We start from the raw sequence: 56,497 nt of genomic DNA on the forward strand, positions 1-56,497 counted from the left end.
GCCGCCTTGACCTTCGCCCAGGAGCATCAGGGCGTGCTGGTTTACCCGGAAGCGGTGATGCTGAACGTGGCTCTCGACGACGGGCAGGTGACGGATATGCGGGCGGCCAACTACCATTTCGAGAAGAAGGACCGTTCCTTCGGAAAGCCGAAGCTTACCGAGAAAGAAGCCCGCAAGGAGCTGGCCCCGAGCTTTCAGGTGTTGTCCACGCGCGAGGCGCTTATCGAGAACGAGCTCGGAGAGCAGGTCCGCTGCCACGAATTCTTCGGCAAGGCCAACGGGCAGATGTACAGGGTATTCATCAACAGCGAGAACGGCTACGAGGAGAAAGTTATCAACCTGCACGACGGCGCGGGAGCTTAACCCGGTTCTCGGCCGAGAATGATTTCCTGATATTCAGCGAAGCAACCTCATGCTATAATCTCCCTGTATGCGGTCCGCGCCTTGCGGGCCGCACCATTCGGGAGGTGCGGGGGTTGCTTCCAAGCATTAATCAGGTTCTCTACATGCAAGTCAATTCCATCGACGAAGCGGAAGCCAGCCAGGAGTACAAGTCCCGGATCGCCGATATTTCCGAGGGCCAGATGGCCATCGAGATTCCCATCAACGAGAAGACCGGCCGGCTCAAGCGCCTCATGGAGGGGGACGAGCTGTCGGCCTACTTCGTGACGCAGGACGGCTTCAAGCATTATTTCACCACCGAGGTCATCGGCTTCCGCGAGGATGTCATCCGCCTCGTGCTCATCCGCAAGCCCGCGATCGAGGAGATCGCCAAGATCCAGCGCCGCAGCTTCCTTCGGGTGGCGGCCGATTTGGAGCTGTCGGTCAAGCTCCCGAGCGGGCGGTACTTCGTTACCCGGACGGACGACGTCGGCGGCGGCGGCCTGTCCTTCCTGTCCGACAAGGATACGGCGTTCGAGGCCGAGCAGGAAGTGGCCTGCTGGCTGCTCGTTCCCCATCGCGGCAAGATCGAGCACATCCGGTTCACCGGCGAGGTCATCCGCGAACAGACGATGGAGACCCGCAAGATCTGCATGCTGCGCTACAAGACGATCTCCGAGAAGGATCGGCAGCGGATCATCCGCTTCTGTTTCGAGCGGCAGATCGAGTCGAGAAAAAATTGATCCGAACCGCCCGCGCCCGTGCGTTCGGCTTTACAGCGGGGAGCCTGTTTTGGTATACTTTCTGATGTTGGGCAGGCAAGCGCCTGCTTTTTTCGTCGAGGGATGCGCTTCCTTCGAGCGCTCCGCTTGACGCGGAGCGCGCGCGATTACGTTCACGGCGCGTTTGACCGTATACGGATGAGGTCAAAGCGGCCGATTGGGGGCAACTCAACTTGAATCGGATCAACATCGCTCTCGACGGGCCGGCAGGAGCAGGCAAAAGCACGGTGGCACGGCTGGTGGCAAGCGCACTCGGGTTTGTCTATGTGGACACCGGCGCCATGTACCGGGCGGTAACCTGGAAAATCCTGCAGCTTGGACTTCGCCCGGACGACGCGGAAGAAGTGGCCCGGGCTACCCGGAACATGGAGATTCGACTGGCCCGCTCCGAGCAGGGGCAGCTTGTCTTCGTGGACGGGGAAAACGTTACGGATTACATACGATCGGCGGACATCAACCGCAACGTGTCGTTTATTGCCCAGAACCGCGAAGTGCGCCGGCTTCTCGTGGAGAAGCAAAAGGAGCTTGCGCGGGAGAAGGGCGTCGTCATGGACGGCCGCGATATCGGCACGAGCGTGCTTCCCGATGCGGAAGTGAAGGTGTTCTTGACGGCCAGCGCGCGGAGGCGGGCGGAGCGGCGATACGCGGAGGCGGGCACCCCGGAGCAGACGATCGAGGAGATGGAAGCCGAGATTTCCCGGCGCGATCAAATCGACACGAATCGCGAAGCCTCGCCGCTTCGCCGGGCGGATAACGCCATCCTGCTGGATACCACCGAGATGGAGCTTGCCGAAGTGGTCGAAGCCGTATTGTCCATGTGCCGATCTTATGTGTAGCGGAGGAGCCGCCGATGATTTACCAGGTTTGCCGGTCTTTGGCCGGTGTGTTCTATTCGGTTGTGTTCCGGTTGGAAGGCCGGGGTATGGAGAATGTCCCCTCGGAAGGGCCGGTCATTCTTTGCGCCAACCATACCAGCAACCATGACCCGCTCGTGGTAGCCGTTTGCTTGAAGAAACGTCCGGTCACGTTCATGGCCAAGGCGGAGCTGTTTCGCGTTCCGGTTCTCGGGCCGCTGATCCGCAAGCTGGGCGCTTTTCCCGTCAAGCGCGGCGGGGTGAGCAAGGAATCGATCAAGCATTCGATCGAACTGCTCAAATCGGGCAAGGTCATCACCATATTTCCCGAAGGAAGCCGCTCGAACAGCGGCGGAGCCGGGAAGAAGGGGGCGGCTATGCTGGCCCTGCGTTCGCAGGCCGCGGTCGTACCCATTGCGATTCTAGGCAGCTATAAGCCATTTCACCGAACGACCGTCATTTACGGACCGCCCGTCGATCTCGCGGAATTTGCGGACGGCGGTTCCGACCAGCTGGAGGCCGCCACGGAAAAAATCATGTCGGTTATCCGAAATATGGTTACAACCCATAAAAAGCTGGGTAAAAATTGATTGAAGTGAATGGAAATGGTATCTTGGAACTATACTACTCATACATTATGTTTATTTTACCCATTTTGTAGCTGTTGGGTTGTTAAACGTTAGGAGGTTATCGGTTATGACGGAAGAAAACAAAGTGCAAGGGAACTCTACACCTGAAACGGGAGTAAACCCGGAAGCCGCCCCCCAAGCCACCGGTGAAGAAACCGTAGCTCATGTCGAGCCCGAAACGGTGGAGGAAGCAAACGCAGCGGCGGAAGTATCCGCACCCGATGTTGAAGAAGACGCTTATGGCGTCGCGCTGCTGAAGAAGGGGACGGTCGTCCGCGGCAAAATCGTCAAGGTGGACGATGACCAAGCATTTGTCGATATCGGCTACAAGTACGACGGCATCATCCCGATCCGTGAGCTGTCCTCCGTCCAGGTCGGCAGCGCTCAGGACGTCGTAGAAGTCGGCCAGGAAGTCGAACTGAAGGTCGTCTCCCTGAATGACGAGAAGGAGAAGCTTGTCCTCTCCAAGCGCGCCATTGACAGCGAGAATGCTTGGTCCGATCTGCAGGCCAAGCAGGATTCCAAGGAAGTCATCGAAGCGAAGGTCGTGGACGTCGTCAAAGGCGGACTCGTCGTGGACGTGGGCCTGCGCGGCTTCATCCCGGCTTCCATGGTCGAACGTCACTTCGTTGAAGATTTCAGCGATTACAAAGGCCGCGTTCTTCGTCTGCGCGTGAAGGAACTGGACCGCGAGAAGAACAAGGTCATCCTGTCCCAGAAGGATGTTCTGGACGAAGAATACGAAGCCAAGAAGCAGGAAATCCTGGCCGGCATCACCCCTGGACAAGAAATCGAAGGCACGGTTCAGCGCCTTACCCCGTTCGGCGTATTCGTCGATGTGGGCGGAGTCGACGGCCTGGTGCATATCTCCGAAATGTCCTGGAGCCATGTCGAGCATCCTTCCGAGATCGTCAAGGAAGGCGACCAGGTTCGCGTGAAGGTGCTTAAGGTCGATCCGGCCAACGAGCGCATCAGCCTGAGCCTCAAGGCGGCTCAACCGGGTCCGTGGCAGCGCGTCAAGGAAGAGCTGGAAATCGGCTCCATCGTGACCGGTACCGTTAAGCGTCTGGCGAGCTTCGGCGCTTTCGTCGAAGTGCTGCCCGGCGTGGAAGGTCTGGTTCACATTTCCCAGATCGCCCATCGTCACATCGGCACTCCGCATGAAGTGCTGAAGGAAGGCGAGCAGGTGAACGTGAAGATTCTGGATATCAATCCGGATGAGAAGCGCGTCAGCCTGTCCATCAAGGAAACGGAAGAAGCTCCGGCTCAATCGACCCGTCCGGAACGCGGCGAACGTGGCGAACGCCGTCAGCCGAAGGAAACGATCTCCGACGAGTACAACCAGGCCCTTAACCTTACCCTGGGCGAACGCTTCGGCGACAAGCTGAGCAAATTTAAATGAGATCGGCTTAAGCGGCATGATCTTGAATAAGTAAGCGGAGGTTGAACCATGCGCATCTCGCGCAAAATGGAGCATATCCATCACGCACTCCGGCAGGAGCCGACCGGCGCAAACGGGCTGAATGATGTTCACCCTGTGCCGGCCGGCCTTCCGGAGCAAGCGTTCGGCTCCGTCTCCCTTGCTGTCCGATTCGGCGAACTCACCTTGAGTTCGCCGATTGTCGTTAATGCGATGACCGGCGGAGCAGGGGAGACGGAAGCCGTCAACCGGGCGTTGGCGGAGGCGGCGGCCGAATGCGGCCTCGCGATGGCGGTAGGCTCGCAGATGGCCGCGCTTCGCAGCCCGGAAGTCGATTCCACCTATCGGGTGGTGCGGCAGGTCCATGCCAAGGGTGTGCTGTTCGCCAACCTGGGCTCGGAGGCGACCGTCGACCAAGCCAAGCGGGCGGTGGACATGCTGGAAGCGAATGCGCTACAAATCCACCTGAACGTGATGCAGGAGCTGGTCATGCCGGAAGGCGACCGGGATTTCACTGGAGCTTGCCGCCGGATCGAGGCCATCGTCAAGGCGGTGGAGGTGCCGGTGATCGTCAAGGAAGTCGGCTTCGGCCTGAGCCGGGAGACGGCGGAACGGCTCGCCCAAGCGGGCGTGCCGCTTCTTGACGTGGGCGGGCGCGGAGGGACCGACTTCGCGGCGATCGAGAATGCCCGCCGGGACCGGCCGATCGAGTGGCTGGGCGGCTGGGGTATTCCGACGGCCGCGTCGCTCTTGGAGGCGGGAGCTTGGTACCCGCCGGGCCGGATTATGGCGAGCGGCGGGCTCCGGAACAGCCGCGATATTGTAACGGCTCTGCTGCTCGGGGCAGCCGCCGCCGGAATGGCGGGGAAGCTGCTGCGCGTGGTGCAGGAAGAAGGCGCCGAAGGGCTGGTCGGCTTCGTGCGCCGGACCGAGGAGGGCATCCGGCTGCTCATGACCGCCCTGGGAGCCGGTTCGATTCCCGAGCTGTGGCAGGTTCCCGCCGTGATCGGCGGCGAGACGGCCCACTGGTGCCGGGAACGGGGAATCGACACCTCCGCCATTGCACGCAGGGTCCGTAACATCGGCCTCTAATTCGCCCATACTATCGGTATCGCGCAGCGAAAGAGGGGTGGGCCATGCATGCGGGGGCGCTGGGATACGTCTATCTGATCGGCACGCTGATCCTGTTTGCCACCGGCTGGGAAACGGTCATCGCCCGGGGTATTCGCCCGCGGCGGGTGGTGGTGTTCGGGGCCTTGGCGGTTCTGTTCTCGCTCTCGAGCTTTCCGTTCACCGGACTTACGGTGCGGGGAACGGCGATCATTCTGCTGCTGTTCGTCGCCTACGATATCGGCATGCTGAAAACCGGCATCGAACGGATCGCCGTCCTCTGCGCCGGCGTATTCCTGGCAGCGGCGGGGCATCTGACCGGGGAATGGGCGGTAACCGCTCCGTCGATGATTCTGACGACGCCGGAGATCGACTACGCCCTGGTGCTGGCCGGAGTGCTCGGGCTGTGCCTGCGCGATCCCCGCTACCAATTGCCGGTGATGTCCGTGGCGCTGCTTCTGCTGGATTTGACCAACATCGTCGAGCTGCCCGTCTATGCGGAGCGGGAGTGGGCCGGCCAGGCGTTTTGGGACGAATGGTGGCTGACCCTCTGGGCCGCCCGCTTGGTCTCGCTGATCTGCATCCTCCATATCGGAGCGTGGCGGTATCTCGAGGGGAAATGGCAGCGGTTTCCGTTTCGCCGGATACGCTGATACCCCTCGTGGAGGACAGACCGGGAAGCGGCTCCAAGCCGTCTGTTCCCCTTTTTCATTCAACGGGTAAAGTAGCCAAGGCTGTGCAAGTTTGGTATGATGTAGCTTGTGAAAATTATGCGCAAATAGAGACAGGAGTGAACCCCATGGCAAAACCCGTGATTGCCATCGTCGGACGCCCCAATGTGGGGAAGTCGACGATCTTCAATCGATTGGTCGGGGATCGGCTGGCCATCGTCGAAGACCGTCCGGGAATTACCCGGGATCGGCTGTACGGGACGGGGGAATGGCTGGACAAGCCGTTCAGCGTCATCGACACCGGCGGTATCGAGATCGACGGAGAGGACGAAATGTTGAAGTCGATCCGCGTGCAGGCGGAGCTGGCGATCGAGGAATCGGACGTCATCATCTTCATGGTGGACGCCAAAGCGGGGCTGACGCCCCAGGACGAGGAAGTCGGCCAGCTGCTGTTCCGGTCCGGCAAGCCCGTCGTCGTCGCCGTCAACAAAACCGACAATATCAAGATGCAGGAAAGCATCTATGAATTCTACAGCCTCGGCTTCGGCGAACCGATTCCGATCTCGGGCGCCCACGGCATCGGCATCGGCGATCTGCTCGAGGAGGCTGTCAAGCATTTTCCCGAGGAGGAGGACGATCCGTACGGCGAGGAGGTCATCCGCGTCGCGCTGATCGGCCGGCCGAACGTCGGCAAATCGTCGCTCGTCAACGCGATATTGGGCGAGGACCGCGTCATCGTCAGCCCCGTGGCGGGCACGACGCGGGATGCCATCGACTCCCCCTTTGAGCGGGACGGGCAGAAGTTCGTGCTGATCGACACCGCCGGTATGCGCAAGCGCGGCAAGGTCTACGAGAATGTGGAGAAGTACAGCGTCATGCGGGCGATGAAGGCGATCGAGCGGGCGGACGTGGTACTCGTCGTCCTGAACGGCGAGGAAGGCATCATCGAGCAGGATAAGCACATCGCCGGCTTCGCCCATGAAGCGGGGAAGGCTTGTCTGTTCGTCGTGAACAAATGGGACGTGGTAGAGAAGGACGACAAGACCATGCAGCGGTTCACCCAGACGATCCGCGACCACTTCCTGTTCATGACCTATGCGCCGGTGGTCTTCTTGTCCGCGAAGACGAAGCAGCGGCTGCACAAGCTCCTGCCGGTCGTGGCTGAGGTCGCCGAGCATCACGCGATGCGAATCCCGACCTCGGTACTGAACGATGTGATCAACGATGCCGTATCGGTCACCCCGCCCCCGACGGATAAGGGGAGAAGGCTGCGTATCAACTATGCGACCCAAGTCACCGTGAAGCCGCCGACCATCGTGCTCTTTGTGAACGATCCGGAGCTTATGCATTTCTCGTATACGCGGTTTTTGGAAAACCGGCTGCGGGAATCGTTTAACTTTGAAGGAACCCCTCTGCGGCTCATTACCCGCCGGAAAGCGTCGGACGAATAGGAGACGGTTGTTATGGAATATGTGGCCATTCTGCTCAGTTATCTGCTCGGCTCCATCAGCTTCAGCGTGCTGATCGGCAAGCTGAAGGGCATCGACATCCGCCAGCACGGCAGCGGCAACGCCGGTGCGACCAATACCCTCCGGGTGCTCGGCAAGGGGCCGGGCATCCTGGTATTGGCGCTCGATGTGCTGAAGGGGATCGGCGCCGTATGGATCGGCCGGCTGCTCGGCGACGGAGAAATCTGGGTGGAGATTCTTTGCGGGCTCGCGGTCATCATCGGCCACAACTGGCCGGTATTTTTCCGTTTCAAGGGAGGCAAAGGCATCGCCTCGACGATCGGCGTGTTGGCGACGCTGTGCTTTTGGCCGGCGCTGTTTGCCGGGATTTTTGCCATTCTGTCCATCGCCATCACCCGTTATGTATCCTTGGGAGCTCTCATTTTTACCTTCCTGACCCCGATCTTCCTGCTGCTGACGCATGCCGAGCCCGAGCTGATCTGGAGCAGCCTGGTCATCATGGTGTTCGCCTTCTATCGGCACCGGTCCAATATCGTCCGCCTTTGGCAGCGGAAAGAAAACAAACTCGGAGCCAAGCGGTCGCTCTGACCGCAAACGGACGGGAAAGGGGAATGCGGGTTGGCTAGAAAAGCAGCAGTGATGGTAGCGGGAAGTTGGGGAACGGCACTGGCTACGGTGCTGGCGAACAACGGGCACGAGGTTGCCCTATGGTCGCGCAACGAGGAGCAGGTGCAGGAAATCAACACCCAGCACACGAATCAACGATTTCTTCGCGATGTGACGCTCTCCGAGCGGATTCGGGCCACGGCCTCGATGGAGGAAGCGCTGAAGGGTGCGGAAGCCGTCATTCTGGTCGCCCCTTCATCGGCTATGCGCCAGGTGGCGGCTCAGGTCGGGCGATATCTGGACCCCGCTTCTGTGCTGGTTCATGCCACCAAAGGCTTCGAGCCGGAGACGCTGAAGCGGATGACGCGGGTCATCGCCGAAGAGATTCCGGCTTACGACCCGAGCCGGCTCGTCGTCTTGTCCGGACCGAGCCACGCGGAAGAGGTCGTGCTGCGCTGCCCGACGACGACCGTCGTCGCGTCCGAGCAGATCGAAGCGGCCGAAGCGGTGCAGGACCTGTTCATGAGCGGCTATTTTCGGGTATATACGAATCCGGATGTAACGGGCGTAGAGATTGCCGGGGCGCTCAAGAACATCATCGCCCTCGGCGTCGGCATGTCGGACGGCCTGGGCTACGGCGACAACGCCAAGGCGGCGCTTATGACCCGCGGGCTGGCGGAGATTGTCCGCCTCGGGGTAAAGATGGAGGCCAATCCGTTAACCTTCGCGGGACTGGCCGGCATCGGCGACCTGATCGTCACCTGCACCAGCCGCCACAGCCGGAACTGGAACGCCGGCTACCTGCTCGGCCAAGGCAAGCCGCTTCAGGAGGTGCTGGATCATATGGGCATGGTGGTCGAAGGCGTCAAGACCACGCGGTCGGCGTCGGTATTGTCCCGGGAGTTGGACGTGAAGATGCCGATCACGGACGCGCTCTACGAAGTGCTGTTCGAGGGCAAGAACCCCAAGGATGCCGTCGAAGACCTCATGGGCCGCGTTCGGACACATGAGATCGAAGAGGTAGCCCAGGCGGCCGCCTCCAACTGGATCGGCTAGTTCGCTTTTAGAACTGGCAGAGACGATTGCTGACCGAACTTCCCGTAGAGTCGCCGTCCTTCCCGGGCTGCGCCCACACCGGCGGCTAAAAAAACTCATATCCTACCCTAGTCGGCAACGATGGAGGTGGTAGGAGCATGAGCAAAAATGTGTCTAAAGACGTGCTCAATCTGGTCAAGAACAAGACCGGAAAGAACGTGACCGAAAAGGACATCAAGAATATCGCAAGCGGGGTTACTCCGAACACGACGCAGGATGAAAAACAGCTGCGCAAGCTGATCAATCAAGTGTCGACGATGGTGAACATCCCCGTTTCCGAGGAGACGACCAAGGAAATCATCCAGGCCGTGAAGGGAACCGGCGGCAAGATGAACCTCGGCAGTCTCGAATCCCTCATGAAGCTTCTGACGAAGAAAAAATAACCCCAGCCTCACAGTAGAATCAACCGGACTCGGGCAGAGCTCCGGTTCTTTTTCAAGCAGGAGACGGACAGGCCATCGCTTCGGCTCCTGATCGGAGCGATTCCGCTCCACTGCTATTTTGAGAGAAAAGGAGGCGGAGAAGATGCCTCATATTCGCTTTGAACCGGACGGCGTCGACGTGGACGTCCGGCCGGGCACGAGTCTGATGGAAGCGGCGAGGAAGGGAAAGGTCCAGATCCGCTCCCGCTGCGCCGGCATGGCCGGCTGCCTGATGTGCAAGGTTACGGTCGAAGACCAAAGCGGCTTAACCCCGCCGAACCCGGCGGAACGGCAGAAGCTCGGGCCGCTGGCAGCGAGCGGCGTTCGCTTGGCCTGCCAGGCGCGGGTGCATGGGGATGCGGTCGTTCAGGTACCGGAGGACCCGCTCAAGGCGGCGATTCGGGCACAGCTTGCCAAACAGAAGGAAGAGGACTCCCTCTGGTAAGTGGGCGCTTCTCGGATTTTGCCAGATTCCAAATGAAAGAATCGCCCGTCTTCGGACGGCGGGCAAGCGGCGGAAGCCGGCTTTTCCTTCTTCGGAGGGAGGAGCCGGTTTTTTGTTTTTGGGCCAAGTTTGCGATTTGCTGGCATATTCTATGAGCGTGCACATATATTTTTACCAGTATAAAGGATGGTACGAGTGTGGTCGCGTGACGAGCCTTCCCATGGAACCGTTCCATGGCCGAAGTCACCTTGAGCTTCGGACCGGTTCTGACCTTAGTGGTTCGCAGGCTTCCGCTTGCTTCGTTACATCAACCTGTAGGAGGAGATCTCAATTGGAGAAAGTTGATATCTTTAAGGACATCGCAGAACGAACCGGCGGGGATATCTACCTGGGGGTCGTGGGGGCCGTGCGCACCGGCAAATCCACCTTCATTAAGCGTTTCATGGAAGCCGGGGTTTTGCCGAACATTCGGAGCGAAGCCGACCGCATCCGTGCGACCGACGAGCTGCCTCAGAGCGCGGCTGGACGAACCATCATGACGACGGAACCGAAGTTCGTGCCGAACAATGCGGTGCAGATTACCGTAGCGGAAGGGCTGAACGTCAACGTCCGCTTGGTGGACTGCGTGGGGTATGCGGTCGAAGGAGCGAAGGGCTATGAGGATGAGAATGGCCCGCGGATGATCAATACGCCCTGGTTCGACGAGCCGATTCCGTTCGAAGAAGCGGCGGAGATCGGCACGCGCAAGGTCATCCAGGAGCATTCCACCCTGGGCGTGGTCGTGACGACCGACGGCACGATCTCGGACATTCCCCGCTCCTCTTATGTATCGGCGGAAGAACGGGTGGTCGCCGAGCTCAAGGAGGTCGGCAAGCCGTTCATCCTGATTATCAACTCCGCCAAGCCGAACAGCGAAGCGGCCCAGGAGCTTCGCGGCGAGCTCTCCGCCAAGTATGACATCCCGGTGCTGGCCCTGAGCGCCGCGACGATGGGCGAGGAGGAGGTCACCGGCGTTCTGCGGGAGGTCCTCTACGAATTCCCCGTTCACGAAGTAAACGTCAACCTGCCGAGCTGGGTTATGGTGCTGAAGGATAACCACTGGCTGCGCAACAGCTTTGAGAATTCCGTCCGCGATACGGTGCAGGACATTCGCCGGCTGCGCGACGTGGACCGCGTGGTCAGCCACTTCGCGGCCTACGACTTCATCGAACGGGCCGCCTTGGCCGACATGAATATGGGCCAGGGCGTCGCCGAAATCGACTTGTACGCCCCGGATGAGCTCTACGACCAGATCCTGATGGAGGTGGTCGGCGTCGAAATCCGCGGCAAGGATCATCTGCTCCAGCTCATGCAGGAGTTCGCCCACGCCAAGCGGGAATACGACCAGTTTGCCGAGGCGCTGGAGATGGTCAAGACGACCGGCTACGGCATTGCGCCGCCGACGTTGGCCGAGATGGCGCTCGACGAGCCGGAGCTGATCCGCCAGGGCTCCCGCTTCGGGGTTCGGCTGAAAGCGACGGCGCCGTCCATCCACATGATTCGGGTAGATGTGGAATCGGAATTCTCGCCGATCATCGGCACCGAGAAGCAGAGCGAGGAACTGGTCCGCTACCTGATGCAGGACTTCGAAGAGAATCCGCTCAAGATCTGGGATTCCGATATTTTCGGCCGGTCGCTTCACTCCATCGTACGCGAGGGCATTCAAGGCAAGCTGGCCATGATGCCCGACAATGCCCGCTACAAGCTGCAGGAAACGCTCGGCCGAATCATCAACGAAGGCTCCGGCGGCCTCATCGCGATTATCCTGTAACGCGCTTTCGTCCCCGCTCCGCGGCATCCGCCGCGGGGCTTTTTTGCGGAACGGAACGGTGGCTTTGCCCCTTTGAAGGAAGAAAACGCTTGCAAAGGCAAAAAACCGGACTGTAGAGCCATTTTTGGGAGCGCCGACACTTGAAATTGCCCCGGTGGTGTATTACTATAAATCTGTCCTGAAGCGTGGGAGTTTCAGGAATTTTCGCGGATTGGCGTATATTTCCTTACGAAAACGTGAAGACAGATTGATAGGTACTTCTTCGTCCTTAAGGAGGTGAATGACATGAATAAAACGGATTTGATCACGAAGGTGGCTGAAACGTCCGAGCTTTCCAAGAAGGACGCAACCAAGGCGGTGGAAGCCGTGTTCGACGCCATCACGGAAGCTCTTCAAGCCGGAGATAAGGTTCAGCTCGTCGGCTTTGGCAACTTCGAGGTTCGCGAACGTTCCGCCCGCAAGGGCCGCAACCCGCAGACCGGGGAAGAGATCGATATTGAAGCAAGCAAGGTAGCGTCCTTCAAGGCGGGCAAGACGCTGAGAGAAGGCCTCCGCTAATCGCCAAGACCGGTTCGGGATTCGGACCCTGCGAATAGTCGTACATACGCTGCTCGTCGACGGAACTCCTAATCCATAGCCGTTAAAAAATCGTGCCGCTCTTTTGGAGCGCACGTTTTTTTATACCAAGCGACTTAGCAAAAAGATGGTTGACAATCGCCTGCCGATGTTATAAACTCTTTCTTGCGGCCGAAAAAGGCAGCAAAATTGCAGTGTCGGGGTATAGCGCAGTCTGGTAGCGCGCACCCTTGGGGTGGGTGAGGTCGCACGTTCAAATCGTGTTACTCCGACCATGAGAAGGACATCGTCATGACGATGTCCTTTTCCTTTTCTCTAGGTAAGGATAAAGCGTCTCCGGTTCGACAGGCTGTCGGGCGGAAGCGCCTTTTTTATAGGCAGAATGATAATAATATTATCAATTTCGAGCGGTAAGATAGCGAATGATGAACTTGATATCAAAATGAGACTTTTTGCGGTTCATTCTGAGGTAGAATAGAGATAACCAAAAACCGAACATGTGTTTGGATTAAGGAGCAATGCTATGGGAACAGCGGGAACGGTGAAGAGGAATCAGGAGCATACGGAAGTTCGCTGCGTGGTCACAGTCACCGCCGGGCTGCAACGAGAAGCCGGGATTAAGCTGCTTCTCCGCGACTTTTATCCGATCGCCGAAAGGCGTTATACCGGAGATTACGCGGCTTGCGATCTTTTGCTTGATTTGCAGGATGCACTGAAGGAAGCGAAGCTGACCGATCGGCAGCGCGAAGTTCTCTCGCTGATGTACGGCCCCCGTCAGCTCACCCAATCGGAAACGGCGCTTGCGGCGGGCATTGCCCAAAAGAATGTCAGCCTTCACCTGGGAGCGGCCGTAGCCCGGATCGCCCATGTATTTCGCAGTTGGGAGAATTGCGGCAGCAAGACCGAGGTTCAGGCGTCAAGAGCCGGATAATGAAACAATCGGGTTAAGGGCAGTCGGTAGGAATTAGGATCAAAAGGGTTTACCTGAAAGGAGCAAAATTCAGATGAATGGTCATGAACACTATCAAAGGCTCGGCTCGGCAATCACGGAAGCGATCCGGCTTGGTCTTCCTTATCCTTACAAAAGCGTTGTCTATCAAGTAACGGACCGTACGGAAAGAAACGCTCTGATCGAATTGGTCACCTGTCATTACCTCACGGCTCTTGGCGGATGTCGCCCAAAGGAAGAAGTGATGAATGGACTGACCGACGCGATTCTGTTCGAGGAGTTGAGGGACCGGCATCCCGACAAAGCGATGCGTACCGAATATCCGATTCTGAGCGAATGGCAGCTTCAGGTGCGGCACAAGCGAGAGGTATCGGATTATGCGGCCAAAGATTACACGGCCGAACGAGTATCCGCCCGTCCGCCCATAAGACGGGTGCGAACGGCTTATGAAACGGCCTATGTGGATAGCTTGGCCAGGATACGCGAAGCTGCGAGAGCGGCTAAGGACGAACAAAGTACCCGAGTTGGTGCAGCGGCGGTTTCGACCGGTTGAGAGATTTTAAAAGGGAAGGTATATTTTTGCCCTCTAGCCGCCCTTAAGTTATGAGGGAAGCGTTTCAGCTTCTTTCGTCCAGCGGATTCCCATCCGCCGTCCAGACGCGGCAAGACGATAAACTCTGCGGAATTCATGCGCGACGCGGCGCACCATCGCGGGAGGCCATCATGAGGATACACCCGAAGCCGGAGACCAAGCCGGAAAAGACCTTTACCCAGGAGGAACTGGACGCGCTGATCACGGAACGGCTCAGTCGTGAACGGCGAAAATATGCTTCCGCCGCCGAATTGAGGCGCAGATTGGCCGAGCTTGAGCGACGTGAAGCCGAACGGCTGCGGACCCAGGCTACTGAACGGAAACGGTTGGAGAAAGAACGAACGGAATGGCTGCGGCACATGCGCGAACGGGATCGCCTTGGCCGGGAAGGGCTGGCTGCAGCATGCGAGCACCTCCTGCAGGCCGAGTTCTTGTTATCTTCCGTTAAGGCAAGCCTACTGGCGGAAGACTCGTATCCATGGCCTCAGAACGAAGCCGCATCCTGCGGCGGAACAGGAGAAGCGGATGCTGAAGATTGGCGAGGTTTGTGAGCTGGTAAGCGCGCTCGTTACGGACATGCCATTTGTTATCAATGATTTCTCGCCCGAAGACCCCGACGATTGCGGCTATTGCCGTCTGATGCCGGGGCGGGAACCGAGCCGGACAACCCCTCGGGCCTATCCCGGTTTGTTGATCGTGATCCGATCTCCGGGAATGTCTGCGGCAGAGTCGGCCTCGAATTCCCTTTTTGCAAGCCTGCGCAACCAAACGGAATTTGCCTGCGGCCAGACGCGGGTGATCGCCTGCGAAGCGGACCAGTCCGCTCCTTGCTACATCGGCAAGGACGAGGCCGGACGCGCGCTGTATAGCCAGCAATTTACCCTAACCTTACTCTAGGAGGAAGTACAATGACTCAGAATATCAACAAAATCGAGCTCGGCCCGGCCATCGTCGAATACGGCGAAGGAGCCGACAAAGTGACGTTTGAAACCACCATCGGCGGCGTCGTGCTGACGACCGAAACGACCTACCGCGAACAAAAGACCGATCAGACGGGCGAATCGGTGGTCGGCAAGCGCATCACCGGACGCAATGTCCATGTAACCATTCCGTTCGGCGAATACGAGCTTGCGATGATTCCGAAGATCATGGCCGGCGCCTCTATCGTCACCAAGAACGGCAATTCCAAGGTAGAGATCAAGACGGGGGTTGGCGTGAATCTGATCGATTCCGCCAAGAAGGCGATCATCAAGCCGCTCGCCCGGCTGACGGATGCCGATTACTGGGTAACCCTGCCGCTGGCTTACAGCGAGACCGATCTGTCGTACTCCTATAACAACGAGAACGAGCGGATCACCAATGTCACGCTGCGCGCCACCCCCGACGCACGCAACATCGTGCTGATTCTGGGCGACGAGACTGTATCGGCCGTCTGATCAGAACTGCGCCGGAGCAGCGGGCTTGAGGCTCGCCGTTCCGGCTCATCCAAGGAGGAACTAACATGCGTTTGAACAAACGGATGCCCGTGGAAGGCGTTACCTTCGGAGAAGGCCAGACGGAAGCCAAAACGGTACCCATTCGCAAGATCACAGTGGGGCAATGGCAGGAGCTCTTTACCGTCATCGAGTCGCTGCCGCAGCTTGTTCTGACCGTGCTGTCGGCTCCGCCCGAAGATCGGGCCGGTTACTTTGTCATTGCCCTTCGGGAATCGCTCGGAGAGGGACTCAGCGTCGTCGCGCTGCTCAGCGGACTCGACAAAGACTGGCTGCGCGGGCATGCTTCGCTGGACGAGGTTGTGGCGTTCTTTACCGCCACCGCGAAAGCGAACAACTTCGGAGCTCTCCTAAAAAACGCGCAAAGCGTCCTGAACCTGTCGGCCGCAGCCAAGGCTCCGCTCCAGGACGCGCTCTAAGCGTGGTGCAATTCTTGGCGGAGGCTGCCGTGCGGCTCGACAAGACCCAGGCTCAGCTTGAGGACGAATACTACGTGATGGATTTGCTGGACGTTCTGGACGCTTTGGACCGACGAAGGGCTCAGGAGGCGCTGGCGGAGCTGAACACCGCCATCATGTCCCAGACGACCGACGCCGAAGCTTTCCGGCGTTATGCCGATCTGCTCCAGCGGCAAGCCGGCTTCGGCGGCGGAGAGAAGGCGGAATTCGACGAGGATAGTTTTGAGCGGGCGCGCCGGCAGCTCGCAAGCGGAAGAGGGTGAGGAAGATCAGTACCGATTTAACGAGAATATCGGCCGATGTCTTGAACAACCTGCGCCGGTACAACGAGTTGTCCGAACGAGTGAGCGGCAGTATGGCGGGGTTGACCCAGCACGCCAGGCAAGCCTCGAGCGCATTGGAGCAGATCGGGCAGTCGGTGGACGCGATCCGAAGTGCAAGTGAAGCGGCCGACGAGTTGAAGGGAAAGACAGAAGCGGCCGAGAAGGTCGCCGATGGGGTAAGAACGGCTTTTTTCCAGATGACACAAGGCATTGAAGCCGCCATTCGGAAATCTATCGCCATTGCCGGCGACTTCGAGCAGGCGATGGCTGGCGTCCGAACGGCAACCGGCGCAACCGGGCGCGATTTCGAGCAGCTTCGCAGCCAAGCGATCCGACTCGGTACCGACACGAAGTTCAGCGCCAAGGAAGCCGCCGACGGCATGGCGGTGCTTGGCCGGCAGGGGCTGTCCTCGACGCAGGTGCTTCAGGCGATGCCGGGGGTGACGACGCTGGCGGAGGCGGCCCAGGCGGAGCTTGGCGCCACCGCCGAGCGAACGGCCGGCCTGCTGCGCGGCTTCGGTCTGGATGCGGCAGAGGCCGGACGCCTGGCGGATGTTCTGGCTCAGTCGTCGCAGGATTCGCACATCGGGATCAACGAGCTCGGTGCGGGTCTCGAGCAGGCGGCACCCTCGGCGCAGAAGCTGGGCGTATCTCTGGAAGATACGACAGCGGCCATCGGTGAGCTGGCCCGCTCGGGAATGGACGGCGAGCAGGCAGGCAGTACGCTTGCCGACATGCTGTCTGCGCTCGCCTCTCCGTCGAAGGAAGCGGCGGAGGCGATGGATCGCCTGGGGCTGTCGCTCCAGACCGGGACAGGCACGATGGTGCCCCTGTCCAATCTGATCGCCCAGCTCCAAGGTGCGTTCGACGGCTTGACCGACGCCCAGCGCGGCGAAGCCGCTGCTGCGCTGGTAGGCCAGGACGCCGCCGACGGCTTGCTGTCGCTTGTGTCGGAAGGCGCCAATACCTTCGACACCTATACGGCGTCGCTGCAGAACGCCCAAGGGACGGCGGCGCAACTGGCCGAGCTACAGAGCAACACGCTGAATGGCTCCATTGAGAGCCTCAAGCAGGCGTTTGCCGCGGCCGGTCTCACCGTGGGTGAAACGTTCGCTCCGGCTATTCAGGCAGTCGTGCAAGCCTTGACCGGGATCATTCTGGGGTTCACGGAGCTGGACCCTTCGCTTAGAGCGGCGATCATCGCTTTTGCCACGATAACTCCGCTCTTAGCGGCGGGCCTGGTGGGCCTCCTTGCGCTGAGGAAAGGACTTAGCCAGGTGACAATGGCTTCCTTGGAAGCGGCGTTGGGTCTGGAGGCGTTGCAGCTCAGCATTCCTCTGCTCGGGGTCATCACCCTGGCCGTCGGCGCCTTGTCGGCTGGGTTGGGAGCGCTGTGGGGCCACTTTCAGGAGAATAAGCAGGCGGCCAAGGAGTTCCGCGAGGAGCAGGCCAAGCTGAATCAGGTACTGAGCGAGAATCCGTTGGAGCGAAACGTTAGCGAATTGGAAGAACTGCGGAACAGGATCCAGCAGATTACCGATGCTCTGGATCAGCGGGCAGCAATTGAGCGTCAAATCCAGGGCATTAAAGACCGAGATTACGGGGTGGGATTCAGTGCCGGATCACAGCGGGCCGTCGATCTCCGCGAGATGAACAAGGAAATGGCGAAGTCGGACAAATTGCTTCACAACCTGGGGTACGACGGGGTGGAGGATGCGACCTCCAAGCTGCAGGAGTTAAAGCAAGCCGTCGACGATTCCACCGGCGCTTTGTTTGAAGAAAAGCGTGCCGAGATCGAGGCGAACGCCGCCAAGAACGCGAAGCTGAAGACGGTCGAAGAAGCTCTCTCGAGCTATAAGAAGCTCGCCGGACAGACAAACCTAAATGCCGATCAAGAGAAAAAGCTCGCCGAAAACATGCAGACGATCAAGGATCAGTTTCCGGATCTCAATACGAAGACGGAGAAGAATGGGCAGCTTCGGATTGCGAATCTGGGGGTTGTGGAGAATCAGATTCAGACGGAACGAACCTGGATGGACGAGGCGATCAAGGCGCAGGTTGCCTTTATGGATAGTCTGATCGCCACAACGGAAGTTCAAAAAAAATCGATTGATGCACAGATCAATAATTACGAGCAACTGATTAAGGCGATGGATGCCGTCGCCGGAAAAACGCCGCAAACCGGACAGTTTTCCGATGGAGCGGTTGCTCCAACCCGGGAACCGGCTTATGGGATTTCTCTTTTGGAAGAAGTCAATTACACCAATCCCATTGTGGCGAATGCGGTATCTGCCAGTGCCAGGAAGGATTCCGAGGCTGCCAAGAAAAAGCAGCGCGAGGCTGCCGATACCCTCAACACTCTCAAAAAGGCCAGGGACAATCTGACCGGCTCTCGAATTAAGATTCCCTCCGATGAAGGAGTGAAGACGGAGAACACCGCCAAAGGCGCCGTCGGAAAGACGCTCGCAGAGGTTCAAGCGGATCAGCGCAAGCAGGCGTATGAGGCCGATCTCAAAACGGTTCGGTACCAGACGGAGTTATACGACTGGAGTGCCGATAAGCAAATCCAGGCGTATGAGGAGCTCGCCGTCAAGCACAAGAAGTACTTGGCGGACAGTCTTGAGGATGAGCGAACGATGGAATTGCAGCTTAAGCGTCTTCGCGAGGATTCCGTCAAGGCCCGCTACGATTTTTCGGCCTCCGTGATCGAACGCCAGCAGAAGAGCATGGAGGATGCGGGCAAGTCGGAACGGGAGAAGGCCAACCAACTGCTGTATCTATGGACGAACGTGCGCAGCCGGTACAGCAAAGATTCCGAGCAGTACATCGCCGCCGACGAACAAGTTCGCCAAGCCCGGACTTCATTAATTCGAGCCATTGCGGAGGAGGAGAGTGAGGCGTACTCCGAACGATCCGATGAGATCGACCGTTCCGTTCGTCTGTTGGAGGATTCCGGCAAGTCGGAGGCGGAGGTGGCGGCTTACCGGATCGAGCAATGGACCAAGCTCCGCGACCAATACGAGGCCAACACGGATTACTACAAGCAGGCGGATGAGCAATTGTACAGCGCGCGCAAGAACCTGATCGATGCGGCGACCAAGCAGGCGGAGGACTTTTCCACTCAGGAAAAAGGACGTCTCGAAACCGCCAAGAAGGCGGCTCTGGATGCGATCGACGAAGAAAAGCGGACTTATCTAAGCTCGCAAAAAGACAAGCTCGACGCGATAGATGCGCTGCTCAAAGCCGAAGAGGCCTTGAACGCGGATGCGGACTACGAAACGGAGCTTGCCGAGAAGAACGCCCGGATCGATCAATTGGCAAGCGCCGTCGGCCCCGACGGAATCGCGGAACGCGAGAAGACGATTCAAGAACGTGACCGGATGGTTTTGGAGCATCAACGTGAGCTGGAGAAGCGGCAGCTCGAATCCCAGCGGGAAGCCTTGGAAAAGGAAACCGCCCGCGAAGAAACGGCTCTCGACGAAAAGAAGGATCGGATCGAAGGGCAATACGATACCCTGATCGGGGCCTTCGAAACCTACTCGAGCGATGTTCAAACGCTCGAATCGTCGCTCGCCGCGTTCCGGGTGTCCGAAGCCGGAAAAGCGAATGCCGCGATCCTCGCCGACCTCGACTCGTTCCTAACCGAATACAAAGGCAAGCTGTCGGTGGTTGAATCGGCGAGAAAGGCTTCCGATCTGGCCGAGTATAACGCGAACAAGGACGCCTGGGAAGCGGCACGCAGACGCGGAGACACCGCAACGATGGCGCAACTCGCCGCGCGAAATCAAGAGATTCGTACTTTATACGGCATTGCGCAGGATACCGGCAAGCTCCAATCCTTCGCCAGCGGCGGCATCGTTCAAGGCCGTTATGGCGAGCCGGTTATCGTCGAGGCCCATGCCGGGGAGATTGTGCTCAATTCGCGGCAGCAGGCGGCGTTATTTGCGGCCTTGTCGGCTCCCCGTTTGGCGTCGGCCGCTCCGGTCGTTCCGGTTACGAATGTTTCGATCGATATGGGCGTCGACCACGTTACGCTGGAGGATCGCGCGGATACGGCCGTCTTCTTCGATGAACGCGCACGCGTGGTGGAACGCTTCCGGGCGATGGGAGGGAAGGAGCTATGATGGATGTTGCCGTTAACGGATTGTGGCTGTCGACAATCGGAGCGTCGTTATATGAGCGGCGTCTCCCGGTCCTGCCGACGAGCGAAGACCATACAGTTAAGCTTGCAGGCGCGGATGGCGTCCTCGATTTCGGCGCCACGTATGCCGCGCGCGACATTGGCCTGACCTTCGAGATTGCCGCCGGACCCTCGGAGTATCATGCAACCATGGCAAATCTCGCTCGGGTGTTTAATGCGCGGCGCGGTGAACTGACGCTGGAATTTGCGGATATGCCCGGAAAGTATTACCGCGCAACCTACGCCGGAACGCTTGCCCTAAGCGGCTCGACCGGCTCCCGTCTCGCCGATGTGCCGCTGCGGATGAACGATCCCTGGCCCGTCGGCCCCGAGCAGATCACAGAGGTTCGGATTACAGGCGACCCCCAGACGATAACAGTCCCCTCGAACTCCGACATGAGCGCTTATCCGGTTATCACGATTCAAAACGTCGGTACGAATACCGTTCACGGCTTAACCCTATCCAACGAATTTCTCGTAGAGGAGTAACAAACCATGGCGATGCAAATCAGCAACTATCTGAGTGCGGCGCTGCTTAATGCAGCTGTGCGCAATACTGCATGGACCCCGCCCGCTGCCGTTTATCTGGCGCTTTATACGTCCGATCCTACGGCGGCGGACACCGGCACGGAGGTGAGCGGGGGCGCTTATGCGCGGCAGACGGTCGCGTTCGTAGCACCGTCGGTCATCAGCGGCAAGCAAACAGTAAGCAACAGCGGAGTCGTATCATTTCCGGTGGCAACGGCCGATTGGGGCCTCGTGACCCACGTCGGACTGCGTTCGGCGGCCACCGGCGGCAATCTGTTATGGTCGATGGCGCTCACGAACCCGCGAACGATCCAGACCGGCGACACGCCGAAATTTCTCGCCGGCAGCGTGATCGTACGCTTCGCACAGTAAATACATGGAGGTGAGCTCTTAGATGGCGCAGCTTTATCCTGCGGTCGCCAATAGCCCGCAGACGGAACTAACCGCGGCAATCCCCGCGGCCGCTACGACGATAACCGTGCTGGATGCGTCCAAACTGCCGGACGGCCCCAATCTCGCCACAATCGGCGTAGACGAGACAGCAGAAACCATTCTCTATACGGCCAAGTCAGGCAACACGCTGTCCGGAGTGACGCGCGGCTTCGACGGAACGACCGCGAAGGCCTGGCAGACCGGAACGAAGATCGCTCGTTACCTGACGGCTTACGACATCAACGCGCTTCAAGGTGTGTCCAACCCAGCGGCCGCTGTTCCGATCACATTGACGCCGGGACAGCAGGTTATCCAAGCAGAGCGACCGTCTCCGCTTCAGCATATGGCGTTTAAGGGACGGACGTTGGTAAATTTGTTGGGGCGCGATGGGAATTTTGAGGACGTAAGCAAGTATACGGTTGTTGGCGGTACTATCGCTTTGGACACGTCAGATTTTAACACCGGATTGTCGTCGATCGTTGCTACGTCTAATGCATCGAGTGGTTCAATTCAAATCAGAAGGACAAATTCGATTGACCCCTCGAAGTTTTACATTGCTGTTGCTATGGTCAAAAACGTAACGACGAACTACGCGTATATCCGTGCATTCAATGCAGATGGAGCAGTTACAATCAAGTCGGCGTTATCGGCAACAGTAAAGACATGGGCTTCTGTTTTCTTCAAACTCGCGCCCGCGGACTTAACCGGACTAACGCAAATCCGTCTTGACGTGTGCGCGGATTTCACAGCTTCTGGCCAACAGGTGAAAGTAGACTCGCTCCGTCTCTACGAAATTAGCGCCGCAGACTACGCCGCTATTGACTCCATGACCGCTGACCAAGTCGCTGCACGTTGGCCCTATACAGAGGGGATTGTATCCGTAGATCGGGTATGGATGAAGAAGAGCGGTAAGAATCTGCTGCCTCCGTTTACGGATTCGCGATGGACGTTACATGCCAACGCCAAGGCTATCGAGCCATATAAGCTAACCGTCAATGTCACGGCCTCAGGACAACTATCGCGCGTAGCGGTTCCGGCGTTGCCTAGCCAGCAGTACACATTGACAATACCGGCAACGGCGCATATTGACGTGGCGTTTATAAACTCTTCTGGGGCAAATGTATATAAATTCACCAAAGGCAATAACTCCGCGCCATATACGTTCACGACAGACGCGGATACAGCTCAGATTCAAGTAACGATCTATGCTAACACATCTTCCGGCATATTTACGTTCGCCAATCCGCAGATCGAACTCGGCAGCGCCGCAACCGCCTTTGTCCCCAATACCGACCAATCAATCTACTTGACCAGTATCCAAGCGGCGGCCAACGTTGATGGCAGCGTAGCCGATCAGGTGTATCAGGACGGAGACGGACGATTCCGGGTGATGCGGCGGTTCCGGACGGCGGACTTGTCCGGCGACCTTCCGTGGCTCCACTATAACAACTTTACCGGTTTCAAGCGTGTCGGTGTGGCATCGGGAATTTCTGCGGTGGCTGGTAGCGGAATAGCTGCAAAGTATGACAGCAAACCGCTAACCGTTGCAGATACGGCAAACGCGGCTGATCGTGTGGCGGTGAACGCGTCCGAGTTTATAGTCTCCATCTCCAATGCGGAAAGCGGATGGGGCGACAGCTACACACCGACAGCCGACGAGATCAAGGCGTATTTCCTTGGGTGGAAAATGTTCATTTGGACCCAACCGGCTACAACGGCATATAACGGTACGGGAACGAAAGGATGGCTGTATCGAAAAAATGGCGTTACCCTTAACGGTGATTCCGATGCCGACGGGTGGACGCAGACCTTGCCGACGACGCAAGCACCGAACTGGACACCATGCCGACTCCAATACCAGCTCGCCGCACCGGTCGACGAGCAGATTACGCAAGAGGGCAGTATATCGCTGCATGCCGGACAAAACCTCATCGAGGTCGGGACGGGCATTGTTGTGCGGGAGCGAGCTGACCCACGGTTTTACAGTGCGGCTTACTGGATTAATGCACCGTCTCTTGGCGGTTCGCTCCGCTATCGCCCCGGAAAGATCCTAAACATAAAACGTGACGGTAAACGTGATTTAGCATGGACGATCTTTTACGACGGGGTTTGGCAAGCGAGTTGTGCAGCGGCCAGCTTCGACCCGTCCGCCGTCTATAGCGTCACCTACCTCACCTTGGATACGTACAAGCTCGGCATAGCGCCCGACTCCATGACCGCCGATTACGGACCCAACCTGCGCGGAGCGGTGGATGCGGTTGTGGAGGCGTTGCCTGCACTGTCTGCTCGGCTGGATGCGCTGGAGACGGGAGCCGCGAGCAAGGACGCGCCGGGGTGGATTACGCCGACGCTGCTCAATGGGTGGTCCAATCGGGGGCAAGGAACTGATGCGCCTGCCTCTTATTTCCGGAATTCTTCGGGATTTGTTCATCTGCGCGGCATTGTGACAGGTGGAATATCCGGAACACTCTATACGTTGCCTAGCGGATACCGACCGCTTTACGCTGTCCAAGTTCTTGCTATGTCTGTTTCATCCGGAGGCACATTAATAACTGGCTACATTACCATTTCCCCTAGCGGAGCACTCTTCCTGAATGCGGGAATGGCGGTCGGTGCTGGTAGTGTAGTCTTTCTGGACGATATCACATTTCAAGCCGGACAATAAGGAGGGATGAACCTTGAAAGAAGCCATTATCACCGATACATCCGGCCTGTACGTGGACGTGACGCTGACCTCAGACAGTGACCTTGGCGTAACACCAATCTACGAGACGCCCGCGCCAGACGAACCGGATGCCGAACCCGCCGAACCCGTGCTAACCAGTTACCGCGTGGCCATACCGGTTACGCCGGGCCTGTATAAGCCGCGCTTCGACCTGGCGGCGTGGGAAGCGTATCAAGCGGCGATCACAGCAGCGAGGGAGGATTATGCGGCCGCTTATGCGGAGTGGTCGACCGAGGACGAGGAGACGCGAGGCGAGCCGCCTATGTTCACCCGTCCGGAGCCACCGACATTATGGCTCGAGGGACTGACGCCGGAGGAAATCGCTGCGCTACACCCGGAACCGCAGCCGAGCGAAACAGACGCTATCCATCTCGCGATAGCCGAACTTGCCCAGGCGCAAGCGAACGATATCGACGCATTGCAGCTCGCACTTGCGGAAATCGCTACTTTGCTTACGGGAGGTGAAGCGTAATGGTCCGCATTTACGTTGATTTGATCGGCAAAGGGCTGTGGACGATCGAGAACGTCCCGGCCCGCTGGAAAGCGGAGGTGCAGGCGGCGCTCGACGTTAAGGAGGCGGAGGCCGGTGTTTAATCGTAGCGCTTTCGGGCGTGTGTCATTTAACCGTCCGTTCTCCTTGGATGCTTATCTAAATGTAACCGTCGAGTCGCTCACGGAGGCAAATGCTCGAATCAACGCAGAAATTCCGGTATCGATCGTAATGGAGTCTATATCGGAATTCGCAACCTCGCTCATACGCGAGATTCCGGTATCCTTCGTACTTGAATTCGCCAGTGAGTTCGCAGCATCGATGGTTCGCGAGATCTTGGAAGCATCCTCTGCGGATTCTTCCACAGAGTTTAATGTCACTGCAACGGTGACACACATGGACCGGGTTTTCTATAACGGCGACATCGCGCCGGGTGACCGACTAATCATCGATATGGCACGCAAAACCATCACGCTAAACGGGGTTAACGTGCTCGATAAGATGAACGGCGAATTTTTTGCCCTGATTTTTGGCGACAACGCGATTAAGTACGAAGACAACGAAGTAGCTCGGACATTGCTTACGCGGATTACGCATCGGGACAAATATCTGTATTGAGGAGGGCGCGGATTGACGGAATTTTTGCAATCCTACGATAAAAATCGCAAACGGATCGGCGTCCTCGTCGATGCGTATGACATTACACGGACACGGCGCATTAATGCAGACTATACGCTCACCTTTTCGGTTCCTATGGCATCCGACGATTATCAGGAAAAGCTGCCGCTCAAAGGACATGTCATGGACGAGCGTGGCCAATATTACGTGATCAACAGCCGCAGGCGGTCGCGAGATGGACGCAAACGGATCGCCCAAATCTCATGCACTCACGTTATGTTTAAGCTCGCCGATTACAAGTTACCGAACGCATCCTATATCGATGAGGCCTACGGGGTTGGCATTTCCGAATTAACAGCGCTCCTATCGACTGCGACCGGTGGGCGTTTCCGTTTCGCTGTGGACGATTCGTTTGATCTTGTAGACGTAAAGAATTTTGGCGGCGGTAACTGCCTTCAAGCCCTCAATGACATCGTTAATCTCTACGGAGCTGAGATTGAGCCGGACAACTTAACGGTTCATTTGTGCAAACGCATCGGCAATTCGACTCAGTCACTGCAATATCGCATAGGCAAAAACATCGTCAGCGCGACCTATACGGATGACGGAAACTCGCTTTGCACGCGTCTGTTCGCGGAGATGAAGGACTCCCGCACGTGGATCGGCCAGCCAGCCTCGATTCTGACAGAGGAGGAGAGAGCGCTTCTCTCTGCTGTCCCAGGCGCAATCGTCGACGGAAAACTTGCGGTCAACTATTTGATCTCACCCTATGCTGGTATATGGGCAAGTGACAGTGTCCCGTTCTACGACGATACACTCCAAGAGCAAGACGTTACCGACCCTTTGAAGCTGCTAGAGGTTGCAAGGAAACGATTGAGAGAGCGAGAGGTACCGGCGTTGGAGATATCGGTGTCGGCCGCGGACTTGTTTAAGCTTGATAAGTCTGAGCCTGTGCCGGGGCTTGGCGATACGGTCATGCTTGTAGATCCGGAGATGGAACTGACCAGTATCACCGCGCGTATCACGGAATTGACCGAGTACCCGTACGCCCTGGATCAGCATTCGCAAGTTACCGTATCGAATGTTGCTCGACGCGATTTCGGCCAAATCCTCGCCGATTTGGAATCATCACGCCGGGAGATTGAGCAGGCATTCAGCGGAGGACGGATTCGGACCGAGGCATTCGAAGCTGCCGCGAAACAGGCGATCGTAGACATTTCAAATTCACGGACCGAGCTGATCTATCCGGCGGAAGGCGGCATTCTTGCGCAAGATAAAGCAAATGCTTTGCGACAGGTTCGTTTGACCTCCGCTGGTTTGGGGATCTCGACGGATGGGTGGAAAACGGTTCGCAGCGCTATTACAGCCGATGGGATTGTGGCTGAGCGGATCGTAGGTCAGGCGATTAATGGCGTATCGCTCGTTATTGGCAGCGGCAACGCCGTCACCAAGATTAATCCCACTGGCATCTCCGCAGGGCACGAAGATTTCAGCAGCGCACCGTTTCGCGTGGATATGGCGGGGAACGTTGTGGCAAATAAGCTTACGGCGAACGCCGCGAGCATCGCCAATTCAACGTTTAATAGCGGCCAGATCGTAGGCTCGTCCATCAATGTCGGGAACGGGATGTTTACGGTGAGTTCTGCTGGTGTGATGAGCGCAGTAAATGGGTTTTTCAGTGGATCGATTTCAGCGTCTACAATTAGTGGAGGAATGATTACAGGCACTACGATTCAGACTCAGGCTAACGGTAGAAGGATACAGATTGATACGACCGGTCTATTTCTTTATGGTGCGGACAACGTAAGGCGACTTAGCTTTTTAACAGCTGAGGGGCAGTCTAGCGGAGGTATCATCTTTGCAGGACCGAGCGGTGCTGGTGCTGGGATTATAATTGGAACAGAGGGGGTAATGGCGATCTCTTCTAACAGTGCCTTATTACTTGCTGCTCCCAATGGAACAGTTTATTTTCAGGGTTCGGTTGACTTCGGTAATGCGATCGTACAGAACATTCCTATATCGGCAATTGCCACTTTATCGCAACAACTGTCATCGAAAGCTGACGTATCCGCGTTAGCCTCAAAAGCAACCCAAGGAGATCAGACGGAATTGGCAGGGGGACATAATCATGGCATTAAGAATGGAACGGTCCTACTAACACAAGGTGGAGGTACAGTAGTCTGGTCGGCGTACGAAGGGCACACTCACAAGCAGACTTAACGATTTTTTACCATAAATCATTATATAAACGAAATGGAAAATATTATCCAGTATTTTGGATGGATAATATTTGTAGAAGTTTATTGCAGGGTTTATCGCAGGGGCGCTAATGTTCGGGGGTGTATCAGTATACGCGGAAACAGGATTGCGATTGAAGGGACGAAGATAACGGTGGAAAATCAAACGACGGTAGCGGGATTAACTGATTCAGAGAGAGCGGGGCTAGAGAAAGAGATGAGTCTCTGTAAAACGTTACTCATTGCCGCCGATGAAGGAGATTTGCCAGGACTCGAAAATTCATTGGCCATTCAGCTAGCCATGCCAGAAAACGAACGTGTCCCAGGCCAGGTTGACGGCCTGACGATGAAAATCGCTTCCAAAAAAGCGGAAATCGCGGATCTGATAGCAAGGAGAGAGGAATTAGAGAAAAAACTCGGGATCACCCAATATCAGCAATCGCGCTCGAAGACTCGTTAATTACAAGTGCCTTCATTTACAAAACGGGAGGATCGCACATGAAAGCACGCGCACTAATCGAATGCACCATCGACACCGCTTCGCCGGTTTCCGAGCTGGCCGCTGCGATTTCCATCGTTCTCGCAGCTCTGCCGGATGAGGCTACGCGCTTGGCAACGTTGGAAGCGTTAGGCGATGAGATTGATCGTACCCTCGCGGCCCAATCGACTGAAGCGGACTGACAAATCCCTTTTAACTCTGACCATCCCAACAGATACTCGCAAAGGCATAATGCTCCCCAACCCATAGGCGCAATCGATTCGGCTCCCAGCCGTTCGCGTGCGCTTTTTTGCTTTTTCCGGACCTCCCCTCGTTCCTTGTTCAATGAAAAATCCCACCCATCAATCCCCTCCCTCCGTTGACTTCCCAACCGGATTCCTTCATCATGGAGACGAGCAAATGCAGGAGGAAGGAAGGCGAAACGACAGTGGAGCCGAAAGAATTTGAATACGTCGTCATCAAGGCCAAAGAGAACGGCGTTCATGTCATCGGCCTGACCCGCGGCCAGGACACCCGATTTCACCACACCGAAAAGCTGGACAAAGGCGAGGTGATGATCGCCCAGTTTACCGAGCACACGTCCGCGATCAAGGTGCGCGGCAAGGCGACGATCCTCACCCGCCACGGCAGCGTCGAATCGAATGAGTGACCGAGCAAAAAAAGCGGAATAGCCCGCTTTTTTTGTTTGTACAATGAGGTATGACGCCCTTTTGACGGGAGGGAAGCCTCGTGAATGGTCTGGCCCGCTATGCCTTGTTTGCCCTGTTATCCGCCGCGATCGGCGTCGGCCTATCCCAATTGCCCCGGTTCGACGCCGAAGGGCGGAGCCGGGCTGTGTCGGTTCCGGCGGATGCCGGGCGGGAGGTGCTCACCTCGGACAACCTGGTGGACCGGCTGGAGGAGCTGCCGTTCTATCTGAATGTGAAGCATGTCACCTGGGAGACCTCCATGCTGACCGTGGATTTTTCCGCACCGGCCGCGGTGGATGTCGCTGCAGCTTACACCGACGTGTATAAGCTGATGAAGTGGGGACTGACGGACACAGTCAACGTGCAGGAGGTGCGCGTCCGCATCTATGCCAAATCGGTGGAGCCCGGGGCCCAGCCGCCGCTCCTGGTTGCGGCGGATGCCCGCCGGGAGGATGGGATTCGCTTTACGGACAGGCAGCGGGAATCGGCCGATCAGGTGAAGCGGTTCCTCGAATCTCGATGCCGCCTCACGGTCACGCAGAGGTGGAAGAGCATGCTCGCGCGCTGAGCAAGGCACGATAGCGGAAGCGGGCCGGAATGTGCGCATCCTTCGGGGTTATGTTATAATTATGTGTCGATATGAAGAACGATTTGGGACGATTGCCTGGAGGAGCGGAATGACCATTACTCACATAGAACAGCTGACGAAGCGTTACACCGAATACGATGTGATTCAAACGCATACCGATCTTCCGGACTTTCCGGAATTTCGCATCCGGCTTTTGTTTGCCTTCCTGGAAACGGCGGGTCCCGCTCCGACCAAAAGCGAGCTGTATTCGCTCGTCACCGCGATTGTGCAGATGGGGCTGGATACGCACGATGAAGTGCCGGTGCGAAACGACGACAAAAGCAAACCGGAAGCGCGGTCCCGGCAGCTGAAGGTGCTGGCCGGCGATTATTTCAGCTCGCGGTACTACAACCTGCTGGCGGAAGCCGGCGAGGTGGCGGCCGTGCGGCTCCTCGCTGCGTCCGTCTGCGAGATCAACCGGCTGAAGGTCAGCCTGTATACGGCGATCCGCCAGATGAAGCTGTCGGCCGAGGACTACCTGCGGCAGAAGGTGCGGATCAAGTCGGAGCTGTTCCTGTCGCTCTCCGGCCTGCTGCCCGAATGGGCCCGCCGGGCCATGACCGAGCTGCTGCACGGCGTTACGCGGCTGGAGGTGCTGACCGCGGAGAAGAACCGCCTGACGGCCGGCGAGTCCATTCAAGGGAGCTGGGCGTTCTGGCACATGCTCGATCGGGGCACCAAGGAAGAACAGAAGGCGCTGCGCAACGGAGCGGAAGACGGCTCCCGGCTGAAAACCTTGCTGCTGAAATACAAGGTCGGGGCCGAGCTGGATCGGCTGCTTCAGGACCAACTGGAGCAAGTCGCCGCGAAGCTGAAGGAGCTGACCTCCGAACGGATGCTGCCGGACCTGCAGCCCTTGTCCGAGCTGATCGGGCGCTGGATGAACCGGCCCCGCATATTGGAGGAACGTTGAGGTGAGCAGCATGAAACCCGTGAAGCCCAAGGAAGAATTCGTGCATTCCGTCTTTGAGAACATCGCGCCGAAATACGACCGAATGAATGACATCCTCAGTTTTCAGCGCCACCGGTATTGGCGCAGGTTTACCATGGACAAGCTGGCGCTCAAGCCCGGCTTCTCCGCGCTCGACCTCTGCTGCGGCACCTGCGACTGGACGATCGCGCTCGCCGAGGCGAGCGGCAGCGGCCGGATCGTCGGCCTCGACTTCAGCCGCAACATGCTGGAGGTCGGCGAGGCGAAGGTAGCGGAGGCCGGGCTGTCCGGCCGGATTGAGCTGGTTCAGGGCAATGCCATGCAGCTTCCCTTTGCGGACGGCTTGTTCGATCTGGTCACGATCGGGTTCGGCCTGCGCAACGTACCGGACATCGAGCAGGTGCTGCTGGAGATGCAGCGGGTGGTGAAGCCCGGGGGACGGGTCGTCTGCCTGGAGCTGTCCAAGCCGACCTGGCAGCCGTTCAAGGCCCTGTACTATTTCTACTTCCGGCAGGTGCTGCCGCTGCTCGGCAAGCTCATCGCCAGACGCTACGAGGAATACAAATGGCTGCCGGAATCGCTTATCCAGTTTCCCGACCACCGGCAGTTGGCTGAGCTGTTCCGCCGGACCGGACTCGAGCACGTCGAGGCGTACCCGCTGACCGGGGGCATCGCCGCTTTACATATCGGCACCAAGAAATCACCCACCAAGACCAAGTAGATCCGAGGGACGTTCATGCTGAAGAAAGTACGGATTTTTCTGGAAATGATCAAGTTTGAGCACACGCTCTTCGCTTTGCCGTTCGCGTACATGGGAGCAGTCCTCGGCTCGGTCGTCTTCTTCGGACACTTGCCCTCCTGGGGGCAGGTCGGCTGGATCACCCTGGCCATGGTCGGCGCCCGCAGCGCCGCCATGGGACTGAACCGCATTATCGACCGCACCATCGACAAGAAAAACCCGCGCACGGCGGGAAGAGCGATTCCGGCGGGACTGCTGTCATTCAAGGAAGTCATGGTCTTCGTCGTCGGTTCCTTCGCGCTGTTGTTCCTGGCCACAAGTCACCTGAGTACGCTGGCCATCAAGCTGTTGCCGGTCGCCGTCTTCATGCTCGTTGCATACTCCTATACGAAGAGAATCACCTGGCTCTGCCATCTCTTCCTGGGCCTGACCTTGGGGCTCGCTCCGGCCGGAGGCTGGCTCGCCGTCACCGGTCAAGGCAGTTGGACTTGTCTGATCTTCTATCTTTCTATCGCTTTTTGGACAACCGGATTCGATATTATCTACGCTTGTCAGGATGTCGATTTCGACCGCAAGGAAGGCTTGAAATCGGTTCCGGTCCGGTTCGGCGTGCGGGGAGCGCTTTGGATCGCCAAGGGCTGCCATCTGTTGACCGCCGTCGGGCTGACCAGCCTGTTCTTCCTGACCTCTCTCAGCTGGTGGTATTTTGCCGGCATCGTGATTTCTTACGGCATTCTATTCTATGAACACGCCATCGTGAGCGAGAAAGACCTCACCCGCGCCAACACCGCTTTCTTCACCATGAACGGGGCGCTCAGCTGCGTCGTGTTCGCCTTCACCCTGGTCGATACGGCGGTTCGTTATCTATGAACAAGCGATGGATCGTCGGCATCACGGGGGCGAGCGGCTCCGTGTATGGCGTCAAGTTGGTGCGGGCCTTGCTGGAAAAAGAATTCGAGGTGCATCTGGTCATCACCGACGCGGGATGGCGGGTGCTGCACGATGAGCTGGGCTGGAGCTCGTCGAAACGCAAAGAAGAATTGGCGGAAAGATTCACTAATGGGAACGAGCGGCTGATCTATCATCCCATCCAGGATATCGGAGCGAGCATCGCTAGCGGCTCCTTCCGTACGGAAGGGATGGTCGTGGCTCCCTGCTCGATGGGCACGCTGTCGGGCATCGCCCACGGCGCATCCGGAAATTTGCTGGAACGGGCCGCCGATGTTATGCTGAAGGAAAATCGCCGCCTGCTGCTGGTTCCCCGGGAAACGCCGCTGTCGGTGATTCACTTGGAGAACATGCTTCGGCTTGCGCAGCTTGGGGTGAAGCTCATTCCGGCCATGCCGGCCTTCTATCAGCAGCCGGCTTCCTTGGAAGAGTTGACCGACTTTATGGTCGGACGGGTTTTGGATTCGATGAATATCGAGCACGACTTATACCGAAGATGGGGAGAGCCGTAAGCGTATGACAGAGACCCTGCGGATCGGCCGCATCCTCTATACCAACGTCTGGCCGATCTTTCACCACTTTCCGGCCGAGCGCTTTGCCGGCCGCGTGCAGTTGACCACAGAGGTACCGGCGTCCCTGAACCGGGCGATGGCGGAAGGGGCTATCGACATGGGCCCGATCTCCTCCTTCGCCTATGGCGAGCATTCGGACGAATATCTGCTGTTTCCCGATCTATCCGTCAGCGCGTTCGGACGGGTGAACTCAATCCTGTTGTTTCACAAGAGGCCGCTTGCCGACATTGCCGCAGACGGCGGCCGTCTGATGCTGGCGAACACCTCGGCGGCCTCGGTCCATCTGCTGAAGATTCTGATGGCCAAACGGTTCGGCGGCAATCCTGCCTACCGCTACGACGAGCCCAGCCTCTCCCGCATGCGGGAGGACGAAGACGGAGCGCTCTTAATCGGCGACGACGCCATTCGGGCAAGCTGGAGCAATACCGGGTACGAAGTGACGGACCTCGGTCAGCTTTGGCGGGAATGGACCGGCCAGTGGATGTCGTTTGCCGTCTGGGCGGTTCGCCAGGACGCCGCCGAACGGTATTCCCAGCTGCTGTCCGAAGTCTACCGCGCCTTTCTGGAGAGCAAGCGGACCGGTCTGGCCCAGCCGGAGGACATGATCCGGCACGCCGTTCAGACCGTCGGCGGCAGCCCCTCGTACTGGCGCTCCTATTTCGGCGGCTTGTCATTCGATTTTGGCCCCGACCAGCGCCGGGGACTTCAGCTTTATTACGATTACGCGTATGAACTGGGCCTCCTGGAGCGCCCGGCTACCATTCGCTTATGGCAAGACATTCCGTCGTACAGGTGAACCCATGAAGCTTATCGACATTTACACAAGAGTAAAAAAAGACCTGAACGCCGTGGAAAAGGAACTGGAGAAAAGCGTGTATTCCGACCACGTGCTGCTCCGGGAGGCGTCCGTGCATCTGCTGAAGGCGGGCGGCAAACGCATTCGGCCCGTGTTCGTGCTGTTGTCGGGCGAATTCGGCGAATACCGGCTGGAGCAGATGAAGAAGGTCGCCGTCCCTTTGGAGCTGATTCACATGGCCTCCCTCGTTCACGACGACGTGATCGACGACGCGGATACGCGGCGCGGCCAACTGACCGTCCGCTCCAAGTGGGATAACCGGATCGCCATGTATACCGGCGATTACATCTTCGGCAAGGCGCTCGGCGTGATCACCGAGCTGGAGAACCCGCAGATTCACCGGATCATGTCGCGGGCGATCGTGCAGATGAGCATCGGCGAGATGGAGCAGGTCCGCTTCTTCTTCCATACGGAGCAGACGATCCGCGACTATCTCCTGCGCATCAAGCGCAAGACGGCGCTGCTCATCGCGGTGAGCTGCCAGCTCGGCGCCCTCGCCGCCGGAGCGGACCGGACCACGGCGGAGCGCTTGTATTCTTACGGATTCAACGTCGGCATGGCTTTCCAGATCCGCGACGACCTGCTCGACCTGAGCGGAACGGAAGAGGAGATCGGGAAGCCGCCCGGCAGCGATATCAAACAGGGCAACCTTACGCTCCCGGTGCTGTACGCCCTTCGCGAGCCCAAGCTCCGCGGTCCGCTCCTCGAAGAGATCGAGCGCATCCGGCAGGCGGACGGCCAGACGGACGTGTCCCGCTTTCTCGCCATCGTCCGGCAAAGCGAAGGCTTGCAAACCGCTGAACGGATGGCCGACCGCTATATCGACAAAGCCATCCTGCATCTGAACCGGCTGCCCGACATCCAGGCCCGCCGGGATCTGATCGGAGTCGCCCATTTTGTCGGAGAACGCTCGTATTGACGATTGACGCCTGTCGCTTGACCAAAGTCTGCAGCACAAGAACGCATTCGCCCTTTCGCTCGAAGATCCCGCTTTTGTCCGGATCACTGTGTCCGGCTCTATTCCAGAGAAGAAGGTGAGCAGAGTGGAACGTACGTTTTTGATGGTGAAACCGGATGGGGTGCAGCGCGGCCTCATCGGGCAGATCGTGAGTCGCTTCGAGGCAAAAGGCTTCCGGCTGGCCGGAGCCAAGCTGATGCAGCTGTCCCGGGAAATGGCGGAGCAGCATTACGCCGAGCATGTCGGCAAGCCGTTTTTCGAAAGGCTCGTCGGGTTTATCACGTCGGGGCCCGTGTTTGCCATGGTGTGGGAGGGAGACCGGGTCATCCCGCTGTGCCGTTCCATGATGGGCAAGACGGACGCTCTGGAGGCCGCCCCGGGCACGATTCGGGGAGATTTCGCCGTACATATGAATTTCAACCTCATCCACGGTTCCGATTCGGCCGAAAGCGCGGCGAGGGAGATCAAGCTATTTTTCAAGGACGACGAGCTGCTCGAATACGACAAGGTGCTTTCGGTCTGGGTGTAACGGGCAGTCGTTTGGCAGGGGGAACCAATGGAGAACGAGGACCAGGATTTTTCGCGGTTTGTGGGGAACATTAAAGGGTTGACCGGCATCGACCTGACCTTGTACAAGGAAGCGCAGATGAAGCGGCGGTTGACCACGCTGCGGATCAAGCTCGGCTTTTCCAGCTTCGACGCGTACTATCAGGCACTGGCCAAAGACAAGGAATTGCTGTATGAATTTCTCGACCGGATGACCATCAACGTCTCCGAATTCTGGCGAAACCCGAACCGCTGGACCGTGCTGAAGGAACGGTTCGTGAAGGAGCTGGCGGGACCCGGCAAAAAACTGAAGGTCTGGAGCGCCGCCTGCTCCACCGGCGAAGAGCCCTATACGCTGGCGATGATTCTGAGCGAGCTCGGACTGCTCCAGGGGAATATGATCCTGGCGACCGATCTCGACGAAGGCGTCCTCGCCAAGGCCAGGCAAGGCGTCTACATGGACCGGTCGATCCGCGACGTGCCGCCCGACTTGATGAAGCGCTATTTCCACCAGGAGGCGGGGCTGTTCCGGATTGCGCCCGAGCTGAAGAGCCACGTCGCCTTCAAAAAGCAGGATCTGCTCGCGGACCGGTTCGATACCGGCTTCGACCTCATTGTCTGCCGCAACGTGATGATTTACTTTACGGAAGAAGCCAAGGATAAGCTGTACCACAAGTTTTCGGACGCGCTGCGGCCGGGCGGGCTGCTGTTCGTGGGCAGCACGGAGCAGATCTTCACGCCTTCCCGCTACAAGTTCGAGCTGGCGGACACGTTCTTTTACCGCAAGGCCGAATAGAACTCCCCAATCGGCCCTATAGCGGGTATAGCAGACGGGCTTCCGGTATAGGCTAGTTCCAGGAACCCGCATGCCGCGTCCCCAAACGGGGAGACCGCTTATACCGCTGCCGATAAAGAGTACCGGCGAAAGAAGTGTCGCATGCGGGCAATCGCCAACCAGACGGGAGGATCGTTCCATGGACAAACGCGGGATCGTCATGGCTTACCGGAAGGGCATTCTGACTCGGGAGCAATGCGCCCAGATGCTCGGAATCGATTCGGAGCCGCTGCTCGGTCTGGTCAGCGGAGAATCGCAACGGCTGCTGCCCCCGACGGAACGGGGAGCGAGTGCACCGGCCGGGCGTACGCGGCTATTCTCGGGCAAGCGGTTTGGAAAAGCCCGAAGCTAATGGACGGCACTCTCGCCGGACAATGGAATGAACGGAAGCCTGCAGAGCAGAGCCCGGAGACCGCCGTGAACGCACGGCGGTTTTGCTGCATCGGCGATCGCGTTGGCGAAGGGTGAGAGCGAGCTGCCCAGAGAACGCGTCGAAGTTCGGGACAAAGGATTGTCAAAGGAACCGGGCTATATTATAATTAGCGCATAAAAGCGCTAAAGCGTTAATGATCGTTACAGCGAACAGAGATGGATTAAGCTTGCTTAAGGGGGAACCGGTTTGCGTTATTTGACAGCGGGGGAAACGCACGGGCCGCAGTTGACGGCCATCATTGAAGGCTTGCCGAGCAACCTGCCGTTTTCGGCGGAGGCCGTCAACGAAGAGCTTGGCCGCCGCCAAAAGGGATACGGGCGCGGGCTGCGGATGCAGATCGAGAAGGACACCGTCCAGGTGGTTGGCGGAATTCGGCACGGCTATACCACCGGCGCTCCCGTGGCGCTTGTGGTGGAGAACAACGACTGGAAACACTGGACGAAGATCATGGGAGCCGAGCCGGCCGAAGAGGAGAACGAAGGAAAACGCCGTATTCTGCGCCCTCGCCCCGGACATGCGGATTTGAACGGCGGCTTGAAATACAACCAAAAGGACCTGCGCAACATCCTGGAGCGCTCCAGCGCCCGGGAAACCACGATGCGCGTGGCGGTGGGCGGAGTGGCGAAGCAAATGCTTGCCGCCTTCGGCATCCGGACCGCCTGCCAAGTGCTGCGGATCGGCGAGATCGAGGCGGAGCGTTCGGAGCTGTCGGCCAGCGAGCTGGCTGCGGCGACGGAGGAGTCTCCGGTGCGCGTTGCCGATAAGGCGGCCGAGGCCCAAATGATCGCGGCCATCGATGCGGCCAAAGCGGACGGAGATACCTTGGGCGGCATCGTCGAAGCGGTGATCGAAGGCGTGCCGGTGGGATTGGGCAGCCATGTCCAATGGGACCGCAAGCTGGACGGAAAGATCGCCCAGGCGGTCTTGTCGATTCAGGCGTTCAAGGGCGTCGAGTTCGGTATCGGCTTCGAAGCGGCCAAACGGCGCGGCTCGCAGGTGCACGATGCCATCCTCTACAGCGAGGAAGGCGGCTTCCGCCGGGAGACCAACCGGGCCGGCGGCTTCGAGGGAGGCATGACCACCGGAGAGCCGATCGTCGTCCGGGCGGTCATGAAGCCGATCTCGACCTTGTACAAGCCGCTTAAGAGCGTGGATATCGACACGAAGGAAGCTTTCTCCGCCCAAGTGGAGCGTTCCGATACGTGCGCGGTTCCGGCGGCGGCCGTCATTCTGGAGAATGTGGTCGCCTGGGAAGTGGCGAACGCCTTCCTGGACAAGTTCGGCGGCGATTCCCTGGAGGAAATTGCGGCTAATCTGGCGAGCTATCGGGCTCAATTGGAGCGGTATTAAGATGAGAACACTGACGGTCGATCTCGGTGAGCGGTCCTATCCCATCTACATGGGTCAGGGGATTTCGGACCAGATCTCCCGGTATTTGGCGGAGAGAGGCATCTTGCCCTCCTCCCCCTTGCTCGTGGTGACGGACAGCAACGTGGCGCCTCTGCACCTGGATCGCTTGAAGACGGCGCTCGGCGAAGGCGGTTACCGCGTTCACGACTGCATCGTCCCGGCCGGCGAAGCCAGCAAATCGCTGGACCAGTTGGCGGAAATCGTCCGGGTCGGGCTGGAAGCGGGACTTGACCGGAGCTCGGTGATCGTCGCGCTCGGCGGCGGAGTCGTCGGCGATTTGGCCGGCTTTGCCGCAGCCAGCTACATGCGCGGCATCCGGTTCGTGCAGGTGCCGACGACCATTCTGGCGCATGACAGCAGCGTCGGCGGCAAAGTCGCCGTCAACCACCCGCTGGCCAAGAATGTGATCGGGGCCTTTTACCAGCCGGAGCTGGTTCTCTACGACATGCAGCTCCTGCGCACGCTGCCGCCGCGGGACGTGCGCTCGGGCCTCGCCGAAGTGCTGAAGGAAGGGCTTATTCTCGACAAGGAGTATGTCGAGTGGCTGTCCGATCATGCGGATGCCCTCCTGGCACTCGAACCGAAGGCGCTTGAGGACGCGCTGTTCGAGGCCTGCCGCATCAAGGCCGAGGTCGTCGGTCAGGACGAGCGGGAGAACGGCATCCGGGCCGTGCTGAACCTGGGGCATACGATCGGACATGCGCTGGAGGCCGTGGCGGGCTATGGGACGCTGATGCACGGCGAGGCCGTGGCGATCGGCATGGTCGGCGCAGCTCGGCTTGCCGAGTATTTCGGGCGGCCGCGGCGGCTTACGGAGACGATCCGCGACCTCTTGCTGCGCTTTGATTGTCCGGTCACGATCCCGGCCGAGCTCGATACCGATGCCATTCTGGAAGCGATGATGCACGACAAGAAGTTCCGGGAAGGCAAACTGACCTTCATTCTGCCCGTCGACATCGGGCGGGTGGAGATCAGCCGCAGCGTGACCCGCGAGCAGGTGAGAAGCGTCATCGAGCAGTTGAAACAGGAGGAACAGCCATGTGGGTAAGAGGAATCCGCGGTGCGACCACCGTCGAGCAGGACGATAAACAAGAGATCTTGACCGCCACCGCCGAGCTGCTGCGCAGCATTGTCGAGGCGAACGACGTGGTGCCGGAAGACATCTGCAGCGTCTTCGTGACGACGACGCACGATTTGACGTCCGCCTTTCCCGCGATGGCCATCCGGCAGCTCGCCGGTTGGGAGCTGGTTCCGCTCATGTGCGCGCTGGAAATTCCGGTCCAGCCGAGCCTGCCGCGCTGCATCCGGCTGATGGTGCAGGTGAACACCACACGGACACAGAAGGAAATCCGCCATATTTACATGAACGAGGCGAAGAAGCTTCGCCCGGACATCGCGGATGCCGGCGCGCCGAAGGCTTGAGCGTTCGATAAGCGCGCACCGGAGGCGATTCAAGCGATTTTACGGTTGACGGCCATTCCTTCCGTCCTGTATAGTGGGGAATAAGCAAGGAGCCGGATTCGGGCGGGAGCGCCTGGATCGGTTAGCGAAGAGAAGTAGAGCCGAGAAGAGTTGAGTCGAGTGGAGCGAAGGCCGGCGTTTCATCGCCAGGGCCGTTCGGAAGCGACATTGCCAATGGGCAGTGTGTCGTTTGGCATACCTGCGGGAGAATGGATCCGTCGGGTATCCACACTTGAATCCAAACCTTTTGCCCTCTACTTCGGTAGAGGGCTTTTTGCATTCGTAATCCCCCAAGAGAAGAGGAGTTGAGCGCCGATATGTATCAACCTGAGCTTGCCGAAGTGGTGCATCTCGCCAAGGACTACAACCTGATTCCCGTCGCCCGCCGCATCATGGCCGACACCGAGACGCCGATCCGCGTGTTCCGGCATTTTTCCGACGAGCCGAAGGCTTTCCTGCTGGAAAGCGTCGAGGGGGGAGTCAAGTGGGCAAGGTACTCGTTTATCGGCTCCGCTCCGTATCTGACCCTGGAGGGGAAGAACGGCACCACCCAGGTCACGGCCGGCGGCGAGACGCGGGTCTACCGGGAGCGACCGCTTGAGGTGCTCAAGGCGTATCACCGGTCGTACCGCAGCCCGTCTCTGCCGGGATGGCCGCGGCTGACCGGGGGAGCGGTCGGGTTTTTCGGGTACGATCTGCTGAAGGATTACGAACGGCTGCCGGAGCACCGGCGCGACGATCTCCAGATGCAGGACATGCGCTTCCTCTTCTGCGACCGCCTGGTCGTGTTCGATCACTTCCGCCAGGAGCTGCTCGTTATCGGCAACGTCCACGTCGCTCCCGGCGCAACGGACCGGGAGCTGGCCGAGGAATATGCCCGGGTGTGCAGTGAGATCGACCGGACGGTCGAGAAGCTGCAACAGGCCCCGCCGCCGCTCGAGAAGCCGAAGCGGCCGATGCCGAACGAGGTGGATCTGGAGGGCATCCGCTCTAATCTGACCAAGGAACAGTACATGGCCAACGTGGAACGGGCCAAGGAATACATCCGGGCGGGCGATATTTTCCAGGTGGTGCTCTCCCAGCGCTTCGAAAAGGCCACGCCGATCCACCCGCTCCAGGTATACCGGGTGCTGCGCACGACCAACCCCAGCCCGTACATGTACTATTTGAAATTCGACGAGGAAATTATCGTCGGAACCTCCCCCGAGCTGCTGGTCCGGGTGGAGGACGGCAAGGTGGAGACGCGGCCCATCGCCGGAACCCGGCCGCGCGGCAAGACCGAGGAGGAGGATGCGCGCCTGGAGGCGGAGCTGCTTGCGGACGAGAAGGAGCGGGCGGAGCACCTCATGCTGGTGGATCTGGGCCGCAACGACATCGGGCGGGTGGCGGAATTCGGCTCGGTCCGCTGCGATTCGTTCATGGACATCGAACGCTATTCCCACGTGATGCATTTGGTTTCGAACGTGACGGGGCGGATGCGCTCGGATAAAGACTTCTTCGACGCCTTCATCTCCTGCCTGCCGGCGGGCACGGTGTCCGGGGCGCCCAAGCTGAGAGCGATGGAGATCATCGCCGAGATCGAGAACGAAGCGAGAGGCTGCTATGCGGGGGCGATCGGCTATCTGGGCTTTTCCGGCAACCTCGACACCTGCATCACGATCCGCACCATCGTCTTCAAGAACGGCAAGGCGTATGTGCAGGCAGGCGGCGGGCTGGTCTGGGATTCGATTCCGGAAAAGGAGTACGAGGAGAGCTGCAACAAGGCAAAGGCGATGCTTCGCGCGATCCGGCTGGCCGAGGAAATGTTCTTGGACGGGGAAGAGGCCGAGCCGGAGCCGGTGATCAACGGAGACTATTACTACGCCTAAAGGCGGATAAGTTCGCCCGAAAAGGAAAACGAGCATTCAGCGGAGGAAGAGGAGGAGAGCGAGATGGAGATCATCGAAAGCCCGGTATTTACGGTGCGGCAGGCGATCGCGAGGGTAGCCGAGGGCCAGGACTTAAGCCGGACGGAAGCCCGGCAGGCCATGGCGGAGATTATGGAGGGCAGGGCCACGGAGGCGCAGATCGGCAGTTTGATGACGGCGCTGCGCATGAAGGGAGAGACGGCCGAGGAAATCACCGGCTTCGCCGAGCTGATGCGGCAAAAGGCGAATCGGGTGGAGACAGAGGCGACGGACCTGTTGGATACTTGCGGCACGGGCGGCGACGGAGCGAAGACCTTCAACATCTCGACCGCTTCGGCTCTGGTGGCCGCGGCGGGCGGCATCCGCGTCGCCAAGCACGGCAACCGGGCAATGTCCAGCGCGAGCGGCAGCGCCGATGTGCTGGAGGCGCTCGGCGTGAACATCTACCTCGATCAGGCGCAGGCGGCGGAATGCCTCTCGCGCATCGGCATCTGCTTCCTCTTCGCCCAGTCCTATCACGGCTCAATGAAGCACGCGGCGGGGCCGCGCAAGGAGCTCGGCATCCGGACCGTGTTCAACCTGCTGGGGCCCCTGACCAATCCCGCCGGAGCCGACCGGCAGTTGATGGGCTTGTATGACCGAAGCCGGACCGAGCTGGTCGCCGAAGTGATGCGATCGCTCGGCGTGAAGCGGGGCCTCGTGGTCGGCAGCCTCGACGGACTCGACGAGATCAGCGTTTCGGCGCCGACGCGGGTAACTGAGCTTGCCGACGGCCGGATCGTCACCCGCGAGGTGACGCCCGCCGAGCTCGGGCTCGGCACCTATGCGCTCGCGGAGATCGCCGGCGGCAGCGCGGCCGTCAACGCCGAGATCATCCGCAGCGTGCTGGGCGGCGAACGCGGTGCGGCCCGCGACGTCGTGCTGGCGAACGCCGGAGCCTGCTTCTATGTCGCCGGCCGGGCTGCGAACCTGCGGGCCGGTGTGGAGCAGGCGGCGACCATCGTCGATACCGGCCGCGCTTCCGCCAAGCTGGAGGAGCTGATCGCCTGCACCCGGGAGGCGAGCCATGTTTCTTGACCGGATTCGTGCCACCAAGGAAAAGGAAGTCCGCGAGCTAGCCGTCCGTTTCGACCGGCGCGAAGCGGAGCGGGCGATCGCCCAGCTCCCGCCCTGCCGCGGGTTCGCCGAAGCCCTGACGGAGAAGCGGCGGCGGCCGGTCGGCCTCATCGCCGAGGTCAAGAAGGCCTCGCCGTCGAAGGGGCTCATCCGCAGCGACTTCGACCCCGTCGCCATCGCCCGTGCCTATGAGGCCGCCGGGGCCGACTGCCTGTCGGTGCTCACCGACCGCGATTACTTCCAGGGCGGCGTCGAATACCTGAAGGCCGCGCGGGCAGCGGTGCAGCTGCCGGTGCTGCGCAAGGATTTTCTCATCGATGAGCGCCAGATTTACGAGGCCCGCCTGATCGGGGCGGACGCCGTGCTGCTGATCGCGGCGATGCTGGCCGATGCGGAGCTGCAGCGCTTCGCGATGCTGGCCGCCGAGCTCGGCATGGACGCGCTGGTCGAGGTGCACGACCGCAGCGAGCTGGAGCGGGTGCTAGCCCTCGAAGCCGAGCCGAAGCTGATCGGCATCAACAACCGCAACCTGCATACCTTCGAGACCGACCTCGCCACGACGGCCGAGCTGGCCGCTCTGGTTCCGCCGTCCCGCTTCCTTGTCAGCGAGAGCGGTATTGCCGGTCCGGCCGACATCGTGCGACTTAACGGCGATGGAGCGCAAGCGGTGCTGGTCGGCGAACATTTCATGCGGCAGGCCGACATCGGCCAAGCCGTCGCCGATCTGATGGGGCCGCTTCCGTCGGCCGCTGCGGAAAGGATTTGATGCCGATGGCCAAAGCGAAGACCGACCCCATGGACGCGGCGGAAATTCCGGCCGTTCCCTCGGTGAAAATCTGCGGAATCCGCGACGAGACGACGCTGGCCGGGCTGCTCACGCTGCCCGTCGATCAGATTGGCTTCGTCTTCGCGCCGAGCCGCCGCCGGGTGACGCCGGAGCAGGCCGGCGCCTGGATTCGCAAGATCCAGGCGGAGCGGGGGCCTGCCCGGCACCGGACGGTCGGCGTCTTCGTCGAGCCGGAGCGGGATGAACTGGCCGCCGTGCTGAACCGGGCGCCGGTGGACATCGTCCAGCTGCACAGCCGGGAACCGGCGGAATACTGCCGCTGGATCAAGGAGCGCTTCGGCGTCGAGGTCTGGCGGGTCGTCTCCTTCTCCGCTGCACCGGACGATTCGGCCGGGGCATCCCGACCCGGCTCCCTCCGCCCCGCCGACACTTCGAATGGGTTGCCGAACGGCCGGAATGCCAACGCCGCCTATCCCCCTGACCTTTATGCTGCTGCAGCAGGCCCCGAGGAGCAGCTGAAGCCTTTTGCCGGCATCGCGGATGCCATTCTCCTCGACACCTACGATCCCGTGACGGTCGGAGGCAGCGGCCGCACCTTTCCCTGGACGGCGATTCCCGCCTACCGGGAGACGGCGCACCGCCTCGGGTTGAGGCTGATCGCGGCGGGTGGGCTCACGGCCGCCAATGTCCGGACTCTGTTGGACGAGTACGCTCCCGACGGAGTTGACGTATCGGGCGGAGTCGAAACGGACGGAAGCAAGGATTGGACCAAAATCAAAGCATTCGTGGAAAGGGTGAAGGGTCATGAGTAAGCTGACAGAATCGACGCGAGGACAGACCGGGGAGGAGGCGCGGCCATTCGCTTCACAGGCGGCCTCCGTGCCGGACGAACACGGCCGGTTCGGCAAGTTCGGCGGCAAGTACGTGCCGGAAACGCTGATGAACGCGCTGATCGAGCTGGAGGACGCGTACAAGCTCCATTCCGCCGATCCCTCCTTTCGCGAGGAAATCGCCTATTTGCTGAAGGAATACTCGGGACGCCCCACTTCCCTTTATTATGCGGAGCGGCTTACCCGGCACTTGGGAGGCGCGAAGATCTACCTCAAGCGGGAGGACCTCAACCATACCGGCGCCCACAAGATCAATAACGCGATCGGGCAAGCCGTCCTCGCCAAGCGGATGGGAAAAAAGAAGCTGATCGCCGAGACCGGAGCGGGCCAGCATGGGGTAGCCACGGCGACGGTCGCGGCGCTGATGGGCTTCGAATGCAAGGTGTTCATGGGCGAGGAGGACACCAAGCGGCAGCAGCTCAACGTCTTCCGGATGAACCTGCTCGGCACCGAGGTCGTGCCGGTTCTTTCCGGAACGCGGACGCTCAAGGATGCCTGCAACGAAACGCTGCGCTACTGGGTCAGCAATGTGGAGGATACCTATTACATCCTCGGCTCCGTCACCGGCCCCCATCCGTATCCGATGATGGTGCGCGACTTCCAGCGGATCATCGGCGACGAGACGAGGCGGCAGATCCTGGAGAAGGAGGAGCGGCTGCCGGATTTGGCGATCGCTTGCGTCGGCGGCGGCAGCAACGCCATGGGCATGTTCTACCCGTTCGTCGAAGACGAGTCGGTTCGGCTGATGGGCGTCGAAGCGGCCGGGCGAGGGGTCGATACCGCCGAGCATGCCGCCACGATGACCAAGGGCAGCCACGGCGTCTTCCAGGGCTCGCTGAGCTACCTGCTGCAGAACGAGCACGGGCAGGTCCTGCCCGCTCATTCCATCTCCGCCGGCCTGGATTATCCGGGCGTCGGTCCGGAGCATGCTTACCTGAAGGACCAAGGCCGGGCCGAATACGTCCCGATCACGGATGCCGAAGCGCTGGAGGCGCTCCATCTGCTGAGCCGGACCGAAGGAATTATCCCGGCGCTGGAGAGCGCCCATGCCATTGCTCAGACGGTAAAGGTGGCGCCGACGATGGGCAAGGATCAGATCATTGTCGTCAGCCTGTCCGGGCGCGGCGATAAGGACGTCGAATCGATTATGAGCTATCAGAAGGGGGTACAGGCATGAACCGGCTGACTCTGGACAATCAAACGGAACGAGCGGGGGACGAGAACGCCGTTTCCCGGCAGAATCGCATCGACCGGGCTTTCGCCGCAGCGAAGAACGAAGGGAGGACGGCGCTGATCCCGTTCCTGTCCGTCGGCGATCCCGACCTGGACACCTCGGTCGACATTATCCTCGAGCTGGAGAAGGCGGGAGCCGATCTCGTCGAGCTGGGCGTTCCTTATTCCGATCCGCTGGCCGACGGTCCAGTGATTCAGCGTTCTTCCCTGCGGGCGCTGGATGCCGGAACCTCGCTCGCCGATTGCATCCGTACGGCCCGTCTCTGCCGCGAACGGGGCAGCGAGCTGCCGTTCATCCTGTTCTCCTATTTCAATCCCGTCCTCCAGTTCGGGCTCGAGCGTTTCTTCGCGGAGCTGGCCGCGCATGATATCAGCGGCCTGATCCTGCCCGATCTGCCCGTGGAGGAGAGCGGCCCGGTGCGGGCGCTGGCCCAGGCGGCCGGCGTTCACCTCATTCCGCTCGTTGCGCCGACCTCGCGGGAGCGGATCGCCCGGATCGCGGCGGAGGCGTCCGGCTTTCTCTACGCCGTCTCCTCACTCGGCGTCACCGGCACGCGCAGCGAGTTCGCCTCCGGCATCGAAGAATTCCTCGCCGCCGTCAAGCAGGCGAGCGAGCTTCCCGTCGCCGTCGGATTTGGCATTTCCAGCGCCGACCAGGTCAAGCGCTTCTCGCGCATCTGCGACGGCGTGGTGGTCGGCAGCGCCATCGTCCGCAAGATCGAAGAGGCGCTGCCGCTCTTGACTGAACCGGCTACCAAGGCGGAAGGGCTCTTGCAAATCCATGAATTTGTGAGACAATTGAAAGAATAATTTCACGGCGCACGGCTGTGGAATCGCCCAGGTAAAGGAGTGTCTGTCTTGCAGCCGAAACCCCAAGTCATTCATCTGCCGGTGTATCAGCCGGGCAAACCGATCGAGGATGTGAAACGGGAGCTCGGGCTCGAGCATGTCGTCAAGCTGGCATCGAACGAGAATCCGTTCGGCTGCTCGCCGAAGGCCAAGGAAGCGGTGCTCCGCGAGCTGGAACATCTCAGTCTGTACCCCGACGGCGCGGCCGTCGCCTTGACGCAGGAAGCGGCAAGCCGGCTCGGCGTTCTCCCGGAGCAGCTGATCTTCGGCTGCGGCTCGGATGAAGTCATCGAAATGATCGCCAAGGCGTTCTTCGTGCCGGGCGACGAGACCGTGATGGCGACCCATACCTTCTCCCAATACCGGCACAACGCCGAGGTGGAGGGGGTGGTCATCGTCGAAGCGGAGATGAAGGACGGCACACACGATCTGGACGCCATGCTGGCCAAGGTCACCGACCGGACCAAGGTCGTCTGGATCTGCAACCCGAACAACCCGACCGGCACCATCGTCTCTCACGAAGAGGTGGCCCGGTTTCTGGGCCAAGTTTCGCCCCATGTGCTCGTGGTCCTGGACGAGGCGTACATTGAATACGTCATCTCGCCCGATTACCCGAACGGCTTGGAGCTCATCCGGCAGCACAAGAATCTGATTCTGCTGCGCACCTTCTCTAAGATTCACGGCCTCGCCGCGCTTCGCATCGGCTACGGCATCGGACATCCCGAGGTGATCGGGCTGGTGAATCAGGTCCGGCCTCCGTTCAACACGACCCGCACCGCCCAAGCCGCGGCGCTCGCCGCCTTGAAGGACGACGACTTCGTTCGGCGCTGCCGGGAAGCAAACGCCGAAGGCCTGCGCTATCTGTCCGGAGAATTCGACCGGATGGGGCTGGCGCATTATCCGGCTCACGGCAACTTCATCCTGGTGGAGGTCGGCAGGCCGTCCGGGCAGGTGTTTGAAGCTCTGGTTCGAAAAGGGTATATCGTCCGCGCCGGAGCCTCGCTCGGCTTTCCGACGTCGCTGCGCGTGACGGTCGGCAGCCGGGAACAGAACGAGGGCTTGATCGCCGCGCTTGCCGAGGCGTTGGCGGAGCGGAGGACCGTGGAAGCGTAGGCCGGAAAGGCAGCAAGAAATCGGATAAACTTGGGAAAAGGTTGATGACGGTGACGAAAATCGCGATATTCGGCGTGGGGCTCATGGGAGGCTCCCTCGCCTTGTGCTTCAAGGGCCAGCCGGGCCTTCGGGTGGTCGGCCATTCGCCGAACCCCGCTTCGGCGGCCAAATACAAAGAACGGGGAGTCGTCGACCAGGCGACTTCGTCCTTTGAGGAGGCGGCACTGGACGCCGACTTTATTTTTCTCTGCGTGCCGGTAGGGCTGTTGGAGGAGTATCTGCACCGGCTTGGACGGCTTCCCTTGAAGCCCGGCTGCATCGTGACCGACGTCGGCAGCACGAAAGCCGGCGTCTGCCGGGCAGCGGCGGAAACCGATCTCGGCGGCGCCTGGTTCATCGGCGGCCATCCGATGGCGGGCTCCGAGCGTTCGGGCGTCGAAGCGGCCTCGGCGGAGCTGTACGAGAATGCGTTCTATATCCTGACCCCTTTGCCAGGCGTACCGGAAGAAGCGGTGGCGAGGCTGTCCGATTTGCTGCGCTTCACGCGGGCGCGGATTGTTCGGGTGGAGGCGGAAGAGCATGATGCGATCGTCGGCGGGATCAGTCACCTGCCGCACATCGTGGCGGTGGCGCTCGTTAACCTGATCGCCCGGCACAACGAGCAAAACGGACTCTACCACAGTCTCGCCGCCGGCGGTTTCCGCGATATCACCCGCATCGCCTCCAGCGAGCCGGTGGTCTGGCGGGATATTCTGCTCAGCAACCGCGAAGTGGTGCTCGGTCTGTTGCGGGAATGGATCGACGAATCGGAGAAATTCGTCCGGCTCTTGCTGGAGCGGGACGGGGATGGCATCGCCGAAGAGTTCGCCCGTTCGCGGGAATTCCGCGATACGATCCCCGAGCGGCGCAAAGGCGCCCTCAAGGGGTGGTTTGACCTTTACGTCGACGTCCCCGATCATCCGGGGATTATCGGACAGATCGCTTCTCGGCTCGGGGAGGAACGGATCAACCTGCGCAACATCCAGGTTATGGAAAGCCGGGCCGATGCGCCGGGGGTGCTGCGCTTGTCCTTTGACAGCCAGGAAGCCTTGGACCAGGCGGCAGCGCTGCTTGCCCGAAGCTACCCCGTTCACTAGAGCGGGAAAGTCTCATCCAAATAACGGAAAAACTAGCAAACGTCGACGTAAAAAACGTCTCCGCAATCGCTTTCAAAAAAAGGTTGACAGATTGAAAACGGATACATATAATAAAAGTACAGTATGGTTTCTCTCCACTCCTATCCGAATTTGCACTCTGTGCACGCCGCCCCGAATTGGGCGGCTTTTTTTTATGTCTTGGAATAGTTTGGGAGTCCCTGCAAAAAAAATTTCCAAGGTCTGCAACCTTTCCGTCCGTCTCGACGTCAGGTAGGAGGAAAAGACAGGGCAGAGAAATTGGGGGCACCTCGCCGTAAAGGCCGGTAGGCCCGCCTGCTTCGAAAGACCCGATTTTCCAGTTACAGGGGCAAAAATCAAAGAGATTAAGCGAATCTTAAGGTTTATTTCTGGAAAATGCAATTGCTAGTTTATGAGGGATGGGTTATTCTAGTAAGAGTCGATGAGATTCGACAGCGTTCCGTTTCTTTCTATCCTAGTGTCTTCCGAGAGGGGCCGTGAAGACAACCGGCGCTTTTTTTCCTCGGATTGCCCCCGTTTTTTAGAACGATTACCGAAACTTTATATTCCCGGCAGAGTCTAATGGTAAGAATAGCCTGCCGGCCGGAATTTTCCATAGCAAGGCAGGAGGCTGACAGGATGACCGATTCCCAGCTGATCAGAGAAATCAAGGACGGCAACGCAGAGCTGTATGCCGAGCTGATGCAGAGGTATGAGCGCAAGATTTACGCGTTCATCTTCCATATGCTCAAGAGCGCCAAGATGGAAGCCGCCGTAGATGATCTGTCGCAGGAAACGTTTTATAAGGCATACCGAAGCCTTCAGACTTTTCGCGAAGTCGAGGCTTCGTTCTCGACCTGGCTTTACACCATTGCGCGCAACACCGTGCTGAGCGAACTGCGCAAGCAGAAGCATATCAAGGTTTCCTTGGAGCAGAGCGGGCTGACCCCGCAGGCTTCCCTGGAACTCATGCCGGAACAGAGCGTTCTCCGGAGCGAGAAGGTTTCGCTCGTACGGGAGGCGATCAACAACCTTCCGGAGAAGCAGCGCTCTGCCCTGATTCTCCGGGAATACGATCAGCTCGATTACCAAGAGATCGCGAGCATTCTCGGACAGACCGTCAGCGCCGTCAAGTCGCTGTTGTTCCGCGCACGTGCAAGTGTTAAGATTCAGCTCGAGCCCTATTACTTCGATACGATTTTTGACTGAAGCCTTGCCGCCTGACCCCGCTTCTGGATGGAACGGGCTGAATTCCTCGGGAGCAACGGTTTCGGCCTCAAGGGGTGAGCGACGAATGAATTGCTCCCAAGCGGAGGAATGGTTCGGTGTTTATTTTGATCTTCCCGAAGACGACGACCGGCGCACGCAGGTGGACCGGCATCTTCAGGAATGTCCTGCCTGCGCGGAGGAGTTCCTCCTGTGGGAGGAAAGCGGCAGCCTGATTCAAAGCGGAGTGCTGCTGGCCGATATGGAGCCGGTATCCGAGTCGGTCAGCAAGCGCGTGATGGATCGGATTTACCAGGACGAGTCCTGGCGCATTCCGGTCAACGAGAGAACCTATGCCATGCCGTTCAAGCTGAGGCGCGGCTTGTTTGCCGTGATCGCCCTTTGCCTTGCCTTGTTCAGCGTCAGCTTATTCTACTCCCTCCAGCATCCAGCCCTGGAGAAGGCGGCTCCCTCGGAGCACAGCGAGCTGTTCGGGTTTCATCAGTCCGCGAGCTTTAATCCGGACGAGACGACGGACGCCGACACGCTGTCCAAGTCCGCCGTGGCTTCCACCTCTTTGTTCATCGAGCCGGCCCGGCTGGGGCCGATTCGCGAGGCTCCCGATTATTGGCTGGTCGTCTCTCTGATCGGGCTCATGGGAACGCTGCTGACGATGAACTGGCTATCCCGGACAAAAGCATAGAAGAGGGTTGCAGAAGACGGCGCAAAGCCGTCTTTTTTGCTGAGACTGAGTAAAGAAACTATATAGCATAATATTCCAACTGCCAGGCGATACTGAAGGAGGATGGAGAACCTTCCTCAGGAGGTGCCGACGGTGAACCTGGCGGACATGCTGGCCTATGCCGATATTCACGACCTCAGCCGGATTGCGCGAACCTATGAGCTTCCCTGCAATCCTCATTCGAAGAACGAGCTGATTCAATCGATTCTGGTAACCGTCAGCCGTACGGACCGGCTCGGCGAAGAATTCGGCCGGATGGATTGGAATGAAATCCGCTTCCTCAGCTCCTTGCTCTTCGACGACAGGGCCGCTTATAGCCTCGAGGAGCTGACGGGGCGCGTCATGCTCGGCATCCACGACGCCGAGGAGAAGAAGCAGGCGAACGCGCGGGATACGATCGTTCATTTCCGCAACCGCGGCTGGCTGTTTAACGGCCATCAGCGCGACAACAAGTATCTGCTGCTCGTGCCGGAGGACTTGAAGCGCCGCTTCCGGGACGCCCTGGCCCGCCGGTTTCAAACCGGATTGGAACAAAGCCGCGAGACGCCGCCGGCGTACCGGGATGAAACCGAGCAGTTCGCGGCCGACTTCTATCAGTTTCTTCATTATCTCTCGCAAAACGAAGCCCCCTTGAACGGGGAGGGTTTTCTATACAAGCGCACCCTGCAGCAAATAGCCGATCGTTTCTCCATCGCAGAGGAACCCGTGCCGCGCACGGCCTGGCGATTCGGGTACGGCCGCAAATTCCGCGAATACCCGGCCCGTTTCTCGCTGATGTACGACTACGGATATTACCAGGGACTCTTCGACGAAGGAAAGGATCGGCTGGAGATGACCGATCCGGGACGCTTCCGCGTTGCGGAAAATCGCCGCGAAGACCTTCAGCAGGTCTATCGCTTCTGGCTTCGCCTCTACAAAGGCGCGATTCCGAACCTTCCCGCCCTGGTCCGGTGGATCGACCTGCTGGCCCGGGACTGGACATCCGTGGACTCCCTGCGGGCGGTGCTTGCCCCCCTGATCAAGCCGTTCTATTACGACACACCGGAGGCGATCCTGACCGAGCGCGTCCTGCCGATTATGGTCCATCTGGGGCTTGTGCGGATCGGCGATATGCCCGGAAGGGGCAGCTTCATCCAGATGACCTGGACCGGATCGAAGATCGTACAGGGCATCTGCGTTTCCGAGGAGGACCGGATTGTACTGCCCGATTGACACCGCGTCCGGCGGCTTGCTATAATCGGCCCCATCCGAGGGACAGGGGGATTGGGCATGCTGCTGGATTATCGGGGAAAACGGCCAATTCTGGCCGATGGCGTCTTTGTGGCGGAGGGCGCCAAGCTGATCGGAGAGGTAGAGGTCGGACCGGAATCCGGCATCTGGTTTAACGCCGTTCTGCGAGGAGATTTGGCTCCGATCCGGATCGGAGCCAAGGTGAACCTCCAGGACGGCTGTATCGGTCATGTCAACCGGGAACAGCCTCTCCTGGTCGCGGATGAAGTCTCGGTGGGACACGGGGCGATTCTGCACGGCTGCAGCATCGGGAAGGGCTCGCTGGTCGGAATGGGCGCCATCCTGCTGAACGGGTCCGAGCTGGGCGAGATGACGCTGCTTGCGGCCGGCAGCCTGGTGCCGGAGGGCCGGAGGCTGCCGGCCTATACCCTCTGCGTCGGCAGCCCGGCCAAGCCGCTGCGCGAGCTGACCGACGCCGACTTGGCCCGGATGCGGCGGACCACGCTCGACTACATTGAGAAAGCGAGCGAATATCGGAGTGCGAAGAACTAGGCGCACGAAAGAGCCGGAGCGACTCGGGCGAGCAGGAATCGGCCGGGTGCGGATCGAATGAAGGTAGGGAAGCTGCGCCAATCGGCAGCTTCCCTGTTTGGCGAGAGAGGAGAATGACCGAGAAGATGAGCCGGTGGTTCGGAGTAATCCGATGGATGCTGATTTCGAAAACCATGCTGTGGACCTTATTCATTGTCAATCTGTTGGGTACGATTTACGGGTATTATTGGTACGGCGATCAGCTGATCGATGTGGCCTCGTCGAAGCCCGCATGGCTGCTGATTCTGGTTCCGGACAGCCCGACGGGCAGCCTCTTCTTCACGCTGGCCTTGATCGGACTGCTCGCCGACGCTTATCGCCGCGGGGCCGGGGGCGAGCCGGGAATCGCTGCACCCTCCGAACCGAAGAGAGGCTTGACCTTTCGCGGAGCCGTCGAGGCGCTTGCCTGCACGGCGTCGTTCAAATACGGCATCTGGGCGGTCGCCATCATCGTCATCTCCGACGCTGCGGGCAGCCCTTTTTCCTGGATCGACGTCATGCTGTCGGTCTCCCATCTCGGCATGGCGCTGGAAGCGGTGCTGTTCGCCCGCTATTTCCGTCTTAACGGCGCCGCGCTGACCGTCGGTGCAATCTGGCTTTATGCAAGCGATATCGTTGATTATACGTTCGGTGTCTATCCGACGCTGCAGCCGGTCCTGCTGGACAGCGTTCCGGCGGTCGCCGTCTGGACGACCCTGCTCAGCTCGCTCACCGTCCTGCTCTTCTGGCGGCTCGGACATCGCCGGTCGTAAGGACTTGCTGTCATAAATCCGGACATCCCTCCATAGCTTGGTAGGGGAGGGGTAAAGGATGAGCCCGGTTCGATACGATCGGAATAAAGGCAGCGTCCGTGCGGCGGTCCTGCTGACGATTTTGGTTTTGGCGCTTGCCGCCTGCGCCAAGCAGACGCACACGCCCAGAGGCGCTACGGCGGTTACGACAGAGGTGCAGGCGGAAGTGGCCGGGCTGGACCGGCTGGCGGAGGAGACCGAGCAGCTAACCAAGCAGGGCAAGACCGCCGAGGCCCGAATCCGGTTGAACACGCTCGGGGAGAAGATGGTCGCTACCTCTTTCACCGGCGTTTCCGGAGTCGAAGGGATCCGGTCGCTGTCCGACGCCATCCTGACCGCCCAGCGCGCCTACAATCAGGCCCGGTTCTCCGAGGCCGAGGCGCTTGCGGCCATCGGCCGGGTGCGGTTGATCACCGACGCGATGCTGCGTCCGGAGCATCCGGTGTGGCATCAGGCTTACAAACTGCTCAAAGACGACGCGGAGCTGTTGGAGAAGAACGCTTCGCAGGGCGATCTTGCGGCGGTCAAGACCGTTTTCCGCGACTGGTCCGACCGCTATCAAGGCATTCGTCCGGCCGTCTTGGTGAGAACGCCCGCGGAGAAGGTCGAGAAGCTGGACTCGCTGACCGTGTTCTTGGCCGGCCGGATCGCAGCCCGCGAGACGGGGGCGACCGCGTTCCTTGAAGCGGTCAAGCAGTTAGATCAAGGGATCGACGAGCTGTTCGGCCGCCGGGAGGACCGCACGGCCTACCTGCCGCTTGCGGCCACCGAACGTCCGCTCTTGTGGACTTTCGGGATCGGAACGCTGCTGACCGCCGTCCTCAGCTTCGTCGCCTGGCGAATGTACCATACCGACAAACGGCTGGCCCGCGTCCACCGCGACGAGCTGCACCGCAAAGGTTGAAGCAAGCCTTGGGCGACGAATTAAAGCCGCATCCCAATACGGAGGGTGCGGCTTTTTTGGGTTTCCCGGCGGAATCAATACCGAATCGTTTAGGCCCGCCGGTTCATTTCTTTTCCAGCCGGAAGCCTTCGCCCAGCACGTCATGGACATTGCCGATGATGATGAAGGCAACGGGGTCCTTTTCATGCACAATCTCCTTCAACCGGCTGACCTCGTGGCGGGCGACGACGCAGTAGACCACATTCTTTTCTTGCTTGGAATAAGCGCCGCGGGCCGGAAACAGGGTGACCCCCCGGTCCATCTCCAGGGTGATCCGTTCGGCAATCTCCTCGCCGTGGTTGGAGATGATGGTGAAGGCACGGGCCGTATAAGAGCCTTCGGTGATGAAGTCGATGGTTTTCGATCCCACAAAAGCAGCGACGAGCGTGTAGAGGATCTTCTCCCGGGGCAGGAAGAACAGGGCACTGCCGATGATCACCACGTCCAGGATGAGCATGATCTGCCCCATACTCCAGCCCTGCCATTTGTTGAACAGACGGGCGATGATGTCCACGCCGCCGGTCGTCCCGCCCGCGCGGAAGACAATGCCGAGGCCGACGCCGATGGACAGGCCGGCATAGAGCGTGACCAGGAAATAATCTTCCCGGGAAGCGAACGGGGTCACCCACCCCTGCTCTACGGTGACTTCAAACACGCGCAGAAAAAAGGACAAGGAGAGGATGCCGAACAGCGTATAAGCCATCGATCTCCCGCCGAATACCTTTAAGCCGAGCAGGAACAGCGGGATATTGAGCAGGAGCGTGGTGATGGATGGCGAAATGTCCGCGATGTAATGGAGAATCAGCGAGATGCCGGTGACGCCGCCTTCCATCAGCTCGTTGGGAATGACGAAATAGTTGATGCCGAACGCGTAGATGGCGGTGCCGAGCAGGATGCCGCCGATTCGTTTGAGGAGGAGAGTCCAGGGAATTCGCTTCATGCGTTAGCTCCTATCGGGTCGTAATAGAGGACGGTCTGCATTATTATACCTTTTTTTGCCGCAGCAGAACCACCCCGTCCGGCACGGATTGTATTCGCAGGGGCTTTGAGTTAACATGGATGAAGAATCCACAGGGTAGGAGTGGCCGATCATGCCGGAAAAGACGCTCGCCGCCTTACAGCGGGAAGTGGACGGGTACATTTCCCAGTTCAAGGAAGGGTATTTCAGCCCGCTGGCCCTTGTGGCCCGTATGGCCGAAGAAGTGGGAGAGCTTGCCCGCGAAGTGAATCACACGTATGGAGAAAAGCCCAAAAAGCCCGGCGAGCCGGACAACTCGATCGAGCTGGAGCTGGGCGATATCCTCTTCATCACGATTTGCTTTGCCAACTCGCTTGGCCTTGATTTGACAGCGGCACACGACAAAATCATGCACAAGTTCAATACTCGTGATGCCGACCGTTGGACGCGTGTGAACACCGAATCCGAGTAATCCTCATATGCTGTACCATCTACCGGTTCTTGCGCACGGGACCGAAGGAGGATGGAGCGATGAGCGGGGAGGCTTGGATCAAGGAGGCGTATGAGGCCATATTGGCCGGCGATTTTGAACGTGCGCTTGCCTGCTTCGAGCAGGCGATCGCCCTCGAGCCGGATAACGCTTCCCATTACCACCGACTGGCGGTGACCTGTGCCCGCAGCGGGCGTTTGGACCGGGCCCTTCGGGCAGCCGAACGGGCGATTATGCTGGCACCGGGAGAGGATACCTTCCGGCAGCATCTCGATCACGTGAAGGCACTGCAGTGCCTGGAAAAGATTCAAAAGCGGCTGGCACGCAAAAGCAAGGGCAGATCGGCCGAGGCCCGGCGTGAGACGCTGAAGCTGGCGCGCGAGGCGGTGCGCCTCGATCCGCTTTCCGTCGACGCCCATCTGGTGCTCGCCGCATTGCTGGAGGAAGCGGGGGAGATCCCGCTGGCCCTGCAAGCCGCCGGAGACGCCTTGCGGCTCGATCCGCAGCGCAAAGAGGCGATTCTGCTGGAGGCACGGCTGCGCGGCAACCGGCCTTTGCTTCATTAGATAGCCAATCCGATTAGAAAAACCCGCACGACGCCGATTAAACCGGATGGGAGAGAATTCGCATGACTAAGACAACCGAAAGACCGATCCGCATCGCCGTCTCCGGCGCCGGAGGGAAGATGGGACGCGAGGTCGTCAAGCTGGCCTTGAGCGACCCGGGCTTCGAGCTAGCGGCAGCCATTGACCATTCTCGTTCAGGGATCGACGCCGGATTGCTTGCCGGCGCCGAGGAAAGCGGCATCGCCGTTACCCAGGACCTGGAGCTGGCTCTGGTCGAAGCCCGTCCGGACGTCCTGGTCGACTTCACCGTACCGGAAGCGGTCATGACCAACGCCCGAACGGCGATCAAGCTCGGCGTCCGTCCCGTCATAGGCACGACCGGCTTATCCCAGGATAACCTCGACGAGTTGGACAAGCTCTCCCGGGAGAAGGGGCTGGGGATTGTCGTCGCTCCGAACTTCTCGATCGGAGCCATCCTGATGATGAAATTCGCCGCCGAAGCGGCCAAGTACATGCCGTATGTGGAAATCGTCGAATACCACGGCGGGCAGAAGCTGGATGCCCCGTCGGGCACTTCGATCCAGACGGCGGAGATGATCGCCGAGAACCGCCGGGAATTCCGGCAGGGCCATCCCAACGAGAAGGAGGTTATCGAAGGCTCGCGCGGCGGCCTGTACGATGGCTTCCGCATTCACAGCGTCCGGCTGCCGGGGATCTTTGCCCAGCAAGAGGTCCTGTTCGGCGGTGACGGCCAAACGCTGAAGATCCGCCACGATTCCTACGACCGCGCCGGCTATATGCCCGGTGTGGCCGTCGCCGTCCGCCGGGTTCTCGACGAGACGGGACTGGTCTATGGAATCGAACGTTTCTTGACTACATAATTCAACGGGGAATCGAAACCGAAGGAAGTGGACGCTCATGAGTCTGGATATCGCATTCATCGCGCATGACCGCATGAAGGATGAAATGGTTAACTTCGTGACGGCATACGAGCACGTCTTTGCCAAACAGCACCGCCTGTACGCTACAGGCACCACCGGTCAACGGATTATGGACAAGACCGGCCTCATCATCACCCGGTTCATGTCGGGCCCGCTCGGCGGCGATCAGCAGATCGGCTCCCTGGTGGCC

Annotated in this window: 64 protein-coding genes and 1 tRNA gene (2 of these 65 only partly in view); 64 read left to right on the plus strand and 1 reads right to left on the minus strand. The window is 59.4% G+C overall.

Annotation, left to right across the window (positions count from 1 at the left end):
• The 60 genes from ypeB to ACSEXS_RS06620 form a co-directional block, all read left to right on the plus strand.
• On the plus strand, positions 1–363 hold the end of the coding sequence (gene ypeB / locus ACSEXS_RS06325; protein ID WP_438432315.1) for a germination protein YpeB. Its footprint begins 981 nt before the window's first position; only the last 363 of its 1,344 coding nucleotides appear in the window; its start codon lies beyond the left edge, outside the window; the stop codon is at positions 361–363.
• A 104-nt stretch (positions 364–467) separates the two neighbouring features.
• A complete protein-coding gene (locus ACSEXS_RS06330) occupies positions 468–1,124 on the plus strand; it encodes a flagellar brake protein (RefSeq protein WP_438432316.1) in 657 nt (218 codons plus the stop codon).
• 212 nt (positions 1,125–1,336) lie between these two features.
• Positions 1,337–1,999, plus strand: a complete 663-nt coding sequence (gene cmk, locus ACSEXS_RS06335) for a (d)CMP kinase (RefSeq protein ID WP_438432317.1) — start codon at positions 1,337–1,339, stop codon at positions 1,997–1,999.
• 14 nt (positions 2,000–2,013) lie between these two features.
• Entirely contained in the window at positions 2,014–2,607 is a 594-nt protein-coding gene (locus ACSEXS_RS06340; RefSeq protein ID WP_438432318.1) for a lysophospholipid acyltransferase family protein, read from the plus strand.
• Positions 2,608–2,713: 106 nt separating this feature from the next.
• Positions 2,714–4,048 (plus strand): 30S ribosomal protein S1, encoded by a 1,335-nt coding sequence (gene rpsA / locus ACSEXS_RS06345; RefSeq protein ID WP_438432319.1) that lies wholly within the window; start codon positions 2,714–2,716, stop codon positions 4,046–4,048.
• 48 nt (positions 4,049–4,096) lie between these two features.
• On the plus strand, positions 4,097–5,158 hold the full coding sequence (gene fni, locus ACSEXS_RS06350) for a type 2 isopentenyl-diphosphate Delta-isomerase (RefSeq protein ID WP_438432320.1): 1,062 nt from the start codon (positions 4,097–4,099) through the stop codon (positions 5,156–5,158).
• Between the two features lie 44 nt (positions 5,159–5,202).
• On the plus strand, positions 5,203–5,829 hold the full coding sequence (locus ACSEXS_RS06355; protein WP_438432321.1) for a hypothetical protein: 627 nt from the start codon (positions 5,203–5,205) through the stop codon (positions 5,827–5,829).
• A 146-nt stretch (positions 5,830–5,975) separates the two neighbouring features.
• Complete coding sequence (gene der / locus ACSEXS_RS06360) at positions 5,976–7,298, plus strand: ribosome biogenesis GTPase Der (RefSeq protein WP_438432322.1); 1,323 nt, start codon at positions 5,976–5,978, stop codon at positions 7,296–7,298.
• A gap of 12 nt (positions 7,299–7,310) precedes the next feature.
• Positions 7,311–7,904: a glycerol-3-phosphate 1-O-acyltransferase PlsY gene (gene plsY, locus ACSEXS_RS06365; protein WP_438432323.1), complete on the plus strand. Its 594-nt coding sequence runs from the start codon at positions 7,311–7,313 to the stop codon at positions 7,902–7,904.
• Positions 7,905–7,934: 30 nt separating this feature from the next.
• The gene (locus tag ACSEXS_RS06370; protein ID WP_438432324.1) at positions 7,935–8,978 is read left to right on the plus strand and encodes an NAD(P)H-dependent glycerol-3-phosphate dehydrogenase; all 1,044 of its coding nucleotides are present in this window, start codon (positions 7,935–7,937) and stop codon (positions 8,976–8,978) included.
• 137 nt (positions 8,979–9,115) lie between these two features.
• The gene (locus ACSEXS_RS06375; RefSeq protein ID WP_438432325.1) at positions 9,116–9,400 is read left to right on the plus strand and encodes a stage VI sporulation protein F; all 285 of its coding nucleotides are present in this window, start codon (positions 9,116–9,118) and stop codon (positions 9,398–9,400) included.
• 142 nt (positions 9,401–9,542) lie between these two features.
• Positions 9,543–9,884 carry a 2Fe-2S iron-sulfur cluster-binding protein gene (locus tag ACSEXS_RS06380; RefSeq protein WP_438432326.1) on the plus strand — a complete coding sequence of 114 codons (342 nt, stop codon included), beginning with the start codon at positions 9,543–9,545 and terminating at the stop codon, positions 9,882–9,884.
• A 331-nt stretch (positions 9,885–10,215) separates the two neighbouring features.
• On the plus strand, positions 10,216–11,694 hold the full coding sequence (gene spoIVA, locus ACSEXS_RS06385) for a stage IV sporulation protein A (protein ID WP_438432327.1): 1,479 nt from the start codon (positions 10,216–10,218) through the stop codon (positions 11,692–11,694).
• A 285-nt stretch (positions 11,695–11,979) separates the two neighbouring features.
• The gene (gene hbs / locus ACSEXS_RS06390) at positions 11,980–12,252 is read left to right on the plus strand and encodes a non-specific DNA-binding protein Hbs (RefSeq protein WP_438432328.1); all 273 of its coding nucleotides are present in this window, start codon (positions 11,980–11,982) and stop codon (positions 12,250–12,252) included.
• Between the two features lie 216 nt (positions 12,253–12,468).
• Positions 12,469–12,545, plus strand: a tRNA-Pro gene (locus tag ACSEXS_RS06395).
• 248 nt (positions 12,546–12,793) lie between these two features.
• Positions 12,794–13,201: a sigma factor-like helix-turn-helix DNA-binding protein gene (locus ACSEXS_RS06400; RefSeq protein WP_438432329.1), complete on the plus strand. Its 408-nt coding sequence runs from the start codon at positions 12,794–12,796 to the stop codon at positions 13,199–13,201.
• A gap of 73 nt (positions 13,202–13,274) precedes the next feature.
• Positions 13,275–13,772 carry a hypothetical protein gene (locus tag ACSEXS_RS06405; RefSeq protein ID WP_438432330.1) on the plus strand — a complete coding sequence of 166 codons (498 nt, stop codon included), beginning with the start codon at positions 13,275–13,277 and terminating at the stop codon, positions 13,770–13,772.
• Between the two features lie 170 nt (positions 13,773–13,942).
• Positions 13,943–14,362, plus strand: a complete 420-nt coding sequence (locus ACSEXS_RS06410) for a hypothetical protein (protein ID WP_438432331.1) — start codon at positions 13,943–13,945, stop codon at positions 14,360–14,362.
• Positions 14,337–14,708, plus strand: a complete 372-nt coding sequence (locus tag ACSEXS_RS06415) for a minor capsid protein (RefSeq protein ID WP_438432332.1) — start codon at positions 14,337–14,339, stop codon at positions 14,706–14,708. Before ACSEXS_RS06410 ends, ACSEXS_RS06415 begins: the two co-directional genes overlap by 26 nt.
• 11 nt (positions 14,709–14,719) lie before the next feature.
• Positions 14,720–15,247 (plus strand): hypothetical protein, encoded by a 528-nt coding sequence (locus ACSEXS_RS06420; RefSeq protein WP_438432333.1) that lies wholly within the window; start codon positions 14,720–14,722, stop codon positions 15,245–15,247.
• A gap of 65 nt (positions 15,248–15,312) precedes the next feature.
• A complete protein-coding gene (locus ACSEXS_RS06425) occupies positions 15,313–15,723 on the plus strand; it encodes a hypothetical protein (RefSeq protein WP_438432334.1) in 411 nt (136 codons plus the stop codon).
• A 2-nt stretch (positions 15,724–15,725) separates the two neighbouring features.
• On the plus strand, positions 15,726–16,025 hold the full coding sequence (locus ACSEXS_RS06430) for a hypothetical protein (RefSeq protein WP_438432335.1): 300 nt from the start codon (positions 15,726–15,728) through the stop codon (positions 16,023–16,025).
• Complete coding sequence (locus ACSEXS_RS06435; protein WP_438432336.1) at positions 16,022–20,209, plus strand: phage tail tape measure protein; 4,188 nt, start codon at positions 16,022–16,024, stop codon at positions 20,207–20,209. The genes ACSEXS_RS06430 and ACSEXS_RS06435 overlap by 4 nt, the downstream gene beginning before the upstream one ends.
• Entirely contained in the window at positions 20,206–20,754 is a 549-nt protein-coding gene (locus ACSEXS_RS06440; RefSeq protein ID WP_438432337.1) for a phage tail domain-containing protein, read from the plus strand. Before ACSEXS_RS06435 ends, ACSEXS_RS06440 begins: the two co-directional genes overlap by 4 nt.
• Before the next feature lie 12 nt (positions 20,755–20,766).
• Entirely contained in the window at positions 20,767–21,165 is a 399-nt protein-coding gene (locus tag ACSEXS_RS06445; RefSeq protein WP_438433101.1) for a phage tail fiber protein, read from the plus strand.
• Between the two features lie 22 nt (positions 21,166–21,187).
• Positions 21,188–23,890 (plus strand): hypothetical protein, encoded by a 2,703-nt coding sequence (locus ACSEXS_RS06450; RefSeq protein WP_438432338.1) that lies wholly within the window; start codon positions 21,188–21,190, stop codon positions 23,888–23,890.
• A 13-nt stretch (positions 23,891–23,903) separates the two neighbouring features.
• The gene (locus tag ACSEXS_RS06455) at positions 23,904–24,422 is read left to right on the plus strand and encodes a hypothetical protein (RefSeq protein ID WP_438432339.1); all 519 of its coding nucleotides are present in this window, start codon (positions 23,904–23,906) and stop codon (positions 24,420–24,422) included.
• The gene (locus tag ACSEXS_RS06460; protein ID WP_438432340.1) at positions 24,422–24,544 is read left to right on the plus strand and encodes a CD1375 family protein; all 123 of its coding nucleotides are present in this window, start codon (positions 24,422–24,424) and stop codon (positions 24,542–24,544) included. The genes ACSEXS_RS06455 and ACSEXS_RS06460 overlap by 1 nt, the downstream gene beginning before the upstream one ends.
• A complete protein-coding gene (locus ACSEXS_RS06465) occupies positions 24,537–25,058 on the plus strand; it encodes a phage distal tail protein (RefSeq protein ID WP_438432341.1) in 522 nt (173 codons plus the stop codon). Before ACSEXS_RS06460 ends, ACSEXS_RS06465 begins: the two co-directional genes overlap by 8 nt.
• Positions 25,059–25,070: 12 nt before the next feature.
• The gene (locus ACSEXS_RS06470) at positions 25,071–27,278 is read left to right on the plus strand and encodes a phage tail protein (RefSeq protein WP_438432342.1); all 2,208 of its coding nucleotides are present in this window, start codon (positions 25,071–25,073) and stop codon (positions 27,276–27,278) included.
• Between the two features lie 171 nt (positions 27,279–27,449).
• Entirely contained in the window at positions 27,450–27,755 is a 306-nt protein-coding gene (locus ACSEXS_RS06475; protein WP_438432343.1) for a hypothetical protein, read from the plus strand.
• Positions 27,756–27,793: 38 nt separating this feature from the next.
• Positions 27,794–27,976: a hypothetical protein gene (locus ACSEXS_RS06480; RefSeq protein WP_438432344.1), complete on the plus strand. Its 183-nt coding sequence runs from the start codon at positions 27,794–27,796 to the stop codon at positions 27,974–27,976.
• Positions 27,977–28,221: 245 nt separating this feature from the next.
• Positions 28,222–28,443: a trp RNA-binding attenuation protein MtrB gene (mtrB, locus tag ACSEXS_RS06485; protein ID WP_438432345.1), complete on the plus strand. Its 222-nt coding sequence runs from the start codon at positions 28,222–28,224 to the stop codon at positions 28,441–28,443.
• Positions 28,444–28,523: 80 nt separating this feature from the next.
• A complete protein-coding gene (locus ACSEXS_RS06490) occupies positions 28,524–29,051 on the plus strand; it encodes a hypothetical protein (protein ID WP_438432346.1) in 528 nt (175 codons plus the stop codon).
• A gap of 109 nt (positions 29,052–29,160) precedes the next feature.
• Positions 29,161–30,024, plus strand: a complete 864-nt coding sequence (locus tag ACSEXS_RS06495; protein ID WP_438432347.1) for a heptaprenyl diphosphate synthase component 1 — start codon at positions 29,161–29,163, stop codon at positions 30,022–30,024.
• Positions 30,025–30,034: 10 nt separating this feature from the next.
• On the plus strand, positions 30,035–30,763 hold the full coding sequence (locus ACSEXS_RS06500; protein WP_438433102.1) for a demethylmenaquinone methyltransferase: 729 nt from the start codon (positions 30,035–30,037) through the stop codon (positions 30,761–30,763).
• Positions 30,764–30,778: 15 nt separating this feature from the next.
• Entirely contained in the window at positions 30,779–31,651 is an 873-nt protein-coding gene (locus tag ACSEXS_RS06505; RefSeq protein ID WP_438432348.1) for a UbiA-like polyprenyltransferase, read from the plus strand.
• Positions 31,648–32,241 carry a UbiX family flavin prenyltransferase gene (locus ACSEXS_RS06510; protein ID WP_438432349.1) on the plus strand — a complete coding sequence of 198 codons (594 nt, stop codon included), beginning with the start codon at positions 31,648–31,650 and terminating at the stop codon, positions 32,239–32,241. The genes ACSEXS_RS06505 and ACSEXS_RS06510 overlap by 4 nt, the downstream gene beginning before the upstream one ends.
• A gap of 4 nt (positions 32,242–32,245) precedes the next feature.
• The gene (locus ACSEXS_RS06515) at positions 32,246–33,097 is read left to right on the plus strand and encodes a menaquinone biosynthetic enzyme MqnA/MqnD family protein (protein WP_438432350.1); all 852 of its coding nucleotides are present in this window, start codon (positions 32,246–32,248) and stop codon (positions 33,095–33,097) included.
• A 4-nt stretch (positions 33,098–33,101) separates the two neighbouring features.
• Complete coding sequence (locus tag ACSEXS_RS06520) at positions 33,102–34,076, plus strand: polyprenyl synthetase family protein (protein WP_438432351.1); 975 nt, start codon at positions 33,102–33,104, stop codon at positions 34,074–34,076.
• A 124-nt stretch (positions 34,077–34,200) separates the two neighbouring features.
• Positions 34,201–34,644 carry a nucleoside-diphosphate kinase gene (gene ndk / locus ACSEXS_RS06525; protein ID WP_438432352.1) on the plus strand — a complete coding sequence of 148 codons (444 nt, stop codon included), beginning with the start codon at positions 34,201–34,203 and terminating at the stop codon, positions 34,642–34,644.
• A gap of 27 nt (positions 34,645–34,671) precedes the next feature.
• Positions 34,672–35,457 carry a CheR family methyltransferase gene (locus tag ACSEXS_RS06530; protein WP_438432353.1) on the plus strand — a complete coding sequence of 262 codons (786 nt, stop codon included), beginning with the start codon at positions 34,672–34,674 and terminating at the stop codon, positions 35,455–35,457.
• A gap of 178 nt (positions 35,458–35,635) precedes the next feature.
• Positions 35,636–35,848, plus strand: coding sequence for a hypothetical protein (locus ACSEXS_RS06535; protein WP_438432354.1), 213 nt, complete (start codon positions 35,636–35,638; stop codon positions 35,846–35,848).
• Between the two features lie 267 nt (positions 35,849–36,115).
• Positions 36,116–37,279 carry a chorismate synthase gene (aroC, locus tag ACSEXS_RS06540; protein WP_438432355.1) on the plus strand — a complete coding sequence of 388 codons (1,164 nt, stop codon included), beginning with the start codon at positions 36,116–36,118 and terminating at the stop codon, positions 37,277–37,279.
• Between the two features lies 1 nt (position 37,280).
• A complete protein-coding gene (aroB, locus tag ACSEXS_RS06545; protein ID WP_438432356.1) occupies positions 37,281–38,387 on the plus strand; it encodes a 3-dehydroquinate synthase in 1,107 nt (368 codons plus the stop codon).
• Positions 38,378–38,761 (plus strand): chorismate mutase, encoded by a 384-nt coding sequence (aroH, locus tag ACSEXS_RS06550; protein WP_438432357.1) that lies wholly within the window; start codon positions 38,378–38,380, stop codon positions 38,759–38,761. The genes aroB and aroH overlap by 10 nt, the downstream gene beginning before the upstream one ends.
• 356 nt (positions 38,762–39,117) lie before the next feature.
• Positions 39,118–40,668 (plus strand): anthranilate synthase component I, encoded by a 1,551-nt coding sequence (gene trpE, locus ACSEXS_RS06555; RefSeq protein ID WP_438432358.1) that lies wholly within the window; start codon positions 39,118–39,120, stop codon positions 40,666–40,668.
• A gap of 63 nt (positions 40,669–40,731) precedes the next feature.
• Positions 40,732–41,784 carry an anthranilate phosphoribosyltransferase gene (trpD, locus tag ACSEXS_RS06560; RefSeq protein WP_438432359.1) on the plus strand — a complete coding sequence of 351 codons (1,053 nt, stop codon included), beginning with the start codon at positions 40,732–40,734 and terminating at the stop codon, positions 41,782–41,784.
• The gene (gene trpC, locus ACSEXS_RS06565; protein ID WP_438432360.1) at positions 41,774–42,589 is read left to right on the plus strand and encodes an indole-3-glycerol phosphate synthase TrpC; all 816 of its coding nucleotides are present in this window, start codon (positions 41,774–41,776) and stop codon (positions 42,587–42,589) included. Before trpD ends, trpC begins: the two co-directional genes overlap by 11 nt.
• A 5-nt stretch (positions 42,590–42,594) precedes the next feature.
• Entirely contained in the window at positions 42,595–43,422 is an 828-nt protein-coding gene (locus ACSEXS_RS06570) for a phosphoribosylanthranilate isomerase (RefSeq protein WP_438432361.1), read from the plus strand.
• On the plus strand, positions 43,415–44,677 hold the full coding sequence (gene trpB / locus ACSEXS_RS06575; RefSeq protein WP_438432362.1) for a tryptophan synthase subunit beta: 1,263 nt from the start codon (positions 43,415–43,417) through the stop codon (positions 44,675–44,677). Before ACSEXS_RS06570 ends, trpB begins: the two co-directional genes overlap by 8 nt.
• A complete protein-coding gene (trpA, locus tag ACSEXS_RS06580; protein WP_438432363.1) occupies positions 44,674–45,543 on the plus strand; it encodes a tryptophan synthase subunit alpha in 870 nt (289 codons plus the stop codon). The genes trpB and trpA overlap by 4 nt, the downstream gene beginning before the upstream one ends.
• Before the next feature lie 48 nt (positions 45,544–45,591).
• Positions 45,592–46,695 carry a histidinol-phosphate transaminase gene (hisC, locus tag ACSEXS_RS06585; RefSeq protein WP_438432364.1) on the plus strand — a complete coding sequence of 368 codons (1,104 nt, stop codon included), beginning with the start codon at positions 45,592–45,594 and terminating at the stop codon, positions 46,693–46,695.
• Between the two features lie 50 nt (positions 46,696–46,745).
• A complete protein-coding gene (locus tag ACSEXS_RS06590) occupies positions 46,746–47,831 on the plus strand; it encodes a prephenate dehydrogenase (protein WP_438433103.1) in 1,086 nt (361 codons plus the stop codon).
• 657 nt (positions 47,832–48,488) lie between these two features.
• Complete coding sequence (locus tag ACSEXS_RS06595; RefSeq protein WP_438432365.1) at positions 48,489–49,058, plus strand: RNA polymerase sigma factor; 570 nt, start codon at positions 48,489–48,491, stop codon at positions 49,056–49,058.
• 85 nt (positions 49,059–49,143) lie between these two features.
• Positions 49,144–49,758, plus strand: coding sequence for an anti-sigma factor family protein (locus tag ACSEXS_RS06600; RefSeq protein ID WP_438432366.1), 615 nt, complete (start codon positions 49,144–49,146; stop codon positions 49,756–49,758).
• A gap of 132 nt (positions 49,759–49,890) precedes the next feature.
• Positions 49,891–51,009, plus strand: coding sequence for a hypothetical protein (locus tag ACSEXS_RS06605; protein WP_438432367.1), 1,119 nt, complete (start codon positions 49,891–49,893; stop codon positions 51,007–51,009).
• 57 nt (positions 51,010–51,066) lie between these two features.
• On the plus strand, positions 51,067–51,579 hold the full coding sequence (locus tag ACSEXS_RS06610; RefSeq protein ID WP_438432368.1) for a gamma carbonic anhydrase family protein: 513 nt from the start codon (positions 51,067–51,069) through the stop codon (positions 51,577–51,579).
• A gap of 155 nt (positions 51,580–51,734) precedes the next feature.
• Complete coding sequence (locus tag ACSEXS_RS06615) at positions 51,735–52,370, plus strand: DUF1405 domain-containing protein (protein WP_438432369.1); 636 nt, start codon at positions 51,735–51,737, stop codon at positions 52,368–52,370.
• A gap of 58 nt (positions 52,371–52,428) precedes the next feature.
• Positions 52,429–53,313: a sporulation protein YpjB gene (locus tag ACSEXS_RS06620; protein ID WP_438432370.1), complete on the plus strand. Its 885-nt coding sequence runs from the start codon at positions 52,429–52,431 to the stop codon at positions 53,311–53,313.
• A gap of 103 nt (positions 53,314–53,416) precedes the next feature.
• On the opposite strand, the gene ACSEXS_RS06625 is transcribed toward ACSEXS_RS06620, so the two are convergent.
• Entirely contained in the window at positions 53,417–54,292 is an 876-nt protein-coding gene (locus tag ACSEXS_RS06625; protein ID WP_438432371.1) for a YitT family protein, read from the minus strand.
• 151 nt (positions 54,293–54,443) lie between these two features.
• On the opposite strand from ACSEXS_RS06625, the gene ACSEXS_RS06630 reads away from it, so the two are divergent.
• The 4 genes from ACSEXS_RS06630 to mgsA all read left to right on the plus strand — a co-directional run.
• On the plus strand, positions 54,444–54,782 hold the full coding sequence (locus ACSEXS_RS06630) for a nucleotide pyrophosphohydrolase (protein ID WP_438432372.1): 339 nt from the start codon (positions 54,444–54,446) through the stop codon (positions 54,780–54,782).
• A gap of 59 nt (positions 54,783–54,841) precedes the next feature.
• Positions 54,842–55,366 carry a tetratricopeptide repeat protein gene (locus ACSEXS_RS06635; RefSeq protein WP_438432373.1) on the plus strand — a complete coding sequence of 175 codons (525 nt, stop codon included), beginning with the start codon at positions 54,842–54,844 and terminating at the stop codon, positions 55,364–55,366.
• A gap of 62 nt (positions 55,367–55,428) precedes the next feature.
• Entirely contained in the window at positions 55,429–56,247 is an 819-nt protein-coding gene (gene dapB / locus ACSEXS_RS06640; RefSeq protein WP_438432374.1) for a 4-hydroxy-tetrahydrodipicolinate reductase, read from the plus strand.
• A 37-nt stretch (positions 56,248–56,284) separates the two neighbouring features.
• Positions 56,285–56,497: the beginning of a methylglyoxal synthase gene (gene mgsA / locus ACSEXS_RS06645; RefSeq protein ID WP_438432375.1), read on the plus strand. 222 nt of this gene lie beyond the right edge of the window; only the first 213 of its 435 coding nucleotides appear in the window; the start codon lies at positions 56,285–56,287; the stop codon falls past the right edge of the window.

Source organism: Gorillibacterium terrae, assembly GCF_051594785.1.
Lineage (GTDB): Bacteria > Bacillota > Bacilli > Paenibacillales > NBRC-103111 > Gorillibacterium.

Coding starts and splice junctions, on each gene's coding strand:
- ACSEXS_RS06495 (WP_438432347.1), top strand. CDS start 29,161: ATGACCATTACTCACATAGAACAGCTGACGAAGCGTTACACCGAATAC.
- ACSEXS_RS06400 (WP_438432329.1), top strand. CDS start 12,794: ATGGGAACAGCGGGAACGGTGAAGAGGAATCAGGAGCATACGGAAGTT.
- ACSEXS_RS06505 (WP_438432348.1), top strand. CDS start 30,779: ATGCTGAAGAAAGTACGGATTTTTCTGGAAATGATCAAGTTTGAGCAC.
- ACSEXS_RS06610 (WP_438432368.1), top strand. CDS start 51,067: ATGCTGCTGGATTATCGGGGAAAACGGCCAATTCTGGCCGATGGCGTC.
- ACSEXS_RS06520 (WP_438432351.1), top strand. CDS start 33,102: ATGAAGCTTATCGACATTTACACAAGAGTAAAAAAAGACCTGAACGCC.
- ACSEXS_RS06450 (WP_438432338.1), top strand. CDS start 21,188: ATGGCGCAGCTTTATCCTGCGGTCGCCAATAGCCCGCAGACGGAACTA.
- ACSEXS_RS06510 (WP_438432349.1), top strand. CDS start 31,648: ATGAACAAGCGATGGATCGTCGGCATCACGGGGGCGAGCGGCTCCGTG.
- ACSEXS_RS06615 (WP_438432369.1), top strand. CDS start 51,735: ATGCTGATTTCGAAAACCATGCTGTGGACCTTATTCATTGTCAATCTG.
- ACSEXS_RS06440 (WP_438432337.1), top strand. CDS start 20,206: ATGATGGATGTTGCCGTTAACGGATTGTGGCTGTCGACAATCGGAGCG.
- aroH (WP_438432357.1), top strand. CDS start 38,378: ATGTGGGTAAGAGGAATCCGCGGTGCGACCACCGTCGAGCAGGACGAT.
- ACSEXS_RS06460 (WP_438432340.1), top strand. CDS start 24,422: ATGGTCCGCATTTACGTTGATTTGATCGGCAAAGGGCTGTGGACGATC.
- dapB (WP_438432374.1), top strand. CDS start 55,429: ATGACTAAGACAACCGAAAGACCGATCCGCATCGCCGTCTCCGGCGCC.
- aroB (WP_438432356.1), top strand. CDS start 37,281: ATGAGAACACTGACGGTCGATCTCGGTGAGCGGTCCTATCCCATCTAC.
- ACSEXS_RS06630 (WP_438432372.1), top strand. CDS start 54,444: ATGCCGGAAAAGACGCTCGCCGCCTTACAGCGGGAAGTGGACGGGTAC.
- rpsA (WP_438432319.1), top strand. CDS start 2,714: ATGACGGAAGAAAACAAAGTGCAAGGGAACTCTACACCTGAAACGGGA.
- ACSEXS_RS06600 (WP_438432366.1), top strand. CDS start 49,144: ATGAATTGCTCCCAAGCGGAGGAATGGTTCGGTGTTTATTTTGATCTT.
- hbs (WP_438432328.1), top strand. CDS start 11,980: ATGAATAAAACGGATTTGATCACGAAGGTGGCTGAAACGTCCGAGCTT.
- plsY (WP_438432323.1), top strand. CDS start 7,311: ATGGAATATGTGGCCATTCTGCTCAGTTATCTGCTCGGCTCCATCAGC.
- ACSEXS_RS06420 (WP_438432333.1), top strand. CDS start 14,720: ATGACTCAGAATATCAACAAAATCGAGCTCGGCCCGGCCATCGTCGAA.
- ACSEXS_RS06570 (WP_438432361.1), top strand. CDS start 42,595: ATGGCCAAAGCGAAGACCGACCCCATGGACGCGGCGGAAATTCCGGCC.
- ACSEXS_RS06535 (WP_438432354.1), top strand. CDS start 35,636: ATGGACAAACGCGGGATCGTCATGGCTTACCGGAAGGGCATTCTGACT.
- trpE (WP_438432358.1), top strand. CDS start 39,118: ATGTATCAACCTGAGCTTGCCGAAGTGGTGCATCTCGCCAAGGACTAC.
- ACSEXS_RS06445 (WP_438433101.1), top strand. CDS start 20,767: ATGCAAATCAGCAACTATCTGAGTGCGGCGCTGCTTAATGCAGCTGTG.
- ACSEXS_RS06380 (WP_438432326.1), top strand. CDS start 9,543: ATGCCTCATATTCGCTTTGAACCGGACGGCGTCGACGTGGACGTCCGG.
- ACSEXS_RS06595 (WP_438432365.1), top strand. CDS start 48,489: ATGACCGATTCCCAGCTGATCAGAGAAATCAAGGACGGCAACGCAGAG.
- ACSEXS_RS06530 (WP_438432353.1), top strand. CDS start 34,672: ATGGAGAACGAGGACCAGGATTTTTCGCGGTTTGTGGGGAACATTAAA.
- trpA (WP_438432363.1), top strand. CDS start 44,674: ATGAACCGGCTGACTCTGGACAATCAAACGGAACGAGCGGGGGACGAG.
- ACSEXS_RS06515 (WP_438432350.1), top strand. CDS start 32,246: ATGACAGAGACCCTGCGGATCGGCCGCATCCTCTATACCAACGTCTGG.
- ACSEXS_RS06620 (WP_438432370.1), top strand. CDS start 52,429: ATGAGCCCGGTTCGATACGATCGGAATAAAGGCAGCGTCCGTGCGGCG.
- ACSEXS_RS06355 (WP_438432321.1), top strand. CDS start 5,203: ATGCATGCGGGGGCGCTGGGATACGTCTATCTGATCGGCACGCTGATC.
- fni (WP_438432320.1), top strand. CDS start 4,097: ATGCGCATCTCGCGCAAAATGGAGCATATCCATCACGCACTCCGGCAG.
- ACSEXS_RS06340 (WP_438432318.1), top strand. CDS start 2,014: ATGATTTACCAGGTTTGCCGGTCTTTGGCCGGTGTGTTCTATTCGGTT.
- ACSEXS_RS06625 (WP_438432371.1), bottom strand. CDS start 54,292: ATGAAGCGAATTCCCTGGACTCTCCTCCTCAAACGAATCGGCGGCATC.
- ACSEXS_RS06480 (WP_438432344.1), top strand. CDS start 27,794: ATGAAAGCACGCGCACTAATCGAATGCACCATCGACACCGCTTCGCCG.
- ACSEXS_RS06405 (WP_438432330.1), top strand. CDS start 13,275: ATGAATGGTCATGAACACTATCAAAGGCTCGGCTCGGCAATCACGGAA.
- ACSEXS_RS06425 (WP_438432334.1), top strand. CDS start 15,313: ATGCGTTTGAACAAACGGATGCCCGTGGAAGGCGTTACCTTCGGAGAA.
- trpD (WP_438432359.1), top strand. CDS start 40,732: ATGGAGATCATCGAAAGCCCGGTATTTACGGTGCGGCAGGCGATCGCG.
- der (WP_438432322.1), top strand. CDS start 5,976: ATGGCAAAACCCGTGATTGCCATCGTCGGACGCCCCAATGTGGGGAAG.
- ACSEXS_RS06410 (WP_438432331.1), top strand. CDS start 13,943: ATGAGGATACACCCGAAGCCGGAGACCAAGCCGGAAAAGACCTTTACC.
- ACSEXS_RS06375 (WP_438432325.1), top strand. CDS start 9,116: ATGAGCAAAAATGTGTCTAAAGACGTGCTCAATCTGGTCAAGAACAAG.
- ACSEXS_RS06500 (WP_438433102.1), top strand. CDS start 30,035: ATGAAACCCGTGAAGCCCAAGGAAGAATTCGTGCATTCCGTCTTTGAG.
- trpB (WP_438432362.1), top strand. CDS start 43,415: ATGAGTAAGCTGACAGAATCGACGCGAGGACAGACCGGGGAGGAGGCG.
- ACSEXS_RS06415 (WP_438432332.1), top strand. CDS start 14,337: ATGCTGAAGATTGGCGAGGTTTGTGAGCTGGTAAGCGCGCTCGTTACG.
- ACSEXS_RS06635 (WP_438432373.1), top strand. CDS start 54,842: ATGAGCGGGGAGGCTTGGATCAAGGAGGCGTATGAGGCCATATTGGCC.
- trpC (WP_438432360.1), top strand. CDS start 41,774: ATGTTTCTTGACCGGATTCGTGCCACCAAGGAAAAGGAAGTCCGCGAG.